The organism is Micromonospora sp. WMMD1128 (assembly GCF_027497235.1).
Taxonomy (GTDB): Bacteria; Actinomycetota; Actinomycetes; order Mycobacteriales; family Micromonosporaceae; genus Micromonospora.
Window position 1 is genome coordinate 3,120,857 of sequence record NZ_CP114902.1, and the last position, 56,088, is coordinate 3,176,944.

55 protein-coding genes (2 of these 55 only partly in view) are annotated in these 56,088 nt (G+C 73.1%); 23 read left to right on the forward strand and 32 right to left on the reverse strand.

The features are described 5' to 3' along the window. The 4 genes from O7602_RS14320 to O7602_RS14335 all read right to left on the reverse strand — a co-directional run. Nucleotides 1–351, reverse strand: partial view of an NUDIX hydrolase gene (locus tag O7602_RS14320; protein WP_281589573.1) — the 5' portion only. Its footprint begins 63 nt before the window's first position; only the first 351 of its 414 coding nucleotides appear in the window; its start codon is at nucleotides 349–351; its stop codon lies beyond the left edge, outside the window. A 279-nt stretch (nucleotides 352–630) separates the two neighbouring features. Further along, nucleotides 631–1,140, reverse strand: coding sequence for a pyridoxamine 5'-phosphate oxidase family protein (locus tag O7602_RS14325; RefSeq protein WP_281589574.1), 510 nt, complete (start codon nucleotides 1,138–1,140; stop codon nucleotides 631–633). Nucleotides 1,141–1,179: 39 nt separating this feature from the next. Next, a complete protein-coding gene (locus tag O7602_RS14330; RefSeq protein ID WP_281589576.1) occupies nucleotides 1,180–2,337 on the reverse strand; it encodes an enolase C-terminal domain-like protein in 1,158 nt (385 codons plus the stop codon). Next, entirely contained in the window at nucleotides 2,334–3,347 is a 1,014-nt protein-coding gene (locus tag O7602_RS14335; protein WP_281589578.1) for a LacI family DNA-binding transcriptional regulator, read from the reverse strand. The genes O7602_RS14330 and O7602_RS14335 overlap by 4 nt, the downstream gene beginning before the upstream one ends. A 155-nt stretch (nucleotides 3,348–3,502) precedes the next feature. On the opposite strand from O7602_RS14335, the gene O7602_RS14340 reads away from it, so the two are divergent. From O7602_RS14340 to O7602_RS14375, 8 genes are read left to right on the forward strand one after another with little or no spacing between them, the layout of a single operon-like run. Then, nucleotides 3,503–4,381: an ABC transporter permease subunit gene (locus tag O7602_RS14340; RefSeq protein ID WP_281589580.1), complete on the forward strand. Its 879-nt coding sequence runs from the start codon at nucleotides 3,503–3,505 to the stop codon at nucleotides 4,379–4,381. A 17-nt stretch (nucleotides 4,382–4,398) separates the two neighbouring features. Continuing rightward, nucleotides 4,399–5,418 (forward strand): ABC transporter substrate-binding protein, encoded by a 1,020-nt coding sequence (locus O7602_RS14345; protein ID WP_281589582.1) that lies wholly within the window; start codon nucleotides 4,399–4,401, stop codon nucleotides 5,416–5,418. 5 nt (nucleotides 5,419–5,423) lie between these two features. Continuing rightward, nucleotides 5,424–6,245, forward strand: a complete 822-nt coding sequence (locus tag O7602_RS14350; RefSeq protein WP_281589584.1) for an ABC transporter ATP-binding protein — start codon at nucleotides 5,424–5,426, stop codon at nucleotides 6,243–6,245. 20 nt (nucleotides 6,246–6,265) lie between these two features. Further along, on the forward strand, nucleotides 6,266–7,417 hold the full coding sequence (locus O7602_RS14355) for a Gfo/Idh/MocA family oxidoreductase (RefSeq protein WP_281589586.1): 1,152 nt from the start codon (nucleotides 6,266–6,268) through the stop codon (nucleotides 7,415–7,417). Then, nucleotides 7,414–8,577 carry a dihydrodipicolinate synthase family protein gene (locus tag O7602_RS14360; RefSeq protein WP_281589588.1) on the forward strand — a complete coding sequence of 388 codons (1,164 nt, stop codon included), beginning with the start codon at nucleotides 7,414–7,416 and terminating at the stop codon, nucleotides 8,575–8,577. The genes O7602_RS14355 and O7602_RS14360 overlap by 4 nt, the downstream gene beginning before the upstream one ends. Continuing rightward, complete coding sequence (locus O7602_RS14365; protein WP_281589590.1) at nucleotides 8,574–9,413, forward strand: sugar phosphate isomerase/epimerase family protein; 840 nt, start codon at nucleotides 8,574–8,576, stop codon at nucleotides 9,411–9,413. The genes O7602_RS14360 and O7602_RS14365 overlap by 4 nt, the downstream gene beginning before the upstream one ends. Next, nucleotides 9,413–10,573, forward strand: a complete 1,161-nt coding sequence (locus O7602_RS14370) for a glycerate kinase (RefSeq protein WP_281589592.1) — start codon at nucleotides 9,413–9,415, stop codon at nucleotides 10,571–10,573. Before O7602_RS14365 ends, O7602_RS14370 begins: the two co-directional genes overlap by 1 nt. Nucleotides 10,574–10,591: 18 nt before the next feature. Next, a complete protein-coding gene (locus O7602_RS14375) occupies nucleotides 10,592–11,767 on the forward strand; it encodes an SGNH/GDSL hydrolase family protein (RefSeq protein ID WP_281589594.1) in 1,176 nt (391 codons plus the stop codon). A gap of 45 nt (nucleotides 11,768–11,812) precedes the next feature. On the opposite strand, the gene O7602_RS14380 is transcribed toward O7602_RS14375, so the two are convergent. Together O7602_RS14380 and O7602_RS14385 are read right to left on the reverse strand one after the other, a co-directional pair. Next, on the reverse strand, nucleotides 11,813–12,388 hold the full coding sequence (locus O7602_RS14380; protein WP_281589596.1) for a hypothetical protein: 576 nt from the start codon (nucleotides 12,386–12,388) through the stop codon (nucleotides 11,813–11,815). A 195-nt stretch (nucleotides 12,389–12,583) separates the two neighbouring features. Beyond that, entirely contained in the window at nucleotides 12,584–12,853 is a 270-nt protein-coding gene (locus O7602_RS14385) for a GlsB/YeaQ/YmgE family stress response membrane protein (RefSeq protein ID WP_281589598.1), read from the reverse strand. A 141-nt stretch (nucleotides 12,854–12,994) separates the two neighbouring features. Here O7602_RS14385 and O7602_RS14390 point away from each other — a divergent pair, with 141 nt between their 5' ends. Then, entirely contained in the window at nucleotides 12,995–13,399 is a 405-nt protein-coding gene (locus O7602_RS14390) for a hypothetical protein (RefSeq protein ID WP_281589600.1), read from the forward strand. Nucleotides 13,400–13,437: 38 nt separating this feature from the next. Here the strand turns inward: O7602_RS14390 and O7602_RS14395 are convergent, their stop codons facing one another. Together O7602_RS14395 and O7602_RS14400 are read right to left on the reverse strand one after the other, a co-directional pair. Then, nucleotides 13,438–15,540: a PQQ-dependent sugar dehydrogenase gene (locus O7602_RS14395; protein ID WP_281589602.1), complete on the reverse strand. Its 2,103-nt coding sequence runs from the start codon at nucleotides 15,538–15,540 to the stop codon at nucleotides 13,438–13,440. 32 nt (nucleotides 15,541–15,572) lie between these two features. Next, the gene (locus O7602_RS14400) at nucleotides 15,573–16,523 is read right to left on the reverse strand and encodes a LamG-like jellyroll fold domain-containing protein (protein ID WP_281589605.1); all 951 of its coding nucleotides are present in this window, start codon (nucleotides 16,521–16,523) and stop codon (nucleotides 15,573–15,575) included. Between the two features lie 153 nt (nucleotides 16,524–16,676). Between O7602_RS14400 and O7602_RS14405 the strand changes: the two genes are divergently transcribed. Then, the gene (locus O7602_RS14405; protein ID WP_281589606.1) at nucleotides 16,677–17,711 is read left to right on the forward strand and encodes a LacI family DNA-binding transcriptional regulator; all 1,035 of its coding nucleotides are present in this window, start codon (nucleotides 16,677–16,679) and stop codon (nucleotides 17,709–17,711) included. A 52-nt stretch (nucleotides 17,712–17,763) separates the two neighbouring features. On the opposite strand, the gene O7602_RS14410 is transcribed toward O7602_RS14405, so the two are convergent. The 3 genes from O7602_RS14410 to O7602_RS14420 are packed head-to-tail and all read right to left on the reverse strand — an operon-like array spanning nucleotide 17,764 to nucleotide 21,165. Next, complete coding sequence (locus tag O7602_RS14410) at nucleotides 17,764–19,707, reverse strand: beta-propeller domain-containing protein (RefSeq protein WP_281589608.1); 1,944 nt, start codon at nucleotides 19,705–19,707, stop codon at nucleotides 17,764–17,766. Nucleotides 19,708–19,756: 49 nt separating this feature from the next. Next, entirely contained in the window at nucleotides 19,757–20,053 is a 297-nt protein-coding gene (locus O7602_RS14415) for a MoaD/ThiS family protein (protein WP_281589610.1), read from the reverse strand. Next, a complete protein-coding gene (locus O7602_RS14420; RefSeq protein WP_281589611.1) occupies nucleotides 20,050–21,165 on the reverse strand; it encodes an exo-alpha-sialidase in 1,116 nt (371 codons plus the stop codon). Before O7602_RS14420 ends, O7602_RS14415 begins: the two co-directional genes overlap by 4 nt. Before the next feature lie 163 nt (nucleotides 21,166–21,328). Between O7602_RS14420 and O7602_RS14425 the strand changes: the two genes are divergently transcribed. The 4 genes from O7602_RS14425 to O7602_RS14440 all read left to right on the forward strand — a co-directional run bounded on the left by O7602_RS14425 (nucleotide 21,329) and on the right by O7602_RS14440 (nucleotide 25,431). Next, nucleotides 21,329–21,748, forward strand: a complete 420-nt coding sequence (locus O7602_RS14425; RefSeq protein ID WP_281589612.1) for an MmcQ/YjbR family DNA-binding protein — start codon at nucleotides 21,329–21,331, stop codon at nucleotides 21,746–21,748. Between the two features lie 139 nt (nucleotides 21,749–21,887). Next, a complete protein-coding gene (locus O7602_RS14430; protein WP_281589614.1) occupies nucleotides 21,888–23,564 on the forward strand; it encodes a serine/threonine-protein kinase in 1,677 nt (558 codons plus the stop codon). Between the two features lie 125 nt (nucleotides 23,565–23,689). Then, nucleotides 23,690–24,136, forward strand: a complete 447-nt coding sequence (locus O7602_RS14435; protein ID WP_281589616.1) for a CBS domain-containing protein — start codon at nucleotides 23,690–23,692, stop codon at nucleotides 24,134–24,136. Beyond that, nucleotides 24,133–25,431, forward strand: a complete 1,299-nt coding sequence (locus O7602_RS14440) for an ArsB/NhaD family transporter (RefSeq protein WP_281589618.1) — start codon at nucleotides 24,133–24,135, stop codon at nucleotides 25,429–25,431. The genes O7602_RS14435 and O7602_RS14440 overlap by 4 nt, the downstream gene beginning before the upstream one ends. A 10-nt stretch (nucleotides 25,432–25,441) precedes the next feature. Here O7602_RS14440 and O7602_RS14445 read toward each other — a convergent pair whose 3' ends face one another. Next, nucleotides 25,442–25,960 (reverse strand): GNAT family N-acetyltransferase, encoded by a 519-nt coding sequence (locus tag O7602_RS14445; protein ID WP_281589619.1) that lies wholly within the window; start codon nucleotides 25,958–25,960, stop codon nucleotides 25,442–25,444. 91 nt (nucleotides 25,961–26,051) lie between these two features. On the opposite strand from O7602_RS14445, the gene O7602_RS14450 reads away from it, so the two are divergent. The 3 genes from O7602_RS14450 (at nucleotide 26,052) to O7602_RS14460 (ending at nucleotide 28,455) form a co-directional block, all read left to right on the forward strand. Then, complete coding sequence (locus tag O7602_RS14450; protein ID WP_281589620.1) at nucleotides 26,052–26,291, forward strand: hypothetical protein; 240 nt, start codon at nucleotides 26,052–26,054, stop codon at nucleotides 26,289–26,291. Between the two features lie 26 nt (nucleotides 26,292–26,317). Then, nucleotides 26,318–26,737, forward strand: coding sequence for an ASCH domain-containing protein (locus O7602_RS14455; RefSeq protein ID WP_281589622.1), 420 nt, complete (start codon nucleotides 26,318–26,320; stop codon nucleotides 26,735–26,737). Between the two features lie 320 nt (nucleotides 26,738–27,057). Further along, nucleotides 27,058–28,455, forward strand: a complete 1,398-nt coding sequence (locus O7602_RS14460; protein WP_281589623.1) for an acyl-CoA synthetase — start codon at nucleotides 27,058–27,060, stop codon at nucleotides 28,453–28,455. Between the two features lie 5 nt (nucleotides 28,456–28,460). Here O7602_RS14460 and O7602_RS14465 read toward each other — a convergent pair whose 3' ends face one another. Continuing rightward, nucleotides 28,461–29,093 (reverse strand): dihydrofolate reductase family protein, encoded by a 633-nt coding sequence (locus tag O7602_RS14465; RefSeq protein ID WP_281589624.1) that lies wholly within the window; start codon nucleotides 29,091–29,093, stop codon nucleotides 28,461–28,463. 151 nt (nucleotides 29,094–29,244) lie between these two features. Beyond that, the gene (locus O7602_RS14470; RefSeq protein ID WP_281589626.1) at nucleotides 29,245–29,706 is read right to left on the reverse strand and encodes a hypothetical protein; all 462 of its coding nucleotides are present in this window, start codon (nucleotides 29,704–29,706) and stop codon (nucleotides 29,245–29,247) included. Between the two features lie 146 nt (nucleotides 29,707–29,852). Here O7602_RS14470 and O7602_RS14475 point away from each other — a divergent pair, with 146 nt between their 5' ends. Further along, nucleotides 29,853–30,587, forward strand: a complete 735-nt coding sequence (locus O7602_RS14475) for a zf-HC2 domain-containing protein (RefSeq protein WP_281590304.1) — start codon at nucleotides 29,853–29,855, stop codon at nucleotides 30,585–30,587. A 112-nt stretch (nucleotides 30,588–30,699) separates the two neighbouring features. On the opposite strand, the gene O7602_RS14480 is transcribed toward O7602_RS14475, so the two are convergent. The 7 genes from O7602_RS14480 to O7602_RS14510 form a co-directional block, all read right to left on the reverse strand. Beyond that, nucleotides 30,700–31,266 carry a sigma-70 family RNA polymerase sigma factor gene (locus O7602_RS14480; RefSeq protein WP_281589628.1) on the reverse strand — a complete coding sequence of 189 codons (567 nt, stop codon included), beginning with the start codon at nucleotides 31,264–31,266 and terminating at the stop codon, nucleotides 30,700–30,702. A 162-nt stretch (nucleotides 31,267–31,428) separates the two neighbouring features. Beyond that, a complete protein-coding gene (locus tag O7602_RS14485; protein ID WP_281590306.1) occupies nucleotides 31,429–31,902 on the reverse strand; it encodes a molybdenum cofactor biosysynthesis protein in 474 nt (157 codons plus the stop codon). A gap of 17 nt (nucleotides 31,903–31,919) precedes the next feature. Then, entirely contained in the window at nucleotides 31,920–33,002 is a 1,083-nt protein-coding gene (locus O7602_RS14490; protein WP_281589630.1) for a PIN domain-containing protein, read from the reverse strand. 35 nt (nucleotides 33,003–33,037) lie between these two features. Continuing rightward, entirely contained in the window at nucleotides 33,038–33,265 is a 228-nt protein-coding gene (locus O7602_RS14495; protein WP_281589632.1) for a hypothetical protein, read from the reverse strand. 159 nt (nucleotides 33,266–33,424) lie between these two features. Next, nucleotides 33,425–35,014 (reverse strand): DHA2 family efflux MFS transporter permease subunit, encoded by a 1,590-nt coding sequence (locus tag O7602_RS14500; RefSeq protein ID WP_281589634.1) that lies wholly within the window; start codon nucleotides 35,012–35,014, stop codon nucleotides 33,425–33,427. 832 nt (nucleotides 35,015–35,846) lie between these two features. Beyond that, entirely contained in the window at nucleotides 35,847–36,464 is a 618-nt protein-coding gene (locus O7602_RS14505) for a DUF305 domain-containing protein (RefSeq protein ID WP_281589635.1), read from the reverse strand. 50 nt (nucleotides 36,465–36,514) lie between these two features. Continuing rightward, nucleotides 36,515–37,267 carry a lytic polysaccharide monooxygenase gene (locus O7602_RS14510; RefSeq protein WP_281589637.1) on the reverse strand — a complete coding sequence of 251 codons (753 nt, stop codon included), beginning with the start codon at nucleotides 37,265–37,267 and terminating at the stop codon, nucleotides 36,515–36,517. 225 nt (nucleotides 37,268–37,492) lie between these two features. Here O7602_RS14510 and O7602_RS14515 point away from each other — a divergent pair, with 225 nt between their 5' ends. Beyond that, nucleotides 37,493–39,571, forward strand: coding sequence for a cellulose binding domain-containing protein (locus O7602_RS14515; RefSeq protein WP_281589639.1), 2,079 nt, complete (start codon nucleotides 37,493–37,495; stop codon nucleotides 39,569–39,571). A gap of 8 nt (nucleotides 39,572–39,579) precedes the next feature. Here O7602_RS14515 and O7602_RS14520 read toward each other — a convergent pair whose 3' ends face one another. Then, nucleotides 39,580–40,431 (reverse strand): phosphatase PAP2 family protein, encoded by an 852-nt coding sequence (locus O7602_RS14520; RefSeq protein WP_281589641.1) that lies wholly within the window; start codon nucleotides 40,429–40,431, stop codon nucleotides 39,580–39,582. An 88-nt stretch (nucleotides 40,432–40,519) separates the two neighbouring features. Further along, a complete protein-coding gene (locus tag O7602_RS14525; protein WP_281589643.1) occupies nucleotides 40,520–42,160 on the reverse strand; it encodes an MDR family MFS transporter in 1,641 nt (546 codons plus the stop codon). Nucleotides 42,161–42,280: 120 nt separating this feature from the next. On the opposite strand from O7602_RS14525, the gene O7602_RS14530 reads away from it, so the two are divergent. Further along, entirely contained in the window at nucleotides 42,281–42,871 is a 591-nt protein-coding gene (locus O7602_RS14530; RefSeq protein ID WP_281589645.1) for a TetR family transcriptional regulator, read from the forward strand. Between the two features lie 9 nt (nucleotides 42,872–42,880). On the opposite strand, the gene O7602_RS14535 is transcribed toward O7602_RS14530, so the two are convergent. The 3 genes from O7602_RS14535 to O7602_RS14545 all read right to left on the reverse strand — a co-directional run bounded on the left by O7602_RS14535 (nucleotide 42,881) and on the right by O7602_RS14545 (nucleotide 46,286). Further along, complete coding sequence (locus O7602_RS14535; RefSeq protein ID WP_281589647.1) at nucleotides 42,881–43,564, reverse strand: class F sortase; 684 nt, start codon at nucleotides 43,562–43,564, stop codon at nucleotides 42,881–42,883. 7 nt (nucleotides 43,565–43,571) lie between these two features. Further along, nucleotides 43,572–44,357 (reverse strand): hypothetical protein, encoded by a 786-nt coding sequence (locus O7602_RS14540; RefSeq protein ID WP_281589648.1) that lies wholly within the window; start codon nucleotides 44,355–44,357, stop codon nucleotides 43,572–43,574. A gap of 84 nt (nucleotides 44,358–44,441) precedes the next feature. Further along, the gene (locus O7602_RS14545; RefSeq protein WP_281589650.1) at nucleotides 44,442–46,286 is read right to left on the reverse strand and encodes a serine/threonine-protein kinase; all 1,845 of its coding nucleotides are present in this window, start codon (nucleotides 46,284–46,286) and stop codon (nucleotides 44,442–44,444) included. Between the two features lie 112 nt (nucleotides 46,287–46,398). On the opposite strand from O7602_RS14545, the gene O7602_RS14550 reads away from it, so the two are divergent. The 3 genes from O7602_RS14550 to O7602_RS14560 all read left to right on the forward strand — a co-directional run bounded on the left by O7602_RS14550 (nucleotide 46,399) and on the right by O7602_RS14560 (nucleotide 50,432). Then, nucleotides 46,399–47,715: a low temperature requirement protein A gene (locus O7602_RS14550; RefSeq protein ID WP_281589652.1), complete on the forward strand. Its 1,317-nt coding sequence runs from the start codon at nucleotides 46,399–46,401 to the stop codon at nucleotides 47,713–47,715. Nucleotides 47,716–47,748: 33 nt separating this feature from the next. Further along, complete coding sequence (locus tag O7602_RS14555; protein WP_281589654.1) at nucleotides 47,749–48,810, forward strand: SRPBCC domain-containing protein; 1,062 nt, start codon at nucleotides 47,749–47,751, stop codon at nucleotides 48,808–48,810. 200 nt (nucleotides 48,811–49,010) lie between these two features. Further along, entirely contained in the window at nucleotides 49,011–50,432 is a 1,422-nt protein-coding gene (locus O7602_RS14560; RefSeq protein ID WP_281589656.1) for a non-reducing end alpha-L-arabinofuranosidase family hydrolase, read from the forward strand. 104 nt (nucleotides 50,433–50,536) lie between these two features. Here the strand turns inward: O7602_RS14560 and O7602_RS14565 are convergent, their stop codons facing one another. The 6 genes from O7602_RS14565 to O7602_RS14590 all read right to left on the reverse strand — a co-directional run. Continuing rightward, a complete protein-coding gene (locus tag O7602_RS14565) occupies nucleotides 50,537–52,096 on the reverse strand; it encodes a polysaccharide lyase family 1 protein (RefSeq protein ID WP_281589657.1) in 1,560 nt (519 codons plus the stop codon). A 212-nt stretch (nucleotides 52,097–52,308) separates the two neighbouring features. Beyond that, the gene (locus O7602_RS14570) at nucleotides 52,309–53,484 is read right to left on the reverse strand and encodes a helix-turn-helix domain-containing protein (protein WP_281589659.1); all 1,176 of its coding nucleotides are present in this window, start codon (nucleotides 53,482–53,484) and stop codon (nucleotides 52,309–52,311) included. After that, on the reverse strand, nucleotides 53,474–53,626 hold the full coding sequence (locus tag O7602_RS14575; RefSeq protein ID WP_281589661.1) for a hypothetical protein: 153 nt from the start codon (nucleotides 53,624–53,626) through the stop codon (nucleotides 53,474–53,476). Before O7602_RS14575 ends, O7602_RS14570 begins: the two co-directional genes overlap by 11 nt. 153 nt (nucleotides 53,627–53,779) lie before the next feature. Then, nucleotides 53,780–54,925: a helix-turn-helix transcriptional regulator gene (locus O7602_RS14580; RefSeq protein WP_281590308.1), complete on the reverse strand. Its 1,146-nt coding sequence runs from the start codon at nucleotides 54,923–54,925 to the stop codon at nucleotides 53,780–53,782. 192 nt (nucleotides 54,926–55,117) lie between these two features. Continuing rightward, on the reverse strand, nucleotides 55,118–55,717 hold the full coding sequence (locus tag O7602_RS14585; protein ID WP_281589663.1) for a hypothetical protein: 600 nt from the start codon (nucleotides 55,715–55,717) through the stop codon (nucleotides 55,118–55,120). 3 nt (nucleotides 55,718–55,720) lie between these two features. Continuing rightward, a protein-coding gene (locus tag O7602_RS14590; RefSeq protein WP_281589665.1) for an alpha/beta fold hydrolase crosses the window boundary here: on the reverse strand, nucleotides 55,721–56,088 show its final stretch. It continues 1,009 nt past the right edge of the window; only the last 368 of its 1,377 coding nucleotides appear in the window; its start codon lies beyond the right edge, outside the window — the gene reads right to left on this strand; it ends in the stop codon at nucleotides 55,721–55,723.

The window sequence follows — 56,088 nt, forward strand, 5'->3', positions numbered from 1 at the left end:
GAGCACCTGGTCGCGGGGGATGAACACCATCGCCTGGCCCTCGCCGAGCACCACGTCCTCCTGCCGTGCGTCGGTGGCGCCCCGGAACACGTACACGGTGACGGTGTGCGGGAAGCCCTCCTCGTCCGGGCGGGGGCCGCTCCATAGCAGGTGCAGCTCGCCGGCGGTCAGGCCGGTCTCCTCGAACAGCTCGCGACGGGCGGCCTGCTCGGGTGTCTCGCCGGGCTCGATGCCGCCGCCGGGCAGGCTCCACTGGTGGGGCGAGACGGGCGCGTTGCCGTCGCGGTGCTGCATGAGGACCGCGCCGGACGGGTCGACGAGCAGGACGAGGGCGACGTCGTAGCTGGCCACCGCCCGAGCATGCCACAGGCCCGGCCGGCGGCCCACCGCGTCCAGCCCGGCCAGCCCCGTCAGCCCGGTCAGTCCGGCGGCGGCGCTTACACCGGGGCAGCGCAGCCCTTAACCGAACCCCGCGTCGCGGGCGCGCCCGTCGATCTAGGAGTTGTGGCACCTCGCACAAGGTGCACAAGCCGCAGACATTGGCATCACAAGTCCAAGATTGACGAGGCGAGGGCAGCGACGAGGCGAGGCGAGGGCAGCGAGGGCAGCCAGGAGCAGCGGGGCAGGGGGTCAGCGGTGCCAGTGTTGGCGTGGGGCGTAGCCCTCGCGGCGTAGCCAGTGCTCGGTGTAGACGATCCGCTCCGCCTCGACGACCACGAGCGTCTCCTGGGGCGGTTCGGCCAGCGATCGGCCCCGCTCGGCGTGCTCGTTCTGCCAGCGGAACGCCGACCAGTGGTGGGCGTGGTCCGGGTGGTCCGGGGCGAGCACCCGGGCGGCGCCGAACACCTGCGCGCCGCGACTGCTGGCCAGCCCGACCAGCGGCGCGAAGACGCCGACGGACACGCGCGGGTCGGCGGCGATGTTGCGCATCTTCGGCGAGCGCGGCGCGGCGGTGAACATCAACGTGAAGTCGAGCGGGTAGTAGCGCACCGGCGTGGCCAGCGGCCCGTCCGGCCCGGCGGTGGCGAGGACGCACATGTTCTGCGCGGACAGCAGGTTGTGGATGCGTTCCTCGAGGCGCTCCCGGTCGAGTTTCCTCGTCGGCGTCGGCCCGGCCAGCCACGGATTGGTCAACGGCACGCCGCGTCCTCGATCATGGCGGCACCCTACCGGCCCGTGTCAGCGCCGGGCGAGCACGTCCACGGCCAGCTCGCGCACGACCGACTCGTCGACGTCCACGCCGAGGCCCGGCCCGGTGGGCACGGTCGCCACCCCGTCGTGGATCCGCACCGTCTCGCCGGTGGCGTAGGAGGAGGTGAGGAACTGCCGGCCGTTGAGGTCGACCGGGGTGTCGATGCCGTACGCGGCGAACAGGTGCAGCGAGGCGGCCAGCCCGAGGTCGGAGTCGGTGAGCCCGGAGCCCATCAGCCGCACCCCGGCGTCCTCGGCGAGCGCGCACAGCCGCCGGGACAGCGTCAGCCCGCCGCTGCGCTGCACCTTGGCGATGGCCACGTCGACGGCGTCGAGCTTGACGAAGGTGGCCAGGTCGCTGGGGTGGCGCAGGCTCTCGTCGAGGGCGACCGGCACCGGTGAGGCGGCGCGCAGCCGGCGCAGCCCGGCGACGTCGTTGGCGGGCAGCGGCTGCTCGAACGCGGTGACGTCGAGGTCGGCCAGGTGGCGGGCCATCCGCAGCGCGGCGTCGGAGGTGTACGCCTGGTTGGCGTCGACCCAGAGCGCGGCGTCGGGGGCGGCGTCGCGCACGGCGCGGACCACTGCGGCGTCCTCGGCCTCGGTGTGCAGGCCGACCTTGACCTTGAACGCCCGGTAGCCGGCGGCCCGTCCCTCGGCGACCGCGTCGGCGACTTCGGCGGCGTCCTGCCCGGCGACGATCCAGCCCAGGTCGACGGTGTCCCGGCGGCGCTGGCCCCAGAGCACGCCGACGGAGACGCCCAGGGCGCGGCCGAGCAGGTCGTGCAGCGCGATGTCGACGGCGGCCTTGGCCAGCGGCGCGCCGATGGTGAAGCCACGGTTGACGGCCCGGTCGAAGGCGGTGGTGACGCCGTCGAGGTCCCAGGCGGGACGGCCGAGGATCGCCGGGGCGAGGTAACGGTCGACGGTGGTGACGATCGACTCGGCGGTCTCGTAGGTCCAGGCCGGGATCGGGGTGGCCTCGCCCCAGCCGGTGATGCCGTCGGCGCTCACCTTGACCAGCACGCGGATGCTCGGGGTGCCGGCGACGGCGACGGCGCCGCCGGAGACGCCGAACGAGCGGATCGTGGGCAGCGCGACCGCGTACGTGTCGACGCGGTCGACGGTGAGGCCGGCGAGCGCGGTCACGCGCCCACCTTGGCGGTGCTGGCGCGGAGGACGACCTCGCCGGTCATGCGCAGGATCCGCCGGCGGCGGCCGGTGTTCTCGGTCAGTGCCATCTCCATCACTTTCTCGCCGAGCTCGCGCAGCGGCAGGGCGACAGTGGTCAGGGGCGGGGTGAGGTCGCGGACGATGGGGATGTCGTCGAACCCGGCGACGGAGACGTCGGCGGGCACGGACAGCCCGTGGTCGCGCAGCGCCGCGTACGCGCCGATGGCCATCACGTCGGTGAGCGCGAACACGCAGGTGGCGTCGAGGCCGCGGGTGAGCAGCTCGGTCATCGCCTGGTAGCCGCCGTCGCGGGTGAACGGCCCCTCGACGACGTGCGCCGGGTCGAGCGGGACGCCGGCGGCGGCCAGTTCGTCGCGGAAACCGCCGAGCCGGTCGGCGACGGTGGTGAGCGCGCGGGGGCCGGAGAGCACCGCGAAGCGGCGGTGGCCGAGTTCCAGCAGGGCGCGGGCCATGGCGGCGGCGCCGGCCCGGTTCTCCGGCAGCACGCTGTCGACCTTGAGGCTGCGGTGCCGGCTGACCACGGCGACCCGGCCGCCGCCGTCGAGGTAGGGCTTCAGCTCGGCCTCCATGGCCCGTTCCCAGCGGGCGTCCTCGAAGCCGGAGCCGACCAGCAGGATGGCCGGGGCGCGTTCGGCGCGCAGCATCGACACGTACGCGATCTCGCGTTCCGGGTCGCGGAAGGTGCTGGCGAGCATGACCAGCAGGTCGTTGGCGCCGGCGACGCGCATGACGCCGCCGGCGATGGCGGCGAAGTAGGGGTCGGTGACGTCGTGGCAGATCACGCCGACGGTGCGGTGGGAGGCGCCGGCCAGCGCCCGGGCGTGCGCGTTGGGGGCGTAGGCGAGGTGCGCGGCGGCGGCGAGGACCCGGTCCCGCAGTTGCGGGGTGACCCGCATGCCGTTGAGCGCGCGGGAGGCCGTGGCAAGCGAGACGTCGGCGGCCTTGGCCACGTCTTCCAGGGTCACGTGCGTCCGTGGCTGCATCGTTTTCCCCCTGCGGTACGTCTTGACCTGCTCGTTTCGGCGTGGTTACGGTAACACCCTGAAAGCGCTTACTGAAAGCGCATTCAGTGTCGATTCCCGACCTCACCGGGTTTCGGCCCCACCGAGAACGGAGGGTCATGGCCGCGCAGAGCACCATCGAGCAGCCCGGACGGACCAGCCCGCCCGGACGCGACGCCCCGGCCGCCCGCCGTACGCGCCGGCCCGGCGCCGCCACGCTCCGGTTCGCCTCACGCACCTGGCGCCCGGCGGCGGTCCTCGCGGCGATCCTCGTCCTGTGGTGGGTGGTCACCGCGGCCGACCTGGTCAAGCCGTACCTGGTCCCCTCGCCCGCGGACACGCTCGACGTGGTGCGGGCGCAACCCGGCTACTTCGCCCACCACACCTGGATCACCACCTACGAGACGGTGCTCGGCTTCGTCATCGCGATCGCCGTCGGCGTGTTCTCGGCCGTGGTGATGGTCTACTCCCCCACGGTCGAGAAGAGCCTCTACCCGCTGCTGCTGTTCGCCCAGGTCATCCCGAAGATCGCGATCGCGCCGCTGTTCGTGGTGTGGCTCGGCTTCGGGCTGTCGCCGAAGGTGGTCGTCGCGGTCCTGATGGCGTTCTTCCCGATCGTCATCTCCACCGTCACCGGCCTGAAATCCATCGACCCGGAGATGCTGCAACTCTCCGCCACCATGGGCGCCGGGCCCGCGCAGACTTTCCGGAAGATCCGGTTCCCGGCCGCCCTGCCGCACCTGTTCGCCGGCCTCAAGGTCGCCGCCACGATGGCCGTCACCGGCGCCGTGGTCGGCGAGTTCGTCGGCGCGAACGAGGGCCTCGGTTACGTGATCCTGCAGGCCAACGGCAACCTCGACACCCCGACGCTGTTCGCCGGGCTGGTCGTCATGTCGTTGCTCGGCGTCGTCCTGTTCGTCGTCGTCGAACTGCTCGAACACATCCTGCTGCCGTGGCACGCCAGCCGCCGCACCGACGCCACCACCACAACGATGTGAAACGGAGTCATCCGCAGATGAAGAAGCGTTTCCTCACCGCCGCGCTGCTGCCGGCGTTCCTCATCTCCGTCACCGCCTGCGGCTCCTCCTCCGGGGGCGAGCAGGCCAAGAGCGCCGACGGCAAGGACAAGGTCACCCTGACGCTCAACTGGTACCCGTACGGCGAGCACGCCCCGTTCTACCTGGGCCAGAAGAAGGACATCTTCGCCAAGCACGGCATCGACCTGACCATCAACGCCGGGCAGGGCTCGCAGAAGACCGTCCAGGCCACCGCCGCCGGGCAGACCGACTTCGGCTGGGCCGACACCCCGGCGCTGCTCGCCGCGGTCGGCCAGGGCATGGACGTCAGGAGCGTCGGCGTCTTCCTCCAGACCACCCCGTCGTCGGTGCAGTTCTTCAGCGACAAGAACATCAACGCCCCGGCCGACCTCAAGGGCAAGACCATCGCCTCCACCGCCGGCGACGCGCTGAGCAAGACGTTCCCGGCGTTTCTGAAGGCCAACGGCCTCTCCGCCGGCGACGTCACGCTCCAGAACACCGACCCGGCCGGCAAGATGGCCGCGGTCATGTCGGGCAAGACCGACGCGCTGCTCGGCTTCGCCAGCGACCAGGGCCCGACCATGCAGGAGAAGGCCGGCAAGCAGGTGTCGTACCTGAAGTTCGCCGAGCACGGGCTCAACTTCTACAGCAACGGGCTGATCGCCTCCACCGACACCATCAAGAACAAGCAGGACCTGGTGAAGCGGATGGTGGCGGCGAGCAGCGAGGCGTGGACCGCGGCCCAGTCCGACCCGGCCGGCGCGGTCGCGGCGATGGCCGGCGCGTCCCAGCAACTGCCCTCGGAGAAGGTGCTCACCGACCAGTTCAACGCCACCCTGCAACTGCTGCACACCGACGCCACGAAGTCCATGGCCCCGGGTGTCAACGACGAGGCCGACTGGCAGAAGACCATCTCCGTCTTCGCCGACTCCGGCGTGATCAGCAAGGCGGAGTCGCCCGCGTCCTACTGGGACGCGAGCTTCGCCCCGAAGGGATGAACGCGATGACGGTCGGCAACCCCACCGCCGCTGCCGCCGCGGACGCCACGGCGACCGGCGCCGCGGTCGAGATCGACCAGGTGGCGGTCCGCTTCCGCACCAAGAAGAAGGACACCACGGCGCTGCGCGACGTGACGCTGCGGATCGCCCCCGGCGAGTTCGTGGCCATCGTCGGCGCGTCCGGCTGCGGCAAGTCGACGCTGCTGAAGCTGGTCTCCGGGCTGCTGCGTCCGACGTCCGGCCAGGTCCGCCTGGACGGCGAGGACGTCCGCGGGCCACGCCGCGACATCGGGTACGTCTTCCAGCGCGCCGCGCTGCTGGACTGGCGCTCGGCCCGGCGCAACATCCTGCTCCAGGCGGAGATGCGCCGGATGCCCAAGGCGCAGGCCCGCGCCCGGGTGGACGAGCTGATCGCGATGACCGGGCTGACCGGCTTCGAGGACGCGTACCCGAACGAGCTGTCCGGTGGGATGCAGCAGCGCGTGGCGCTGTGCCGCGCGCTGCTGCACCGCCCTCCGGTGCTGCTGATGGACGAGCCGTTCGGGGCGCTCGACGCGCTCACCCGGGAACAGATGAACGTCGAGCTGCGACGCATCTGGCGGGAGACCGGCACCACCGTCCTGCTCGTCACCCACTCCATCGCCGAGGCCGCCTACCTCGCCGACCGGGTGATCGTCATGACCCCTCGACCCGGCACCGTCGCCGAGGTCATCGACGTCGACCTGCCCGCGGAACGCGACTACGGCCGGACCATGTCCGACCCGGTCTTCGCCCGGGTCACCGAACGCATCCGCGATCTGCTGGGCGCGACGACGTCGGCCGACTGAGCACTGGGAAGGACACACACGTGGAGCGCACGTCTATCGGGATCATCCTCAACGGCGTGACCGGACGGATGGGCTACCGGCAGCATCTCGTCCGATCCCTGCTCGCGATCCGCGAGCAGGGCGGACTGCCCGCCCGCGACGGCAGCCGCATCTGGCCGGAGCTGACCCTGGTGGGCCGCAACGAGGCCCGGCTCGCCGAGATCGCCGCCCGGCACGGGCTCACCTCGTACACCACCGATCTGGACGCGGCGCTCGCCGACGACAGCCACCAGATCTACTTCGACGCGCAGGTGACCGCCCAGCGGGAGAAGGCGATCCGGGCGGCGATCGAGGCCGGCAAGCACATCTACACCGAGAAGCCGCTCGCCGAAGGGCTGGACGGGTCGCTGGAGCTGGCCCGGCTCGCCGCCGCCCGGGGCGTCAAGAACGGCGTGGTGCAGGACAAGCTGTTCCTGCCCGGCCTGCGCAAGCTCAAGCGGCTCGTCGACGGCGGCTTCTTCGGCCGGATCCTGTCGGTGCGCGGCGAGTTCGGCTACTGGGTGTTCGAGGGCGACTGGCAGGACGCGCAGCGCCCGAGCTGGAACTACCGCGCCGAGGACGGCGGCGGCATCACCGTCGACATGTTCCCGCACTGGCACTACGTGCTGGAGCAGATCTTCGGCGAGGTCACCGCCGTCACCGCCGTCACCGCCACGCACATCCCGGAGCGCGTCGACGAGAACGGCGTCACCTACCCGGCCACCGCCGACGACGCCGCGTACGGCATCTTCGAACTCGCCGGCGGCATCATCGCCCAGATCAACTCCTCCTGGGCGGTGCGGGTCTACCGGGACGAACTTGTCGAGTTCCAGGTCGACGGCACCCACGGCAGCGCGGTCGCCGGGCTGCGCGACTGCCGCATCCAGCACCGCGGCGCCACCCCGATGCCGGTGTGGAACCCGGACCTGCCGGTCACCGAGCCGTTCCGCGCGCAGTGGCAGACCGTGCCGGACAACGCCGACTACGACAACGGGTTCAAGGTGCAGTGGGAGGCGTTCCTGCGGCACGTCGTCGACAACGAGCCGTTCCCGTGGGACTTCCTGGCCGGCGTGCGCGGCGTGCAGCTCGCCGAGGCCGGGCTGCGCTCCGCCCGCGAGGGCCGGCGGATCGAGATCGGGGAGATCGACAGGTGACCGCGCGGATCACCCTGCCCACCCGGGGCGGCGGCGTCGAGACGCTCACCCTGCGGGCGCCGGCCGGCTGGCAGCGGCCGGCCGCGCCGCCGGCCAGCCGGATCGCGTACGCGGCGGCGCACGTGGTCGCCGACCCGTACGCCGACAACGCCCCCGGCGCCCCGGCCCGGCTGGACTGGGACGCCACCCTCGCGGTGCGGCGCGATCTCTGGTCCTGGGGGCTGGGCGTGGCCGAGGCGATGGACACCGCGCAACGCGGCATGGGGCTGGACTGGGCGGCCACCCGGGAGCTGATCCGGCGCAGCGCCGCCGAGGCCGCCGTCTGCGATGGGCGCATCGTCGCCGGGGCGGCCACCGACCAGCTCACCGGCGTGCCCGACACGCTCGACGAGGTCGTCACCGCGTACGCCGAGCAGGTCGCGTACGTCCAGGAGTGCGGCGCGGTCGCGGTGGTGATGGCCAGCCGGCACCTCGCCGCGCTCGCCACCGGACCGGACGACTACCGGCGCGTCTACGAGCAGGTGCTGCGGTCCGCCGGCGCGCCCGTGGTGCTGCACTGGCTCGGCGACATGTTCGACCCGGCCCTCGCGGGCTACTGGGGCTCGACCGACCTGGACGACGCCACCAAGACGTTCGTCGCGCTCGTGCACGCCCACGCCGACGTGATCGACGGGGTGAAGGTGTCGCTGCTGGACGCCGGGCGGGAGGTGCGGCTGCGGGAGCTGCTGCCGCCGACGGTGAAGGTCTACACCGGCGACGACTTCCACTACCCGGAGCTGATCGAAGGCGACGGCGCCCGGTCCAGCCACGCGCTGCTCGGCGCGTTCGCGGCCATCGCCCCGGCCGCGTCGGCGGCGCTGCAACGGCTGGACGCGGGCGACCCGGCCGGCTTCCGGGCGATCCTCGACCCGACCGTGCCGCTGTCCCGGCACGTGTTCGCCGCGCCCACGCCGTACTACAAGACCGGCATCGCGTTCCTGTCCTGGCTGAACGGGCGGCAACCCGGCTTCACCATGGTCGGCGGCCTGCACGGCGGGCGCAGCGTCCCGCACCTGGTCGAGACGTTCCGGCTGGCCGACGCCGCCGGGCTGCTGCTCGACCCGGAGCTGGCGGCCGACCGGATGCGCGGCTACCTGACCGTAGCGGGGGTGACCGGATGACCGCCGACCCGCGACTGGCGAAGCTGTCGCTCAACCAGCGCACCACGCAGCGCTGGTCGGTGCGGGAGGCGGTCGACGGCTGCGTGCGCGCCGGCATCCCGGCGATCGGGCTGTGGCGTGAGCCGGTCGCCGAGATCGGCGTACCGGCCGCGGCGAAACTCGTCGCGGACGCCGGGCTGCGGGTGTCGTCGCTGTGCCGGGGCGGGTTCCTCACCGCCGTCGACGAACGCGCGCGGGCCGAGGCGCTCGTCGACAACCGGCGCGCCATCGACGAGGCCGCCGGGCTCGGCACCGACTGCCTGGTGCTCGTCGTCGGCGGCCTGCCGCCCGGCTCCCGCGACCTGGCCGGCGCGCGGGCCCGGGTCGCCGACGCGCTCGCCGAGCTGGCCCCGTACGCGGGCGAGCGCGGCGTGCGCCTGGCGTTGGAGCCGCTGCACCCGATGTACTGCGCCGACCGGGCGGTGCTGTCCACGCTCGGGCAGGCGCTCGACCTGGCCGAGGCGTTCCCGACCGAGCAGGTCGGCGTCGTGGTGGACACGTTCCACGTGTGGTGGGATCCGGACGTGTGGCGGCAGATCGCCCGCGCCGGGGCGCGGATCGCCAGTTTCCAGGTCTGCGACTTCCTCACCCCGCTGCCGGCCGACGTGCTGTTGGGTCGCGGCATGATGGGCGACGGGCACATCGACTTCCCGCCGCTGCGCCGGGCCGTCGAGGCGGCCGGCTGGACCGGGGACACCGAGGTGGAGATCTTCAACGCCGAGGTGTGGGCGACCGACCCGGACCAGGTCCTCGCCACCATGGCCGACCGCTACGTCGAGCTGGTGCTGGCCGACTGATGCGGGTCGTCGTCGCGCCCGACTCGTTCAAGGGCTCGCTCGCCGCCGCCGACGCCGCCCGCGCCGTCGCGGACGGTTGGCGGGCCCGCCGGCCCGACGACGACGTACGGCTGCTGCCGCTCGCGGACGGCGGCGAGGGCACGCTCGACGCCTTCGCCGCCGCCCGGCCCGACGCGGTCTGGCACACCACCACCGTGCCCGGGCCGGACGGGCGGCCGGTCGACGCCGGCTGGCTACTGCTGCCGGAGGACCAGGTCGCCGGGCAGGGCGTCGGCACCGCCGGCGGGCGCACCGCCGTGCTGGAGCTGGCCCGCGCCAGCGGGTTGCCGCTGCTGCGTGGCCCCGACCCCCGGCACGCGCACACCTACGGCCTGGGCGCGGTCGCCGCCGCCGCGCTCGACGCCGGGGCCACCGCGCTCGTGATCGGTCTCGGCGGGTCCGCGAGCACCGACGGCGGCACCGGCGCACTGCGCGCCCTCGGGCTGCGGCTGCGGGACCGCGAGGGCCGGGACCTGCCGCTCGGCGGCGCCGCGCTGGCCGGGCTGGCATACCTCGACCGCGCCGGGCTGCGTCCACCACCGCCGGGCGGGGTACGGCTGCTGGTGGACGTGACCGCGCCGCTGACCGGGCCGGCCGGCGCCGCCGCCGTGTTCGGGCCGCAGAAGGGCGCCGGCCCGGACGACGTCGCCGTGCTGGACGCCGCGCTGCGCCGCCTCGCCGACTCCGCCGGTGGCGATCCCGACCAGCCGGGCGCGGGTGCGGCCGGCGGCACCGGGTACGGGCTGGCGGCACTCTGGGGCGCGCGGATCGTGCCCGGCGCGGCGGCGGTCGCCGAGCTGGCCGGGCTGCCCGAGGCACTGGCCGGGGCGGACCTGGTGGTCACCGGCGAGGGCCGGTTCGACGAGACGTCGCTGCGCGGCAAGGTGGTCGGCGCACTGCTCGACACGGCCGCCGCCGCCGGCGTACCCGTGCAGGTGGTCGCCGGTCAGCTCGGCGCGGCGCCGCCGGAGCCGGTGACGGCGGCGGTGTCGCTCGTCGAGCTGGCCGGGTCGACGGCGTCGGCGCTGGCCGAGCCGGGCCGCTGGCTGCGCGAGGCGGGCGGCCGGCTCGCCGCACAAGTCCGGCCTGTCGGGCAAAACAGGTGGCCGTCCGGCGGGTAGCTGCGCCACGATCGGATCATGACCTCCCCGCACCCCTCGATCACCACGCCGATCACCCCCGAGCTGCTGCGCGGCGCGCTCGACCTGGAGACCACCGCGCACGGCGTGCTGCCGCACCGGCTGCCCGCCCGGGCCCGGGCGCAGAACACCGACCCGCAGGTGGCGATGGCGGAGGCGATGCCGTCCGGCGTACGGCTGCTGTTCCGCACCCGCGCCAGCGTCGTCGAGCTGGACGTGCTCGCCACCAAGATGGTCTACCGGGGCGCGCCGCCGCGCCCGGACGGCCGCTACGACCTGCTTGTCGACGGGCGCCTCGCCGGCCAGGGCACGGCCGGCGGCGGCAAGGTGCTCGCCATCGACCTGACCACCGGCGCCGTGACCAACGAGCCGGGTCCGGTCGCCACGGTCGGCTTCACCGACCTGCCCGCCGGCGACAAGGAGGTGGAGATCTGGCTGCCGCAGCGGGAGATCACCGAACTGGTGGCACTGCGCACCGACGCGCCGGTGGAGACCGTCGGCGACCGCGGCCGGCGGGTGTGGTTGCACCACGGCAGCTCGATCAGCCACGGCTCGGACGCCGAGAGCCCCACCAGCACGTGGCCCGCCATCGCCGCCGGGCTCGCCGGAGTCGAGCTGGTCAACCTCGGGTTCAGCGGCAGCGCGCTGCTCGACCCGTTCACCGCGCGGGCGATGCGGGACACCCCGGCGGACCTGATCAGCGTCAAGATCGGCATCAACCTGGTGAACAGCGACGTGATGCGGCTGCGCGCGTTCACCCCGGCGGTGCACGGGTTCCTCGACACCCTCCGCGAGGGGCACCCGGACACCCCGCTGCTCGTCGTCTCGTCGATCTTGTGCCCGGTGCAGGAGGACACACCCGGCCCCGGCGCCGCCGACCTCAGCACCGGCACGCTCCAGTTCCGCGCCACGGGTGACCCGGCCGACCAGGCCGCCGGCAAGCTCACCCTGCGGGTCATCCGCGCGGAACTGGCCCGGATCGTGGCCGCCCGGGCCGCCGAGGACCCGCACCTGCACTACCTGGACGGGCTGGAGCTGTACGGGGAGGCGGACTTCGCCGAGCTGCCGCTGCCCGACCAGCTGCACCCCGACCCGGTCGCGGACCGCCGCATCGGCGAGCGCTTCGCCGCGCTGGCGTTCGGCCCGGGCGGCCCGTTCGCCGCCGTCCCTTCCTGAGAAACCGGCCCGGCCGGGACGCCGCGAGCGTCCCGGCCGGCTCCGTCAGGGAGTGCGGGTCCCCACGATCGGGGGTGGCTCCTGGCGGCGGACGTCGAGGATCGGTGCGCCGTACTCCTCCTTGGCCGCCTCGAACGCGTCGCGGAAGGCGCGGAACCGCCGCTTGACCTCCGGCGCGGACTGCGACTCGTCCGACTCGCTGTGGAACACGCGCAACGTCCGTTGCAGCCTGACCGCCTGCTGGTGACCGAGCATGGACTGTTCGCGGTCACGGACGATCCCCTGCACGAGCTGGCCGGATGCGGCGAGGAGCCCGAGCGCCGCCGGCACCCAGGTGGGCGCCGAGACCGCCAGCGCGAACGGAACCGCGAGCGCCGAGACGCCCGACGCCACGGCGACGCACTGGTAACGGATCGAGCGGACCCGTGCCACGCCGACCACCGCCGCGATGTGACTCTGGGCCCAGCTCACGTAGTCACGCTCGGCCTTGTTCAACTCGCCCGGCGGCTCGTACCTGCGGAACGCGCGTGGATCGGGTCGGCTCTCCTCGGTGAGCAGGGTCCGCGCCACCGCCAGGATCACCAGCGGCACGGTCACGCCGACGACCGCACGTCGAGGCATGCGTACCTCCCGATCAGGCTCCGCGGCCGAGACGTCGGCGCGTCCTCGCCCAAGCCGCAGCGTAGACAGTGCCGGCAACCGGCGCCGCGCCGATCACGTCCGGCACACGCCGTATCGACCGCGGAGCGGACCCCGGCATGACGCCGGGGTCCGGGCGCGGACCCGCCGTCATGCCGGCCCGGGGGTGCGGTCGGGTCAGAGTCGCCGTCGGCCGTACGTGCCGGCGACGATGGCCACACCGACCGCGGCGAAGATCACCTGGATCAGCAGCTCGATCCAGTCGATGCCGCTGGTGTCGGCCACGTCGAGCGCGCCGGCGACGGCCGTGCCGAGGAGTGCGGCGACCACGCCGATGACCAGGGTGAGCCAGATCGGGATGTTCTGTTTGCCAGGTACGACCAGCCGGCCCGCCGCGCCGATGACCAGGCCGATGATGATGCCGGAGACGATGCCGCCGACGTGCATGGTTGCCGCCCTTCCACGGGGGTACGAGTCGACCGACTGATTGCCCGGGGCAACGAAAAATCAAACCGGGTGGCGGGCTGGCCGGACCACCGTCGACGGGGTGTGATGGTCGGACGAACCGGCGCACCCGAGGAGGACCCCATGGCGCACGGCCCGGTGCTCGTCATCGGACTCGACCCGGTCCGGATCCCCGGCTGGGACCCGGAGCCGGTGGTGGCCGCGATCGCGCGCGGCCACGCCCGCTTCGCCGAACACGGGATCGAGGCCGACCTGTGCCTCACCGCGACCGACGCGGACGCCGAACGGGAGATCGCGGCGGCGTTGACCCGGCGGGACTACGCCTGCGTGGTGATCGGCGGCGGCATCCGCAAGCACGAGCCGCTGCTGGCGTTCTTCGAGCAGGTGATCAACCTGGTGCACCGGCACGCGCCGGGCGCGGCGATCGCCTTCAACAGCAGACCTGACGACACCGTGGACGCCGCCCTGCGCCGGCTCGGTTCCGACCCCGCCGATTCACGGAAACAGTGGCCATCCCCCACGGAATAGCCACGGTTTCCGTGAATCAGCGCGGCGGAGGGGGTGCGTCAGGCCGGCTTGCCGGTCACGGTGAGGTTCCGCGTGCGACCCTCGTTGTCGAACGAGCCGAAGCCCACCCGACCCGAGGTGAACGTGGTGTCCCTCGCGGTCATCAACGGATCGGAGTGCCCGTCGACGTAGACGGCGATCTCGCCGGTGGCGGGCAGGTGCACCACCCGCACGTCGTGCCACTTCGCGTCGGTGACCGCCGGGTTCGCGCCCCGGGAGCGGCCGTTCCACTGGTGGTCGATGCGCTCGCGGTCGGCGTTGTCCACCTTGAAGATGCCGTTGTGCGGATAGATCGTGTTGTCGGTGGACAGGTGCGCGTAGTAGTACTGCGTGTCCGACTGCCAGCCGAACACGATGATCACGTCGCGGTTGGTCACCTCGACCGGGGTGTCGAGGCGTACCTTGGCGTCGATCCGGACCGACGTCCAGGCCGGGCCCTTGGTCAGCACCGCGTACTCGAAGGGACGCCGCGGGCCCTCGGGCGCGTCGCCGGCCTCGGCGAGGATCACCTGGTTGCCCTCGAACCGCCACTTCGACGGCGTCCGCGGCGCCCAGTTCCCGGCGCCGCCGGTGTTGGTCACCCGGGTCCGGCCCACGTCGCCGTCCGCCACCTTCTTCGTGCCGACCACCTTCCAGATTGTGCCATTGGCCTTGGCCAGCAGGTAGAGCTCGCCGGCCGCGTCGGTGCCGAAGCGCAGGTCGACCCGGTTGGGGTCGCCGGGCGCGCCGGGCGCGGACAGGTCCTGCATGCGCACCAGGTCACCGGCGGGCGTGTACAGCGCGAGGCGGTGGATCTCGGCGAGCCCCCGGCCGCGCCGCATCTCCCTCGCCTCGGTGTAGAGGACGCGGCCGTCGACCAGGTCGCCGAAGACGTACTTGCCGGTCAACGCCGGCAGGGTCCGGCCCCGGTAGACGAACCCGCCGGCCACCGCGACCCCGACGTCCGAGGTGCAGTTCCAGTCCGCGGCCGGGTCGTGGTCGTACGCGGCGACCGGGTACGTGTAGCCGTACGTCGCGTCGTCGGCCGGCAGCGGGTAGAGCTTGTCGCACGGGTTCGTGGCGGTCTTGTCGAACACCCAGTTGCCCTCGCGCTCGCTCCAGCCGAAGTTGTCGCCGGCGCGTACCTCGTAGATGGACTCGACCGCGTGCTCGCCGATGTGGCCCAGGTACATCTTTCCGGTGGCCTGGTCCCAGGAGAACCGGTGCGGGTCGCGGAAGCCGACGGCGTAGATCTCGCCGAGCGCGCCGGCGCGCGTGACGAACGGGTTGTCGGCGGGGATGCCGTAGCGGCCGTTGGGGGCGTTGGCGCCGCGCGGGTCGATGCGCAGCAGCTTGCCGTGCGGCAGGCCCATGTTCTGCGGGTCGCCGTTGCGGTAGCCCTGGCCGCCGTCGCCGACGGCGAGGTAGAGCATCCCGTAGTCCCGGTCGCGCGGCTTCGCGGTCGGGTTGAAGTTGATCTCCTGAACGCCGTGGATCTGGCCGGCGAAGCCGATGCGCAGCAGCTCCCGGTGGGTGCCGGCGAACGTGTCGGCGGCCGGGTCGCTCGCCGTCCACTCGGTGATGACGGCCTGGTAGATGGTGTTCGGCTGGGCGTAGTCGGGCGTCCGGGTGGCGAGCGTGGCCTGCTCGGTGTGGATGGTGTAAAAGCGACCGTTGCGGCCGAACTCCGGGTGGAACGCCACGTAACCGAAGCCCTGGCCGAGGCCGCGGCCGGAGAAGAACTGCGGCGCGAAGGTGGCGGCCACGTCGAGGTAGACGTGCGGCACCCCGTCGCGTACGAGATAGAGGTTGCCGTTGAGGTCGGGCACCGCGCGGCGGCCGGAGCGATCCGGCAGCTCGCTGATGGTGTTGATCCGGGCCTTACGGTTCAGGCGCTCGTCGACGGGCGTCGGGTTGGGGGTGGACTGCGGGAAGCTGGCGTACTCCTGGAGCACCAACCCGAGGCGGGACTGGGTGGGGCTGGCCGGGATCGGGTCGTAGACCGCCCCGGCGGCCTGGGCGGGCACGCCGACCACTGTGGACAGGACGAGGGTGGCGGCGGTGACGCCGGCGGTCAACACGGCTCTGCGGAGCCGGCCGGCGCTGCCACGGCGGTGGGACACGCGGTTCTCCTTTTCGGTCGGGCGGTGGCGCGTCATCGGCTCATCAGCCGGTACTGCGCGGCGATGTCGCGGGCCGGCACGACGGTGTCGAGGAACATCAGCCCGTCCATCCGGCAGTCGCAGGGATTGCGTTCGAGGGTGTCCTGCGGGAAGCTCCCGCCGAGCTTGATGCCACGCGGGTCGGTGGCGCTCGTGACGTGCGGGCCGGGGCCGTCGAGCTGCCAGGGGTCGCCGGCGGTGGTGTAGAAACCGTCGACCGGGCGGCCGTCGCGGTAGAGCGCCATGGTGCCCCGGGTGAAGTCGTACGTGGCGGCCAGGTGCACCCACGTGCCCTTGGGCAGCAGCGTGCGCCAGTCCTCCCGGGCGGCGAACGTCTGCGAGGCGCCGCCGTCGACGCGCCGGCCGAGCGCGACCAGCCGCAGCTCACCGTTGACGTCGATGAGTTCGAGCAGCGCGCGCACGCCGTGCCCGTCGGAGTCGCCGGTGAGCACGCCGGCCAGGCCGATGGCGTTGTAGCGGTCCGTCGGGTCGGCGGTGGTGGAGTTCAGCGCCGGGCCGTCCATCTCGCGCTTGAACCAGCCCATCACGGTGGTGCCGCCGGTCGCGGCGAACGGGCGAAGCGTGCGTACGCCGCTGGCGGACCAGATGCCCGCCTTCCAGTCGTCGTTGCCGGTGGCCGCCGGCGCGATCTGCCGGGTCTGCAACGCCCGGCCGCTGCCCGGGTACGCGCGGTCCGGCACCCGCATCGCCGCGCCGCCGTTGACCAGCTCGATCTCGGTGCCGGAGCGCCCCTGGTCGCGTTCCAGCGCGGGATCGCCGGGGACCGGGTGGTCGAAGTCGTAGTAGGCGACCAGGTGTGACCGCAGGGCGGGGTGGACGTCGGGCGGTCCGGGCCGGTCGGCGTTGGCCGGGCTCGCGGCGGCGACGAGTGCCAGCGCCAGCGCGGTGGTGGCCGCCGCGGCGGCCGTCTGAGGTCTTCTCATGGTGGTGGTGCTCCCTTCGTCGGTGTGAGGTGGTGTCGAAGGTGGATCACCAAGCTGCGAAAGCGCTTACGTAAGCGCTTTCGTACCCTATGCTTGTCGGCACGCCCCAGGCAAGAGCGCGGCGCGGATCAATGGCCTTCCAGGAGTTTGTCGATGCCCCGACCCGGTCCCCGGCTGCGCCTCGCCGACGTCGCCGAACGCGCCGGCGTGTCCCTCGCCACCGCCTCCCGCGCCCTGGCCGGCCGCGACGGCGTGAGCGAGGAACTCGCCCGGCACGTCCGGCAGGTCTCCCGGGAGCTGGGCTACGTCGCCAACCCGTACGCCCGCACCCTGGCCGGTGGCGCCACCTCCACGGTCGGCCTGATCGTGCACCAGGTCGACGACCCCTACTTCTCCGAGATCGCCAGCGGAGTCATCGAGGTCGCCGCCGAGCAGGGGCTCCTCGTCCAGATCGCCCACTCCGGCCGCGACCCGGAGAACGAGCTGCGCCAACTGCGGCACCTGATCGCCCAGCGGGTCGGCATCATCCTGATCGCCGGCTCCGGCTACGACGACCCGGGTGTCGAGGCGCAGGCCCGCGACGAGTTGGCCGATTTCCAACGCGGCGGCGGCCGGGTCGCCGTGGTCGGGCGACACGCGCTCGGCGTGGACGCGGTGGTGCCGGACAACGAGGCCGGCGGCCACGCCCTCGGCGCGCACCTGCTCGCCCTCGGGCACCGCCGGATCGCGGTGGCGGCCGGCACGCCCGGCCTGACCACCGTCGCCGACCGGCTAGCCGGGGTGACGGCCGCGCTGGTCGCCGCCGGCCACTCCCCCGACGAGATGGCCGTGGTGCACTCCGACTTCACCCGCGACGGCGGTCGGGTGGCGGCCGAACGGATCCTCGGCGCCCACCCGGAGAGCACCGCGATCGTCGCGCTCAACGACGCGATGGCGATCGGGGTGCTCTCCGTGCTGCGGGCCCGGCGCATCCCGGTGCCGGAGCGGATCTCCGTGGTCGGGTTCGACGACGTGTCGGTCGCCGCCGACCTGGCGCCGAGCCTGACCACGGTGCGGCTGCCGATGACCGAGATGGGACGGACGGCGTTGCAGCTCGCCCTGAAGCCCCGGGCCACCCGGCCGCGCCGGCGCTCCACCGGCCACACGCTCATCGTCCGCGACTCGACCGGCCCGGCGCCGACCCCCTGACCCGGCCTCCCGACACAGCTTTCCGGGCCGGGTCGGTCGGGTCGGTCGGCGGTCAGGTTGTGGGGAGCCAGGCCAGCGTCGTCATGCCGGCCAGGCCGGTCGCCTTCAGGCCGGCGTCGGAGACCGTCCAGAGCACGTCGCCGACCACGAGCGACCGGCGGATCCGCGTCCAGTCCACGCCGTCGGTCAGGGCCGGTGGGTGCTCGACCGTGCCGGCCACGGTGAACCCGCCGTCGCCGACCCGCAGCGCCAGCGCCCCGGTGCCCGGTTCACCCGCGCCCACCCCGCCGCCGGCCCGGTCGGTGGCCACGCCGGGCCGGGTCACCGGGATCACCAGCAGGTGTTCCGGCGCCCAGTAGAGGAACGCGTGCGGGTCGGACTCGGCGTCGGACCAGCCCTGCGCGACGTGGTGCCGGGCGACCCGGGTCGGGCGGGCCGGGTCGGCGACGTCGAACAGCGACACCTGCGTGCCCTGGACCCGGCCCCGGTCGGTGGCCTCCTGCCCGACGCCGAACAACCGGCCGTCCCCGGCCGGGTGCAGGTACGAGGAATACCCGTTGATCTTCAACTCGCCGGTCACCCGGGGCGCGGCGGGATCGCGCAGGTCCACCGTGTAGAGCGGGTCGGTCTGCCGGAACGTCACCACGTATCCGGTCTCGCCGAGGAACCGCACCGCGAAGATCCGCTCACCGCGGCCCAGCCCGGTGACCTGGCCGACCGGCTTGAGTTTCGCGCCGTCGGTGCGCAGCACGTACACCCCGGAGGTGGAGTCGGTCCCGCGACGCCTGCCGTCGTCGGTGGTGGTGGCCACCCGCAGGTGACCGTTCCACTCGGACAGCGCGTACTGGTTGATCAGCCAGCCCGGCACCGAGCCGGCGGCGACGTAGCGCGGAGTGCCCGAGCGGGTGTCGAACTGGTAGATCTCGGTGGTTTCCGCCGGCCGGACCGACGACGTGCCCGCCCGCCACCAGCGCCGGTCATTGGTGAGATAGAGCCGCGGGCCGCTGCTGTAGACGGTGTCGCCGTCGGCCGCGACGGTCACCGGGTCGCCCGTGCCGAGGGCGGTCGCGGCAAGGTCGAAGCTGAGCACGGTCACCATCGAGGCGCCGGAGAAGCCGGCCGGCCGGCTGACCCGGTCGCAGCCGACCCGCCCGCCGGTCGTGCGTCCACCCTCGCGGACCTCGTACCGGGGCAGCCAGTCGTCGAGCGTCGCCTTGGCGATGACGGCGCGGTTGGCGGCGGTACGCCTGGCGTCCGTGCCTTTGGGCGGCGGCGCGAAGGCCAGGCGGGGCGTGGAGCGGACCACCACCCGGGCGGTGGCGCCGACCTGCCGGGCGTCGACCAGGCTGCCGTCGATCCGGTAGTCGCCGACGACCTTCGGCGGCCCGGCCAGGTCCACCAGGACCAGTCGGGCCTCGGGTGCGCTCGGGGCCGGTCGACCCTTCGACGCGGCGGACTTGGCCACCCACCGGGCGGGGAGCAGCACCAGCGCCCGATCGCCGTGCAGCAGCAGGCCGGCGTCACCACCGGAGAACCGCTGCGCGGACGGCGTATCGATCGCCAGCCGCCCGGTGAGCTTGCGGCTCACCGGGTCCACCACGGACAGCACGCCCCGGGTGACCGTCACGATCCGCCGCCCGTCGGTCTTGACCAGGTCCGGCTCGTCCACCCCGGCCTCGTGCACGGTGGTGCCGGAGAAGCCGCCGGTGGACGCGCCCGCGGCGTCCTTCGCCGCGCCCGCCGCGGAGGCGCGTTCCGCGGCGGCGAACGGCGCGGCGTCGCCGTCCGGCCCGAAGCCCCACGGGCCGACCGCGGCCTTCGCGGCGCTCCGCAGCTGCTTCAGCGCCTCGTCGCACGAGTCGAAGGCGACAAGTCGCAGCCCGCCCGCCGGCCCGCCCCGGTCGCGGGGCGGTGGGGCGGACGGGTGCGCGGTGCATCCGGCGAGGGTCAGCGCGGCGACCATCGCCCATCCGACGGTCCGGGTTCTGCCAGTCATGGTTCGTCAGACGTGACCGCGCCGCACCTGGTTCCCCGACGTGCGGCGCTCAGCCGCCGGCCATCGCGCCGAGCACGATGAACGGCTCCTTGCCGGCGACCACCTCCTCGGGCAGCGGCGCATCCGGCGGCTCGTTCGACAGGTCCAGCTCGCAGGCGTAGAAGCGGACGAACGGGCGGCGCTCGCCGCTGCGCCGGTCACGGATCGTGCCCAGCAGCATCGGGTACGCCGCCTCCAGCGCGTCGAGCACCTCACGCTGGGTGGGCGGCCCGGCCACCTCGACGCGGACCTCGCCGGCGACGTGCGCCAGGTTCTTCAGGTGGGCCGGCAGCACGACCCGGATCACGGCAGCACCTGGACCTCGACGGAGAGCACCGCGGGCAGGTCGCGCACGATCGGCGCCCAGGTGTCGCCGTCGTCCGCCGAGTGGTAGACCTGGCCACCCGTGGTGCCGAAGTAGATGCCGCACGGGTCGAGCGTGTCGACCGCCATCGCGTCGCGCAGCACGTTGACGTAGCAGTGCGACTGCGGCAGGCCCTCGGTCAGCGGCTCCCACCGCTCGCCGCCGGTGCGGCTGCGGTAGACGCGCAGCTTGCCCTCCGGCGGGTAGTGCAGCGAGTCGCTGGTGATCGGCACGACGTAGACCGTCTCCGGCTCGTGCGCGTGCACCGCGATCGGGAAGCCGAAGTCGGTCGGGAGGTCGCCGCTGACCTCCCGCCAGCTCGCGCCGGCGTCGTCGGTGCGCATCACGTCCCAGTGCTTCTGCATGAACAGCGTGTCCGGCCGGGACGGGTGCTGGGCGAGGCGGTGCACGCAGTGGCCGACCTCGGAATCGGTGTCGGGGATCTCCCCCGAGCGCAGCCCCTTGTTGATCGGCAGCCAGCTCGCGCCGCCGTCGTCGCTGCGGAACGCCCCGGCGGCGGAGATCGCGACGTAGATCCGGTCGCGGTCGGCCGGGTCGAGGATGATCGTGTGCAGGCACATGCCGCCGGCGCCGGGCTGCCAGGACGGGCCGGTCGGGTGCTGGCGCAGCGCGGTCAGCTCCGACCACTTCTCACCGCCGTCGTTGGACAGGTAGAGCGCGGCGTCCTCGCCGCCCGCGTAGACCGTCTCGGGGTCGTGGCGGGACGGCTCGAGGTGCCAGATCCGCTTGAACTCCCACGGTCGGGGCGTGCCGTCGAACCAGAGGTGTTCCCCGACCTCGCCGGCGTAGGCGAAGTCGTTGCCGACCGGCGTCCAGGTCCGGCCGCCGTCGTCCGAGCGCTGGATGAGCTGCCCGAACCAGCCGCCGGACTGGGACGCGTAGAGCCGCTCCGGTGCGACCGGCGAGCCGGTCAGGTGGTAGATCTCCCAGCCGCCGAAGTGAGGCCCGTCGACCGTCCAGTCGCCGCGCCGCCCGTCGGACGTCAGGATGAACGCGCCCTTGCGCGTGCCCACAAGTACCCGTGTCGTCGTCACGTCTCGTCCTCCATTCGATGGTTCCCCAGGTCCGACCGTGCGCCGCGCCGAAACTCATCGCTGTCGTACTCCCCGGGTACGACAATCGGCGTAGGCGCAGGTGGCGGCGGGGTCGCCACGCCGGCCGCCGGGAATTGTCGGTGCGAGTCGTTACCCTGCGCGCATGACCGGGCCCGGAGACGTACCCCCCGCCTACCTCGACCGGCTGCGGCCGGTCTGCCTCGGCCTGCCGGAGACCTACGAGGAGCCGGCCTGGGTCGGCACGCGCTGGCGGGTCCGCACGCGCACGTTCGCCCACGTGCTCACCGTCGACCCCGACCACCAGGCGGCGTACGCGCGGGCCGCGGCGACCGGCGAGCCGATCTGCGCGCTGACGTTCCGCTCCCCCGGCGACGAGATCGCCGGGTTGATCGCCGCCGGTCCGCCGTTCTTCAAGCCGGGGTGGGGCGCCGACGTGGTCGGCATGGCACTCGACGGCCGGACGGACTGGGCCGAGGTCGCCGAGTTGCTCACCGAGAGCTACTGCGTGCTCGCCCCGAAGAAGCTTGTCGCACGGGTCACGCGCCCGTTCGGCCCGATGTGACCCGACCCGCCGGGGGTGCCGCCGTCACCCCGTTTCCGGCTACCGTGTCCGGGGTAGCACTGCCGTAACCCGGGCCCGTCGCCGCGCAGGTCCCGGGGGCAGCGACCGACGCGGCCGACGAGACCGCCGGGGGGTGAGCGTGCGGGTGCTGGCAGGGCGTTACCGGCTGGTCGAGCAGATCGGCCGGGGCGGAACGGCGATCGTCTGGCGCGCCGTCGACGAACTCCTCGGGCGGACCGTAGCGGTGAAGCTGCTCGACTCCGACGCCGCCGACGACCGCTGGTGGCGGGCCGCGGTACGGGCCGAGGCGCGGGCGGCAGCCCGCCTGAACCATGCGAACGTGGCCGCCGTCTACGACTACGGCGAGGCCCGCACCGCCGGGTTGCGCCGGCTGCCCTTCCTGGTGCTGGAATACGTCGAGGGCGAGACGCTCGCCGACGCGTTACGCCGCGACGGGGCCCTGGACTGGCCGCGGGCTGTCCGGGTCTGCGCGGAGGTCGCGGCCGGGGTCGCCGCCGTGCACGCCGCCGGCCTGGTGCACCGTGACCTGAAGCCGGGCAACGTGCTGCTGTCGCCCGCCGGGCCGAAGCTTGTCGATCTCGGGATCGCGCTCGCGGTCGGTGCCGACACCGTGAACGGTCGGGGCGAGATCCGGGGCACGCCCGCCTACATGGCGCCGGAGCAGCTGCTCGGCGAGGTCGCCGTGCCCGCCAGCGATGTCTACGCCCTCGGCCTGCTGCTCACCGAGTGCCTGACCGGGCGCCGCCCGGTGCGCCCCGACGAGCCCGAACGCGACGACCACCTCGCCGACCTCCCGGTCGACGGCGTCCCGGACGCCGTCGACGGCCTCCGACGGGCCTGCCTGGCGCCGCAGGCCGGGGACCGGCCGACGGCCGACGAGGTGGCCCGCCGGCTCGGCGCGACCGTCGCGGCCCCCCAGGCGCGGATGCGGCCCGCCGTGGCCGGCCACCCGGCCGCCCCTCCGACGGTGGCCACCGGGACCGCCCGTTCGCGACGCCGCCGGGCGCTGCTGGTGGGCAGCCTGCCGGTCGCCCTGGCGGGCGCGGTGCTCGCCGCCCAGCTGCCCGGGCTCTCGTCGACCGGCGACGCCGCCGAGGGCGCGGCGGAGCTGCCGTCCGCCGCGCCGTTCGGGTGTGCCGTCGCCTGGTCGTCGGACCGGGCGACGGACGGCACGTTCGGCGCCGACGTCACCGTCGAGGTGAGCGGGCCGCGACCGGCCGGCGAGCCGGTGTTGTCCTTCCGGCTTCCCCCCGGCCAGCGGCTCACCGCGCCGCTCGACCGCTGGCAGTCGGGTCGCCAGGTGCGCCTGCCGGTCACGGTGGACCGGGCCGGCACGACGCGGCTCCCGCTGCGGGGCACCTGGACGGACCGCACCGGCACCGCCGCCGACTCGTTCGCGGTCGGCGGCGTGCCGTGCCGACGGTCCGCGATCGTCACCATCGGCGACACCCGCTCCGCGACCGGCCCGTCCCGACCCGAGGCGCCCCCGACCACCGAGCCGGTCCGGGCCGACGCTCCGCCGTCCGACGCCATGCCCGACAGCGAGCCCACCGCCGATCCCCAGCCGTCCGGCCCGGCGAGCGACGAACCGTCGCACTCCGCCACGCCGTCGCCGTCCACCAGCCCGTCGCGCTCCGCCACCCCGTCGGAGTCGGCGACACCGCCCCCACCGACCGCCGACCCCACCGGGACGACCGAGCCGCCGACGACGCCCCCGACCGGGCCCGACGGCGAGGCGGCGGAGCCGACCGGCACCACAACGGCCGGCGACACCGATCCCGACACCCGGGCCTGAGCACCGGCAGGATCACCAGAGGTACGCCGAGGCGGCGCCGAACGGGCGACTAGGGTGAGCACCGGCGTGCCGGCAAGCCGGCCGGTAGTTGACCGTCGTGTTCCGAAGCTGCGGCAGGAGTCATCGTGCGAGCCCGAGACCTGGCTGTCCCGTTCCCCTCCATCACGCTGTCCTCGCCCGTGCTGGAGGCGGCCCGGTTGCTGGCGGACAACAACCTGCCCGGGCTGATCGTGGTCGACGACCGGGAGCGCCCGGTGAGCGTCCTGCCCGGCGCGCAGGTGCTGCGCCTGGTGATCCCCGGCTACTGCCGGGAGGACCCCACCCTGGCCCGGATGATCGACGAACCCACCGCCGACGTGTTCTTCCGGGGAGCGGAAGGTCGGACCGTGCGGGACCTGCTGCCCCGCGATCGACCGGAGCCGCCGGTGGTCGAACCGCAGGCGACGGTGCTGGAGGTCGCCGCCGTGATGGCGCAGCGGCTCAGCCCGCTGGTGGCGGTGGCGCCCCGCGGCGAGCCGATGATCGGCGGCATCACCCTGGACGCCCTGCTCGACCGGATGCTGGCCGCATGACCGGGCTGGCCTGGGCCTCGGTTGCCGTCTTCACCGTCGCGTACGTCCTGATCGCCACCGAGAAGATCCACCGGGTCGCCGCCGCGCTCGGCGGGGCGGCGGTGATGTTCCTGATCGGCGCCACCGACGCCGGGCACGCCTTCTTCTCCGAAGAGTCCGGCATCGACTGGAACGTGATCTTCCTGCTGATCGGCATGATGCTCATCGTCTCCGTACTCAAACGCACAGGCGGTTTCGAGTACGTGGCGGTCTGGGCGTCGAAGCGGGCGCGGGGCCGCCCGTACCGGGTGATGGTGATCCTCGTGCTGATCACGGCGGTGGCGTCGGCGGCGCTCGACAACGTCACCACCGTGCTGCTCATCGCCCCGGTGACGTTCCTGGTCTGCGAACGGCTCGGGGTGCCGGCGGTGCCGTTCCTCATCGCCGAGGCGATGGCCTCGAACATCGGCGGCACCGCCACCCTGGTGGGCGACCCGCCGAACATCATCATCGGCAGCCGGGGCGGGCTGTCGTACAACGACTTCCTGGTCCACCTCGCGCCGCTGGTGGTGCTGCTGCTCGTGGTCTTCCTCGGGTTGTGCCGGCTGATGTTCCGCGACGCGTTCCGCTACGACGCGGAGCGGGCCGCGCAGATCGCCGCCCTGCGCGAGCGCGACGCCATCCGCGACCGCCGGCTGCTGATCCTCGGACTGGCCGTGCTCGCGGCGGTGACCGTGGCGTTCGTGCTGCACACCGTGCTGGACCTGGAACCGGCGGTGGTCGCGCTGCTCGGCGGGCTGCTGCTGCTGGCGCTCTCCCGGCTCGACGCCGGGGAGGTCAGCCGGGACGTGGAGTGGCCGACCCTGGTGTTCTTCGCCGGCCTGTTCATCATGGTCGGCGCGCTGGTCAACACCGGCGTGGTCGAGCAGATCTCGCAGGCCGCCATCAACGCCACCGAGGGCCGGCTGCTGCCGGCGTCGCTGGTGCTGCTGTGGGGGTCGGCGGTGCTGTCGGCGATCGTCGACAACATCCCGTACGTGGCGACGATGAGCCCGGTGGTGGCGGATCTCGTGCACGCCCAGGGCGGCGGCGGGCAGTCGCGGGTGCTGTGGTGGGCGCTGGCGCTCGGCGCGGACCTCGGCGGCAACGCCACCGCCGTCGGCGCCTCGGCCAACGTCGTCGTGCTCGGCCTGGCCGAACGCGCCGGACAGCGGATCACCTTCTGGCAGTTCACCCGCTACGGCCTGCTGGTCACCCTGGTCACCGTCGGGCTGGCGATGCCGTACCTGTGGCTGCGCTACTTCGCCTTCGCCTGAGCGTCCCCGCTCAACCGAGCTTCTTGCGCAGCGTCTCGAACGCCAGGTCCGGGCGGCGCGGCAGACCGAACCGCTCGTCGCCGTACGGGAACGGGCTCAGCTCGCCGGTGCGGACGTAGCCGCGCCGCTCGTACCAGGCGATCAGGTCCTCGCGCTGCACGATCACGGTCATCCACAGCTCGCCGGCGTGCCAGCGGTCCCGGGCGAACCGCTCGGCCCCGGCCAGCAGCTCACGGCCCAGCCCGCCGCCCTGCTCGGCCGGCGCGACCGCGAACATGCCGAAGTAGGCGTGGTCGTCGCGCCGCTCCAGCTGGCAGCAGGCGACCAGGCGTCCGTCACGCTCCGCCACCAGGACCACGCCGTCCGGGCCCGCCACCGCTGCGGCCACCATCTCCGGGTCGGTGCGCTGCCCGTCGAGCAGGTCGGCCTCGTGGGTCCAGCCGGTCCGGGCGCGGTCCCCCCGGTACGCCGACTCGATCAGGTCGACCAGGGCGGGCACGTCGGCGGGCCGGGCGGTACGGGTGTTCATCGGCGCTCCACGGTCGGGGTTCGGCATACCGGGCCAGGGTACGCAGCATGCCGGTCCTCCGGCGGCGCGGGACGGCCGGACGTGGCGCGGCGTGGTTGACTGCCCGGCAAACGGCGAGACCGACGCGTGGGTCCCGATCGAGGAGAGCCTCGCGGTGTGGCGGCGGGCGGCCCGCGACGCCGAGCTGACCGTGGCGCGGCTGACCGGCTGCGACCACGCGACCACGCTCGACGAGCGCGAGGACCTGGCCGGTGTCAGCGCGCAGTACGAGGCGGTCCTGCTGGACTGGTTGGGCCGGCGACTGGCGGCTCCGGAATCGCCTCGCCGCTGACCGCCGCCGTGGCTAGGCTGCCCGCCATGACCGCCGCCGAGCTGCCGATCGCCGAGTTCGCCTTCCCCGGCCCGCTGCGCGACCAGCTGGTCGCCGCCGTGCTCGACGGGACCAAGACCAGCACCACCGGGCTGCTCCAGGACTACGAGATCGACGGCGAGGCGCTGCCGGAGGTCGGCGCCCGGTTCGCGGTGGTCGACTCCGCCGGCGCGCCGGTGGCGGTGATCGAGGTGGTCGAGGTCCGCGTCGCCCGGGTCGGCGACGTGGACCTCGACCACGCCCGCGACGAGGGCGAGGGGTACGAGTCGGTCGCCGACTGGCGCGCCGGGCACGAGCGCTACTGGCACGGCGGCGACTACCGGGGGTGGCTCGGCGACCCGGCGTTCACCGTGGACGACGACACGCCGGCCGTGCTGGAGCGCTTCCGGCTCGTCGAGACGCTCTGACCCGGCTCGGTCGAACCACCGGGCCCGCACGTCCGCCCCGCCCGGCGGGAAGCGCAGCACGGTCACCACGAGCGTGATCGCCCGGCCGCCCGTACCGCCGAACCGGCCGCTGCCACCGCGCACGGCGGAGCGCTCTGGTCCGGCGCCCTTTGGGTGCACTCGTTGTCGTCATAGCAACAACGGGTGCACCCAAAGCCGGGGGCGCGGAGCGCGTAGGGGTGGTGGTTCCGCTTGGGGGGCCGATACGGTCAGGGCGTGTGAGGTCGGCCGCCACGGCCGGCGCGGGAGCCGACGTCGGCGGTGGCCGGAGAGGGGCATTCGTGGCGCTGCTGAGCTGGCTCGCCGAGTCCACCGACGAACGTCCGGACGCGGTCCGGGTGGACGACCGGTCGATGTCCTGGGTGGAGCTGCGTCGGGCGGCCACCGCCGTCGCCGACGAGCTACGCGGGGCCCGGCGGGTCGCGGTGCCCGCCACAACCAGCCTGGAGACCGTGGTCGGCGTGGTCGGCGGGCTGCTGGCCGGTGCGGCGGTGGTGCCGGTGCCGCCGGACGCCGGGCCGGTGGAACGCGACCACATCCTGCGCGACTCCGGGGCCGAGGCGCTGGTGACGCCGCCCGGCGCTGGTTCCGCGCCCCTGCCGGTCGTGCCGGTGGACCTGACCCGGCGCTCGGACACCCGGCACCCCGAGCCGGACGCTGCGGCCACCGCGCTGATCCTCTACACCAGCGGCACCACGGGCGCGCCCAAGGGCGCGGTGCTGTCCCGTCGCGCGGTCGCCGCCTGCCTGGACGGGCTCGCCGACGCCTGGGCGTGGACACCTGACGACCTGCTGGCGCACGGGCTGCCGCTGTTCCACGTGCACGGGCTCGTGCTCGGCGTGCTCGGCCCGCTGCGCGTCGGCAGCCGGCTGCGCCACGTCGGCCGGCCCCGCCCCGACCGGTACGCGGCAGCCGGCGGCTCGCTCTACTTCGGCGTACCCACGATCTGGTCGCGGATCGCGGCGGAACCGGCGGCGGCGCGGGCGCTGCGCGGCGCCCGGCTGCTGGTGTCGGGGAGCGCCGCGCTGCCCGAGCCGGTCTTCGCGGCGCTCGGCGGGCTGACCGGGCACCGGCCGGTCGAGCGGTACGGGATGACCGAGACGCTGATCACGGTGAGCGCCCGCGCCGACGGTCCGCGCCGGCCGGGCACGGTGGGTGTGCCGCTACCCGGCGTGCGCACCCGCGTGGTCGACGAGCACGGCGCCCCGCTGCCCGCCGACGGTGACGCCATGGGCGAGTTGCAGGTGCGCGGGGAGACGCTCTTCGACGGCTACCTCAACCGGCCGGACGCCGACGCCGCCGCCCGGACCGCCGACGGCTGGTTCCGCACCGGCGACGTGGCGACCGTCGGCCCGGACGGCTGGCACCGGATCGTCGGCCGGGCCGCCACCGACCTGATCAAGAGCGGCGGTTACCGGATCGGCGCGGGCGAGGTGGAGGACGCGCTGCTGGCCCATCCGGGCGTGCGGGAGGCCGCCGTCGTCGGCCTCCCCCATCCCGACCTGGGCCAGCAGGTCACCGCGTACGTGGTCGGCGACGGCCTGGGCGAGGCCGAGCTGATCGACTTCGTGGCCCGGCAGTTGTCCGTGCACAAGCGGCCCCGGCAGGTGCGGCTTGTCGACGCGCTGCCCCGCAACGCCATGGGCAAGGTGCAGAAGAGCCGGCTGGCCGAGGGCTGACGCCCTCAGACGCCACGGTCCGGCGCGCTCATGTCCCCGGTCGCGGGCGTGCCGTCGGCGAGACCGTAGCGCAGGTAGACGGTGCCCTTCGGGTTCGCCACCGGCGGTTCGAGGAGGGTGACGTTCGTGGGCACCGCGCCACCGTCGAAGACCTTCTTCCCGACCCCCAACATGATCGGGTGCACCCACAGGTCGATCCGGTCGAACAGCTTCTCCCGCCACAGGGTCTGCACCAGGTTGAGGCTCCCGACGACCTTGACGTGCTCGTGCCGGTCCCGGATCTCCCGCACCGCGCCGGCCAGATCCGCGCCGAGCTTCGTGGACCCCGCCCAGGACAGGTCGGGCCGACCGCGCGACGCCACGTATTTCGGGATGCGGTTGAACAGGGTGGCGATCGCGTTGTCCGCACCGCCCTCCTGGTGCGGCCAGTAGGCGGCGAAGATGTCGTACGTCCGCCGGCCGAGCAGGAGGGCGTCGGTGCCCTCGTACGCCTGGTAGACCTGCGCGCCGGTGACCTCGTCCAGCAGGGGCGCCTGCCAGCCGCCGAACGGGAAGCCCACCGGGTCCTCGTCCGGGCCGCCCGGCGACTGCCCGACGAGGTCGAGGGTGGTGAACAGCTCGATGTGAATGCGCCCCATGCCGTGACTCCCGTGAGTTGATCGCCTCAGTCGCACGGTAGACCGCCCCACTCCCCCGAACTCATCGCCAGCGGAGGCGGTTCCGGTGGTGGGAGGAGCGTTATGAAGGTCGAACGTGCGCCCGTTACGGCCGTTCGGGGAGCGGTAGCCGCTACCCGGCGGCGAGTTGCCGGGTCAGCCGGTCCAGGCCGTCCCGGATCAGCTTGCCGTATCCGTCGTCGCCGAGCGCGTCGATGCCCGCCTCGGCCTGCCGCAGGTGCTCGCGGGCCCGGTCGAGGTCGCCGAGCCTGCGGTGGCACTCGGCCAGGTTGAGGTGAAGCGACGGATAGAGTCCGGCCACCGACAGCGGCACCCCCGACTCGGCGACCCGCTCGTCGGTGAGCCGGTCGGCCGCCGCCAGCGCGCGCCCGTCCCAGAGCAGTTCCTGGCGGATGTCGTCCTGCACGTCGGCCATCGCGTGGGCGAGGACACAGACGTGCAGCGCGTCGCCCTGTTCGCCGCCGATCTCGTCCCACACCTGGGCGAACAGGTCCCGCGCGGCGGCACGCTCGCCCTGCTGGTGGTGCAACTGCACGCCCTCGTTGATACGGGTGAGCGTGGCGTCGAAGGTCATCGGCACATGCTAACGGGCGGCGGCGGCCCGGCGGACCGCCGCGTCCGGCGGCACGCCGGTGGCGCGAACAGCGCCGATCGCCCCCCGACCAGCGTGATCGGCACCCCACCGGGAACCAGGTGGCCGGGCCGGACGACTATCTCTACATGGCGTGTGAGCAGTGGCGGGAGATCCTGTCGGCCCAGTTGGACGGTGAGGCGTCCCGGGCGGAGACCGAGGCGGCCGAGGCGCACCTGAGCGGCTGTGCCGGGTGCCGACGCTGGTTCGACTCGGCCGCGGCGGTCAACCGGCGAGCCCGTACCCAACTCGCCCCGCAGGTGCCCGACCTGGTCGCGTCCGTACTGGCCGCCGCGCCGCCGCCCCGGCGGAGCCGCCGCCGGCAGCTGGCGCTGGGGCTGCGCGCGGCGCTCGGCCTGCTCGGGGCCGTGCAACTGGTGCTCGGCCTGGCGCAGATCGGCCGGGAGGCGGTGGTCGCGCACGCGCACACCACCGGCCAGCACCTGTGGCACGAGTCGGCGGCGTGGAACGTGGCCGTCGGCGCCGGCTTCCTCTACGTCGCGCTGCGCCGGTCCACCCCGTCCGGGCTGCTGCCGATGCTCAGCGCGTTCGTCGTCACGCTCGTACTGCTGTCGGTGAACGACCTGATCACCGGGCAGGTGGCGGTGACCCGGCTGGTCAGCCACGGTTTCCTGCTGGTCGGTTGGGCGGTGATGCTGGTGCTGTCCCGGCCCGGCTGGCGGCCCGGCGACACGCCGCCCGACCAGCGGTCGTCCGGGTCGCGCTGGGCGCTGCGCACCGAGGAGCCACCCGCGCCGGCCCCGCTGCGGTTGGTGCCGCCCGGCCCGTACACCGCACAGGCCCACGACCGCCGCGCCGCCTGACGTACCCCGCCCCACCCGCCCTTGCTGCGCTTTCACGGAAAGAGTGGCTATTCCGCGCGGAATAGCCACTCTTTCCGTGAATCAGCGCTCGGCTCGTGCGGGTGACGCTGGCTCAGCGGGCGCGGCGGTCCCGGGTGTCGGTGGTCCAGGCCGACACCAGGTCCTCGCGGGCGCGGGCGACCCGGGACCGGATGGTGCCGACCGGGCAGCCGCACACCTCGGCGGCCTCGGCGTAGGACAGGCCGAGCACCTGGGTGGCGACGAACGCCTCCCGCCGGTCCGGCGCCAGCCCGGCGATGAGCCCGCGCAGCGCCACGCTGTCGTCCCCGCCGGCGGTCACCGCCCCGGCCGCCTCGGCGGCGGCCTGCCAGTCGGGAAGCGCGGCCACCCGGGGGCGTACGGTCGCGGCCCGCACCTGGTCCACGGCGACCCGGCGGGCGATGGTGAAGATCCAGGTCCGGGCCGAGGAACGGCCGGCGAAGCCGGGCAGGCTGCGCAGCGCACGCAGGAATGTCTCCTGGGCGAGGTCGTCGGCCTCCGCCGGCCCGGCCAGGTGGGCGAGGAACCGCCACACCGGGCCCTGGAGCGCTCGGACGAACGCCGCGGCGGCCTGCTGGTCGCCCTGCCCGGCGAGGTGCGCCCACCGGGTCACCTGCTCGTCGTCGGCGTCCAGGCTCATCCGCGGCTCGCCCGCCGCTCCGACACGATCATGTCGGACGGTACGGATGCGGGCGTCGTTCGGTTCATCCCTGGCGTCCTCTCCGTCACCCCGCCGCCGACCGCGACGATCGGTGACCCCGAGGTTGGTCGGCCGGCGGGCGGGAAAAGTTCCGGCGCACCCTCAGCCGTCGACGGCGACCGTGACCGGGCCGACCCGCAGGACGCCGTCGGTGAGCGGCTCGCAGCGCACGCCGGCCCGCCGCCGCAGCGCCTTCCAGGTGCCCGGCGCGACCACCACGTCCAGCCAGGCGCACGGCGGCGCGGCCCGGTGCACCCGCAGGCTGACCGGCCCGTCGCCGGAGTCGAGGATGAGCACCCGGCCGACCAGCTCGTCCACTGCGATGCCGCTGGTCAGCACGTTGCGGCGGAGTTTGGTCAGGTCGGCGCCGGGCGGCAGTGACTCCTGCGCGATGAGCGTGACGCTCGCCGTGCGGTGTGCCGCCCGACCGAAATAGCGGTCACCGACGACGCCCAGGCCGGCGCGTACGCGCACCCGGTCGACAAGCTCGCCGGGCGGTGCCGGGGCGGGTCCGTCCGCCGGCCGGCCCACGTAGCGGTGCACCGGCGAGGCCAGCAGCTGCACGATCCGGGCCATGGCGACGTGTGCCGTGCTCAGGTGGGCTGCGGGGTGAGCAGGTAGTCGCCGTCGTCCGGGCTCCACCGCAGCTCCACCGCCCCGTCGGTCGCGGCGGCCTTGCAGAATTGGAGGAAGCTGCGGTAGCCGAGTTTCTTCTCGCTGAAGTCGGGCCGGGCGCGCCGGAGCTGGTCCTTCAGGCCGGACAGCGCCACCGCGCCGCCCTCGCCGGTCAGGTCCACCACCACGGATCGGAGCAGCCCGAACGCGACCTCCCGGTCACCCCGCTCGGGCAACGACACCTCCGGGTCGCCCTTGGCCGGGCCGGCGGCCAACTCCACCACGTTGGAGGCGGCCAGGTGCCGCAGCAGCTCACCGAAGGTACGGAAGCCGTAGTCGGACTCGCTGAACGTCGGGTCCTTGCGGAGCAGGGCACGCTTCAGGCCGGACGCGGTGACCTCGCCGCTGGAGCTGCCCTGCATGCCGGCCACGGTCTGCACGAGCAGGACCGCGAGCGTGTCGACGTCGCGCGCCGACTCGTCCTCGGCCGGGGCGGTCTCCACCGGCGGCTCCGGCGCCGGCTCCACCGGCGACGGCCCGGCCGGCCGGGACGGGCGCGTGCGGCGGGCCGCGGGCGGCGGCACGTCGACCCCTTCGAGGCGGTCGTAGTAGAGGAACTCGTCGCAGGCCGGCGGCAGCAGCGCCGAGGTCGACTTCTCCACCCCGACACCGATCACCCGCTTGTTGAGTTCGCGCAGCTTGTGCACGAGCGGGGTGAAGTCGCTGTCACCGGTGCAGATCACGAACGTCGAGATGTAGCCACGCTCGAAGGCCAACTCGACCGCGTCCACGGCCATCTTGATGTCGGCGGCGTTCTTGCGCGAGAAGCCCATCCGCTGCGGGATCTCGATCAACTCGACGTGCGAGCGGGTGAGCATCCGCCGGTCCTCGTCGAAGTACGACCAGTCGGCGTACGCCCGGCGCACCACCACCCGGCCACGTTCGGCGAGGGCGTCGGCGATCGGACGGAAGTCGAACGGCCGACCGCCGTGATGGTCCCGTACGCCCAGCGCCAGGTTCTCGTAGTCGAGGAACAGCGCGATCCGGTCTTCCTGATCCACCCGGTCAGCCTAGCCGGGTCAGGTGGTCACGCCGGTCACCGCCGCCGCTCGTCGCGGTAGACGGTCTCCCGGCGGGCCACCCGCTGGACGGCGTAGCTGGCCACCAGCAGCAGCAGGGCGAGCACCACCTCGACGCCGGCGACCGTGCCGGTGGCGACGGTGAGTGCGAGCAGCAGCAGGATCAACGCGACCACGGCCAGGAGGCCCGCCAGCAGTAGGCGCCTGCGCCGCCGCGCCGACCGGTCCTCGCCGCCTGCGCTCACCCTGCCCGCCTCTCGCCGGCGTCCTGGGTCGAGCCTAGGCGCTGCCCGGCCCGCCGGTGGCGATACGCCCCGACCCCCGCCGACCCATGGCGCGGCCCGGCCGACACGTCATCGGGCCGACCGCCGGCGGCGGTCGGCCCGATGCGAGACGGGCGAGGATCAGTGGATCGGCACCGGCATCGGCCGCTGCTCCTCCCCCGGCTCGCCGTCGAGCAGGTGCGACGGCTCGCGCCGGCGGGGCAGGAGGGCGGCGGGGATGAAGGTGAGCAGCACCAGGCCGAACGCCACCCAGAACGTGGTGGCAAAGGAGCTGGCCGCGAAGTCGAGCCCACGCTCGATCAGCGACGGCGGCACCGGGAACTGCTGCGCCAGCTCGGGCTGCTGCTGCACGGCGATGGCGAGCTGCGCCTCGGTGACCGGGGCGCCGCTGCCCGGATCGGTCACGCCGGGGATCGGCCGCGAGCCGTTCAGCTCGCTGGTGAGGATCACCGACATCACCGCCGCGCCGACCGAGCCGCCGATCTGCTGGAGGATGTTGACGAGCGTCGACCCGCGAGCCACCTCCGCGGCCTGAAGCGTCTTCAGCGCCGAGGTCATGATCGGCATCATGGTGCCGCCCATGCCGAGGCCCATCACGAACAGCGAACCGCAGAGCAGCAGGTAGGACGTGTCGGTGCCGAGCTGGGTGAAGGTGAAGAACCCGGCCGCGAGGAGGACCAGCGCGAACGGCACCGTCCGGCCGACGGGCACCCGGTCGGCGAGCATGCCGGCGATCGGCATGGTGATCATCGCACCGATGCCCTGCGGCGCCATCAGCAGGCCGGCGGTGAGCGTGGTCTCGCCGCGGATCTGCAGGAAGTAGCTCGGGAACAGCAGGCCCGCGCCCATGAACGCGATGATGAAGACGAACAGCGTCAGCGCGGCGACAGTGAGGTTGCGGTTGCGGAACAGCCGCAGGTCGAGCAGCGGGTGCCGGGGCCGGAACGAGTAGCGGACGAAGGCGACCACGAGCGCGGCGCCGACGGCCATGGGCAACCAGACCTCGGGGTCGGTGACCGTGCCGGCCTCCGGCAGCGAGGAGACGCCGTAGAGGAACAGCGCCAGGCCCGGCGAGAGCATCAGCATGCCGAGGAAGTCGAACGACTCCGACGGCTCGGGAGCGTCCTTCGGCAGCGCCAGCTGGGCGTAGACCAGCGCGACCACGCCGATCGGCAGGTTGATCAGGAAGATCCAGTGCCAGCTCGCGGTGTCGATCAGCCAGCCGCCGAGAATCGGACCGCCGATCGGGCCGAGCAGCATCGGGATGCCGAGCACGGCCATCAGCCGACCGATCCGGTGCGGGCCGGCGGCCCGGGTCATGATGGTCATGCCGAGCGGCATGAGCATGCCGCCGCCGAGGCCCTGGACGACGCGCCAGGCGATCAGCTCACCGATGGAGTCGGCCGTGGCGCACAGCCCGGAGCCGATGGTGAACAGCGCCAACGCCACCATGTAGAGGCGTTTGGTGCCGAACCGGTCCGCGGCCCACCCGCTGAGCGGGATCACCGTCGCCAGCGCGAGGGTGTAGCCGGTCATGGTCCAGGCGACGCGCGCGTACGAGGCGTCGAACTCGCTCTGGAACGTCGGGATGGCCACGCTGACGACGGTCACGTCGAGGATCGACATGATCGCACCGAGCACGACGACGCCGGCCACCTTGAGCACCGCGGCGTCGAGTTTGTTCGATGTCGCGACGGGTTGCTGGGTCACAGACAATCTCCTGGTTCCGGTCCGGTCCGAGGGGCCGTGGCGGCGCCGCGCGCCACGGGGCGCACGGGCGGACGTGAGGCGGGGACGACGTTCGGCGGAAAGCCTAGCCACGGGCTGCGACATCGCGCGGCCCGTTTTGCCGAGAGGCGAACGACCGCGCAGCCGCCGACCGGCCTCCGCGCCCCGCGCGCGCCCCGCTTTCCGGCGCGCGTACCGCACTTCGCCAAGCGGAAAGCACCGATGCGACCCGTTTCGTCGGCCGTTGCGGCACACCGAGGCGGCACCACTCACCGTGACGAAGGTCATGCCCCCGTCGAGCCCTCCCCCGCCCGAATCAACGGCAGCCGGGACCGCGGGCGAGCACTCCGCCGAAGTGGCAGCGTCCGCCACCGACCACAACCCCATTCCCCCAAGCCAGCGCCGCAACAACAAGCCCACACCAGTCCGTCCCCCACCCGCCCCCTTCCCTGCTCCCCTGCTCCCCTGCTGATCATGAAGTTGGCCACTGGGAGAGCGCTCCCCACCGCCGCTAACTTCATGATCGACGCCCTCCCTCCGGCTGCGGGCTGGCCGTCGGGGCGACGTCTCCGCGTGATCAAGGAGTTTGCGTCGGAGCTGGGTCTCCCGATGACGCGAACTCCTTGATCGCTCGCCCCCTGAGCCCGGGACGGGCACCGTCCGCCTCGACCAGCCGTCATCTCCCCGAGGTCCAGACCAGATCGCACCGGAGCAGACCAGCCCGGGGTGGACCGGGAGCGGAGCAGACCGGGAGCGGAGCAGACCGGGAGCGGAGCAGACCGGGAGCGGAGCAGACCGGGAGCGGAGCAGGCCCTCAGGAACGGGCCGGAACGGACCGGGAAGACGTCATCAGTGCCACCTCGGCCGTGCGTGAACGGTCGATCCGGGCGGCGAGGTCGCGTACCCGCTCGCTGGTGCCGGCGGCGACCTGCGCGCGGGCCAGAGCCGCGGCGGCGCGCTGGTGCGCGGCGAGCACCTCGCGTAGCACCCGGTCGAAGCCGGTGGCCGGGGCGGCCCGCAGCCGGGCCAGGCCGGCGACGGCGTCGCTGTGCCCGGAGTGGTCGTGCCGGGCGGCGGCGGCCGACGCGGACGGACCGGCCTCGCGCAGCCAGCCGCGCATGGTGGCCAGCTCGTCGGTCTCGGTGGCCCGGACGGCGGCGATCAGCGTACGGAGTTGGGGGTCGATGGCCCGGTCGAGGCCGAGCCCGACGATCTCCAGGGTCTGTTCGGTGTGCGCCACCATCATGGCGAGGAACAACGCGTCGATTCCGCTGGTCTCGGCGGCACCCGCCGACGTCGACGGCGCGCCGACGGGTGTCGCCGGCGCACCCCCGCACCCGCCCAGAGCGAGCACTACCCCCACCAGAAGAGCCGACCCCGCACGCCGGGCCGAGCGCTGATTCACGGAAAGAGTGGTTGTTCCGCGTGACATGACCACTCTTTCCGTGAAAGTGCAGCAGGCAACAGAGGGTGGGGGCGGTGTCAGAGCTGCTGCCACAGGGCGGGCACGTTCGGGGGTTCCCAACCGGCGATCGCGGTGTGCGCCTGGCGACAGCGGTAGCTGCGGCCGGCGTAGGTCACCGTGTCACCGACCTGGTACGTCCTGCCGGCGGCCCAGGTGCCGCCGGGCGCCGGCGTGGCGCTGGCGGTCGGGGTGGGGGTGGGCGGCGGCGTGGCGGTGCGGGTCGGTGACGGGGTCGGGGTGGGTGACGGTGACGGGTTGCCGCCGCCGATCTGGAGGTCGACGCAGGAGTAGAACGCGTTCGCGGTGTCGGAGATGTTCCAGACCGCGAGCAGCTTCTGCCGGCCGGAGAAGCCGCCCAGGTTGACCGTGTGGGACACGGTGGCGTCGGGTTGGCGGCCACCGCCGTCGACGACCGCGACCCGGGTGTTGCCGATCCAGTATTCCCAGTTGGCGGTGGCGTGGCGGGCGGTGTTGATCCAGGTGAACGTCACCGTGCCGCCGACCGCGGTGGCCGGCCAGTTGCGGCTGTCGTCGTTGAGCACCGCGAATCCGGCGATGTTGGCGTGGCAGTTCTTCAGGCCCTTGGGACCTTCGACGCTCTGCGGCTCGTACCGGATCTGGCCGCAGTCGGGCACCCGGTTCTGCGCGCAGAGCGCCTGGCGGCTGGGCGGCGAGGAGACGTAGCCGTGGGCCTGCGCGGGTGCGGCCAGCGCCAGCGTCGCAGTGACGGCACCGGTGGTGAGCAGCGGGAGGGTGATTCTTCGGCGCATGGTGGCAACTCCTTCGGGGGGTACGGAAGGTGTCACGAACATAAATTAAACCTTGTTAACAGTAAAGACTCCTGTCTATAAATTAAGCCTTGAGAGCTTCGCCTCGCGCGTGTGATCCTGATCAGCGCGTGGAGCCGATCGTCGTTCCTGGGCACCCGGGCGCCGGTAGGCATCCGGGAGGACGGCGGCACCGACCCGGGAACCCGCCTCTCGAAGGACACCCCCATGTGGAGATCCCTGCCCCACGTACGCCGCTGGACCGCGTACGCGGCCAGTCTGCTGCTCGCCACCACCGCGCTCGCCACCGTCGAGGCGCCCGCCGCCGGCGCCGCCGCCGACCCGGTCGCGGTGACCGTGAACGCCCGCGCCGGGCTGGCCACCGTGCCGGACACCGCGCTCGGCGTCAACCACGCCATCTGGGACGCCAAACTCGGCAGCGCCGAGACGTCCGACCTGCTCAAGGCCGCCGGTGTGCGGATGTTGCGCTACCCCGGCGGCTCGTACGCCGACATCTACCACTGGAAGACGCACACCGCGCCCGGCGGCTACGTCGCGCCGGACACCGACTTCGACACGTTCATGGCCGGCGCGCGCCGGGTCGGCGCCCAGCCGATGATCATCGCCAACTACGGCACCGGGACGCCCGCCGAGGCGGCCGACTGGGTGCGCTACGCCAACGTCACCAAGGGCTACGGCGCGAAGTGGTGGACCGTCGGCAACGAGAACTACGGCAACGGCCACTACGGGTCGGCCTGGGAGGCCGACGACCACGCCGACAAGAGCGCCACCCAGTACGCCAAGCTGGTGATCGAGTACGCCGACGCGATGAAGGCGGTCGACCCGAGCGTCAAGGTGGGCGCGGTGCTGACCATGCCCGGCAACTGGCCCGACGGGATCACCGCCGGCACCGATCCGGGACCGTGGAACCAGACCGTGCTCTCCCTCGCCGGCCCGAAGATCGACTTCGTGGACGTGCACTGGTACCCGGGCGGCACCGCCGCCGAGTCGCTGACCCGCACCAACCAGCTCCCCGACGCCGCCTGGCTGCTGCGCCAGCAGATCTCCCGGTACGCGGGCCCGGACTCCGACCGGATCGGGATCAGCCTCACCGAGCTGAACGTCGACGCCGGCCGGAACACCCAGCCCGGCGCGCTGTTCCTCGCCGACGCCTACAGCGGCCTGCTGGAACAGGGCGTCTTCACGGTGCAGTGGTGGAACGTGCACAACGGCCTCGGCACCGTCTCCGAGGTGGCCGGGCAGACCGACTACGGCGACTTCGGGCTGCTGTCGAGCGGCAACTGCACGAGCGACGGCGACGTCTGCGAGCCGCCGTTCAACACGCCGTTCGCGCCCTACCACGCACTGTCCATGATGAACCTGTTCGCCCGCCCCGGCGATCAGTTCGTCCGCGCCGGCACCGACCAGCCGCTTGTCGCCGCGCACGCGGTACGCCGACCCGACGGCAGCCTGGCGGTCCAGTTGCTCAACAAGGACCCGGACACCGCGTACCCGGTGGCGGTCGACTATGCCGGGTTCACCCCGGCGGACGAGGCGCCCACCGTGCACACGCTCACCAACGGCGCGACCGGGGTGAGCACCGACCGTTCCGGCAGCGCCACCACCCGGACGCTTCCGCCGTACTCCCTGACCACGCTCGTGCTGCGACCGGCCGGCGGCACGGCCGGGCGGCCGACCGCGCCGGGGCGGCCGACGGCGAGCGCGGTGACCGACCGCGCGGCGACCATCTCCTGGCCGGCGGCGACCGCGGGCGCCGCGCCGATCGCGAAGTACGAGGTGTACCGGCAGTTCGGCGCGGTGAGCGAGCAGCTCGGGGAGACCGCCGGCACCTCGTTCACCGTGCGCAACCTCGAACCGGGCGCCCGCTACACGGTCAACGTGCTCGCCCGGGACACCGCCGGTCGGGTGTCCTGGTCGTCGCCGCCGTTGACATTCGCCACCGGCAGCCCGGCCGACAGCGGCTGCGCGGTCCGCTTCCACAACGACAGCGACTGGGGCAACGGCTACGTGGCCACCGTCGACGTGGTGAACACGGGCCCGGACGAGGTCGACGGCTGGACGCTGACCTGGACCTGGCCGACCGGTTGGCAGCAGGTGAGCAGCGGCTGGAACGCCACCTGGACCCAGACCGGCCGGGAGGTCCGGGTGACCCCGACCGCCGACAACCGCCGGCTCGCGGCCGACGGCGGGAGCACGAGCGCCGGTTTCGTCGGGGCGTACAGCGGGCCGAACGTACCGCCGGGCGTGTTCCGGCTCAACGGCATGGTCTGCACCGTGCGCGGCTGAGCCGGGCCTCAGCCCCGGCCGGACGGTCGGAGCCGGGCGTCGGCCGTCGTCGGGACCTTCACGGTCCGGCGGCGGCCGGCGCGGCGCGGCACGGGCACCACGTGCGGGCGCGGCGGTTCGGCCGGCGGCGGTGCCGGCTGCCGGGACGGCTCGACGGCTCGCGGCAGCGCGGCCAGGATCAGCGCGAGCAGGAGCACCGCGACGACGGCGTCGAGCCAGTAGTGGTTGCCGGTGCCGACGACCACGAGCATGGTGACGAGCGGGTGGGCCAGCCAGAGCCAGCGCCAGCGCCCGGCGGTGACCGCCATCAGGGCCAGCGCCACCGCCACCGCCCAGCCCACGTGCAGCGAGGGCATCGCCGCGTACTGGTTGCTGAGCTGGTCGGCCTCGGGCGGGCCGTAGACGGTCGGGCCGTACCGGCGGCCGGTGTCCACCAGGTGGGTGAGCGCGGTCAGCCGGGGCGGCGCGAGCGGTACGCAGACGTGCAGCACGAACGCCGCGGCGGTCAGCGCCGCGAGGGCCCGCCGGAGCCGGAGGTAGTGCGCCGGCCGGCGCAGGTAGAGCCAGATCAGGCAGAGCACGGTGGCCGGGAAGTGCACGTAGGCGTAGTAGCTGTTGGCCAGCCGCACCGGCAGTTCGTGCGCCAGCAGCGGCGCCTGCACGAGCGCCTCGTTCGGCAGGTGCAGCAGCCGCTCCAGCCACCAGATCCGCTCGCCGTTGGCGAGCGCGGTGCCGGCCCGGCCGGCGACCAGTTGCCGGCCCACCTTGTAGGCGAGGAAGAGCACCGCGACGAGCGTCAGCTCGCGGGCCGCCCGGCGCAGTGCGCCTCCCCGTGTGGACGCGCCCTGGCTGGTCTGCACCCGCTCCTCCTTCACCTGGTCCGCCCGCCGGCCGGCACGCACGCACCAGGGCCGCCGCCGTGGTCGGCGACGGCCCTGGGGTACGGGCTCAGCGGCGGGCGTGTTCCTCCCGGCCGGCCGGGTCAGCACCCACCCCGTCGAACGCGGGCGCCCCGTCGACCGCGTCGGCGCCCACCGCCACCGATCGGCCGACGTCCGGAAGATCGAGGCTGGAGCGAAGAGTAACGGGGCGAAGCAACAGCGCCGCAACGACACCGACGACGGCGATCGCGGCCGAGATGAGGAAGATGTGGCCGGTGGCGTCCCCGTACGCGGCCCGGACGATCTGTCGTACCGGCTCGGGCAGCGCGTCGAGGTTCAACGTGCTGCTGCCACCGCTGCCGGAGGCGGGGATGCCGGCCGCGGCGAGATCGCGGGTGATCCGGTCGGTGACCTGCCGGGCCAGGATCGCACCGAGCACCGACACGCCGATGGTGCCGCCGAGCGAGCGGAAGAAGGCGACGCTGGCGCTGGCCGCGCCGATGTCCTTGAGCGCGACCGTGTTCTGCACCGCGAGCACCAGGTTCTGCATGGTCATGCCGACGCCGACGCCGACGACGAACATGGCCACCCCGACGATCACCAGGGAGGTCTGGTGGTCGATGGTGCCCAGCAGCGCGAAGCCGGCGACGAGCACGATCGAGCCGAACACGATGTACGGCTTGATCTTTCCACTTGAGGTGATCATCCGGCCGGCGACGATCGAGGAGATCAGCACGCCACCCATCATCGGGATGGTGAGCAGGCCGGCCTCGGTCGGGCTGTAGCCGCGGCCGATCTGGAAGTACTGGCCGAGGAAGACCGCGCCGCCGAACATGGCCATGCCGACCGCGAGGCTGCCGAGGATGGCGAGCGCGGTGGTGCGTTCCCGGACGATCGCCAGCGGGACCACCGGCTCGGCGGCCCGCGCCTCGACCCAGACGGCCAACGCGAGCAGCAGCACCGCGCCGCCGACCATGGCGCCGGTCTGCCAGGAGAGCCAGGCGAACGAGCCGTCGACGAAGGAGATCCAGATCAGCAGCACGCTGACCCCGGCCGCGATGAGCGTGGCGCCCAGATAGTCAATCTTGACGTTCTGCCGACGGACGGTGGGCAGGTTGAGCGTGATCTGGAGCAGGAACAGCGCGATGATCGCGACCGGCACGCCGACGAAGAAGCACCAGCGCCAGCCGAGCCAGGAGGTGTCGACGATGAGGCCGCCGAGCAGCGGGCCGCCCACCGTGGCGAGCGCCATGACACCGCCCAGGTAGCCGTTGTAGCGGCCCCGCTCGCGCGGCGGGATCATGGCCGCGATGGCGACCTGGACCAGCGCCTGGAGGCCGCCGACGCCGATGCCCTGGAAGGCCCGGGCGCCGATGAGCTGGCCGGCGCTCCGCGAGAAGCCGGCCGCGACGGAGCCGACCAGGAAGACCACGATGGCGACCTGGATCAACAGTTTCTTGTTGAACAGGTCGGCCAGCTTGCCCCAGATCGGGGTGGTCGCCGTGGCGGTGAGCAGGGTGGCGGTGACCACCCAGGTGTACTGCGTCTGCGAGCCGTTCAGCGCCCCGATGATCTTCGGCAGGGCGGTCGAGACGACGGTGCTGCTCAGCATGGCCACGAAGAGCACCAGCAGCAGCCCGCTGAGTGCCTCCAGCGTCTGCCGCCGGCTCATCGGCGCGGCCTCGGCCGTCGCGGTGGGTGCGCTCATCGCGCGTCCTCCAGGTGTGTCGGTTAGGGTGGCCGCTTGGTTGCCCCAAGCAATCATCAGCAAATGTTGCCCATGAGGCAAGTTTGCCCATTGAGAAAAGGATCACGTACGCTGGCCGGCATGGAGGAGTGCACCGGCCTGCGCGAGCGGAAGAAGGCGGCCACCCGCCTGGCGCTGCACGAGGCGGCCCTGCGCCTGGCCGTCGAGCACGGCCCCGACCGGGTCACCGTCGAGGCCATCGCCGACGCCGTCAACGTCTCCCGACGCACGTTCTCCAACTACTTCTCCGGCAAGGAGGAGGCCCTCTTCCACGGCGACACGCTGCGGCTGCGCCGGATGCTGGCGCTCGTCGCGGAGCAGCCGGCCGAGCTGCCGCCCTGGACCGCGCTGACCCGGGCCGCCGTGGCCGAGGCCGACGAGAGCCACGACGACCCGGCCGAGCCCTGGCTGGCCCGGCGCCGGCAGTTGCACGGCCACCCGAGCCTGGTCGCCCACCAGGTCGGCGCGTACGCGGCGATCGAGCGGGACCTGTCCACGGAGATCGCCCGCAGGCTCACCGGCCCGGACGCGCCGTTGCGGGCGCGCATCCTGGCCGCCACGTTCCTGGCCACCCTCCGCGTCGCCGCCCAGCAGTGGATCGAGCACCCGGACATGCCCCTGCGCGACGTGCTGCGCGACGTCCTCGCCCACGCCACGCCGGCGACCGGCTGAGCCGCCGCGTCACGCCGGCTGGGCGCGCGCGAGCCGCGCGTAGACGATGACGTTGTCGCGGTAGCTGTCCCGCTTCCGGTCGAACTCACCGCCGCACGTGATCAGGCGCAGCGCGGCGTGATCGGTCGGGCCGTAGACGTCGTCGCTGGGAAACCGGTCCTTCGGGTGCTGCTCGACCCGGGTGACGACGAACGTGGCGGTGCTGCCGTCACGCCGCCGCACCGCCAGCGGGGTGTCCGGACGCAGGCGGGCCAGGTCGAAGAAGGAGCCCTCGCGCCCCTTCCAGTTCACGTGTCCGGCCAGCACCGCCGGCCCGAGAGAGCCCGGCGTCGGGGCCCGGGTGAACCAGCCGACGTCGGTCGCGCTGTCCGGCACCTGCATCGCGCCGTCCGGCCGCAGTCCGAGCGGGACGATCGGCGCGTCCACCCCCAGGCTCGGGATGCCGATGCGCACCGGCGGGGACGAGGCCATCAACGGCCCGCTGGTCAGCACACCCGACCGCCCGGCGGGGGGCGGCGCCGGAGCCGGGCTCGTCGCCGCCGGGACCGTAACCCGCGGCGGGCGGTCGTTCCCACCGGACACCGTCAGGCCGACGGCGACCGCGGCGGCGACGGCGAGCAGGGCCGCCCCCGCCGCGAGCGCGGTGCGCTGACGGCGGGGGCCGGTGGCCGTACGATTCTCCGGGTTGTCCACGGCCGGCTCAGCCCTGCCGGCCGACGCGACGCCGCGCGACGACCAGGCCGGCCGCCCCGAGCAGGGCCAGTCCGCCTGCGGCGTACATGCCCATCGGGGTCGGCTCGGTGCTGCCGTCGCCGGTGGCCACCCCGCCGGCCGGTACGGAGCCCGCGGCGGCGCCGCTGACCATGCCGCAGGTGGCCGGGTCGGTGGCCTCCTCCGGGATGCCGTTCACGCCGACCGACTTGGCGAACGTGGACTCGCCGAGCGCCTCCATGTCGTACTTGCCGTTGCGGTTGGCGTCGATGCCGTGCTGCACCAGGTGCAGGTCCTTGAGGTGGTCGATGGTGCCGGCCGGAAGCTCGGCGGCCTTGATGACCCGGTCGTAGGTCAGCTTGCCCTGGGCGTCCGCCTTGGGCATCCGGTCCACCGCCAGCCCACTGGCCCGGGTGGTGTCACCGGCGGTGGTGAGCGAGATGAAGATGTCGCCGTACATCTTCAGGCCCTCCTCGGTGCTGACGTAGCCGTCGCCGTCGGCGTCGGCGGACTTGTCCGGGCAGTGGAAGTCCATGCCGTTCACCGCGCCGTGGATGTGCTGCGCGTGCGGGGAGTTCGGGGTCATCCCGGTGGAGGTGATCCGCACCCGCAGGTCGCCGCCGTCGGTCGTGGTCAGCGTGGCGGTGCCGCGGGCCCCGGTCTCGTTGAGGTCGAGCAGGGCCACCCGGACGCTCTCGTCGGCGTGCGCCACCCCGGGGAAGCCGAGGACGAGCGCCGCCGCCGGCAGCGCCAGCAGGGTTCGGGACAGTTTCACGGTTTCTCCTCGTCGCCGGTCCCGGCACCGGCGCCGGGACGTGTCAGGCATTCGGAGCGGCGCGGCGACCGGATGGGTCGCGGCTCACGCGGGCCGGCGGAAGCTCGCCAGCACCACCCGGTGGACCTCCTGCTCCGCCGACCAGCGGTCGTCGGCGGTGACCCAGACCAGCCGGTGCCGGCTGCCGGCCCCGGTGCCGTTGGCGACCAGGCGGCGGGCGTGCAGCCGGCCGTCGGGTCCGTCCCACGTGTACTCCCACTCGGCCGCGCCGCCCGGCCGGATCACCGGGCCGATGCTGACCCGCTCGTATCCGGGCAGCCCGCCGGCGGCGCGCAGCCGTTCGGCCTCGCGCCGCCACAGCCCGCTCGGGTCCGCTGCCCGGCCACCGGCGACCTGCACCCCCAGCACCCGGGTGCCGGCCGGGTCGCGCAGGCAGACCACCGCGCCGTCGACGTCGCGCGTCCAGCCGGCCGGCAGGCCGACGGCGAAGCCGACCCGGTCCCGGTGCCACACCCACCCGGTCGGCAGCCGGCCACCACCAGCCGGCGCCCGACCGGCGGTCACCGGCGTCGGCGCGGACGGCCGACTGAGACACGGCGCGCCCGGCACCGCCGGCGCGGCACCCGCCCCGGCCGCCGCCGGGCTCGTCCCGGCCGGCGTCGGACCCGTCCCGGCGGGCGCGGGGCCGGGCGGCACGGGTCCGGCCGCCGTCGGAGCCGGACCACCCCCGACGCCGTCGCGCCACTCGCCGAGCGCGGTCCGCACGCCGGCGACCGCCACCCCACCGGCCGTCGCCAGCGCCACCACCACGGCGGCCAGGGTGGCCGCGGAACGCCATCCGGTACGCCGGTCCGACCCGCCGCTCGGCACGCGCAGCGGCAGGACGTCGAGCCCCGGTACGACGGGAGTCCGGCGGACACCGTGACCACCCGCCGGCAGAGCCTGGGTGACCTCCGCCCCCGACGGCAGCGGTCCCGTGGTCTCCGCTGTCCGCGGCGGTCCCGTGGTCTCCGGTGCAGGCAGCGCCTGCGTCACGTCGGCGCCGGGTGGCGACGCCGGTGGCGTGACCCGCGACCGGTCCGCCCCCTCGACGGACCGGGAGGGTGGGCGGAGCCGGCCGAACCCGCGCCGGCCGTCGAGGCCGGCGACCCGGCGCAGCATCCGGGCCGCCTCCCCCGCGGTCAGCCGCTGCCGCTCGTCCCGGGCGAGCAGACCGGCGACGACCGGAGCCAGCGGGCCGGCGCGACGCATCCGGTCCGGTGGCTCGGTCGCCATCGCCAGCAACGTGGCCATGGTGCCGTCCCGGCGGTACGGTGGCCGTCCCTCGACCGCGGTGTAGAGCGTGGCACCCAACGCCCACAGGTCGGTGCCGGGTGAGGAGACGCCCCGGCGGACCCGCTCCGGCGCCACGTACTGCGGGGTGGCGGTGATCCCCCACGACCGGCTCAACGCCGCCGCCCCCTCCACCGCCGCCACGCCGAAGTCGCCGAGCAGCACCTGCCCGTCTGCGGTGACCAGCACGTTGCGCGGAGTGACGTCCCGATGAAGCACCCCGGCCCGGTGCGCCGCACGCAGCGCCTCCACCAGTTCGGCCCCGATACGGGCCACCGACCGGGGCGGCAGCGGGCCGTCGTCGGTGACGATCCGGTGCAGCGACCGGGACGGGACGTACTGCATGACGATCCAGGGCCGGCCGTCGGCGGTGATGACGTCGTGGACGCGTACCACGTTGGGGTGGTCCAGGCGGGCGGCGGCCCGCGCCTCGCGCAGCGTGCTGTCGTGCAACTCGGCGGTCTCCGGCGGCGACGCGCCGGCCCGCGGAAGCACCTCCTTGACCGCGACGTCGCGGTCGAGCAACTCGTCCCGGGCCAGCCACACCCGCCCCATGCCGCCCTGGCCGACGCAGCGCACCAGCCGGTACCGCCCCACGCGTTCGAGATGGTCCGTCACAACTGGTGATTCGGCGCCGCCCCGGCTGCGGATGGGTGGCCTGACCACCGAATTCGGGACGGCCTCTGAGCTGGGCTGACACACTCGGCCGGTGGGCGGCGACCGGTGGCGTAAGGGCCTCGGACCCGCGGCTGAGGTCGCCCCGGCCACCCGGGTGGACAAGTTCGAGGTCTTCTTCGACCTCGTCTTCGTGGTGTCCTTCTTCCTCATCACCCGGGCCACCGCCGCCAACCTGACGCTGCGGGAACTGCTGCACGCGCTGCTGGTGCTCGCCGTGCTCTGGTGGTGCTGGGTGGTGCACAGCGCGGTGGCCGCCCGGCTGCGGCTGGGCGAGGGCTTCGTACCGATCCTCATGGTGGTCGGCATGGTCGCGCTGTTCACGTTCGCGCTGGCCCTGCCACAGACCTTCGGCGACCTGCGCAACGGCGCCGCCGGCCCGATCCTGGTCGCGGTCAGCTACGTGGTGATCCGGGTCGTGCACACGTCGCTGTACTGGTACGCCACCCGTGGCGACCCACCGGCCCGACACAAGGTGTGGCTGTTCCTGCCCGAGCTGGTGCTCTCGACCTGCCTGTTGCTGGTGGCCGCGTTGCTGCCGCCACACGTCGACCCGCAGAACGGGCCGTGGCTGCGCGACGGGCTGTGGATCGCCGTCGTCGCGGTGCAGTACAGCAGCGGGCTGCTGGCCGGCACCGACGGCTGGCGGATCGCCTCGGCCGAGCACTGGACCGAACGCTACGACCTGATCCTGATCATCGCGCTGGGCGAGTCGGTCATCGCGGTCGGGGTCGGTGGCAACCTGCTCGGCAAGACGGTGACCTGGCCGGCCATCCCGGCGGCGATCTTCGGCATCCTGTTCACCGCCGCGTTGTGGTGGGCCCACTTCGACATGATCGGGCCGGCGGCGCGGATCGCGCTGCACACCGCCGAGGGCCATCCCCGGGTGGCGATGGCCCGCGACGCGTACGCCTATCTCTACCTGCCGATGATCGCCGGGGTGATCCTGTTCGCGATCGGCGCGGAGGAGCTGGTCCGCACCGTCACCGACCCGTCGGGCGGGGCGGCGGAGCGGGGCCACGGACCGGCCGCGCCGCTGCTCTTCGCCGGCGTGATGGTCTACCTCGCCGCCAACATGGCGTTCCAGTGGCGCACGCTGGGCACCCTGTCGTGGACCCGGGTCGGCACGCTCGTCGCGCTCGCGATCGCGCTGCCCGTGGGCCGGCACCTGCCGGCGCTCGGCGCGCTCGGACTGCTCACCACGATCTGCGTGGCGCTCGTCGCGGTCGAGCTGGTCGTCTACGCGGACGCCCGGACCGCGCTACGGCGGATGGTGCACCAGGAGCGGGTCAGCGGCGAGCAGCGCGAGGCCGCCTGGCGGGCCCGGTGGCGCGAGGATGGGACGGAGTGACCCATTACTTGACAGAGGCCCTAGAGTCTCCGCGTGATCGAGATCGTCACCGAGGTCGACCTGTCCCATCCGTCGGCCCGGATCTGGCAGGCGTTGACCGAACGGTCGCTGCTGGCCAAGTGGTTCGCCGAGAGCACGTCGGAGGACGACCGCTGGGTGCTGGCGACCGCGGGGCTGTCCGGCTACCAGGCCGACACCGAGGTCGAGGTGGTCGAGCTGCGCGTCGCCCAACGGCTGGTCGTACGGTGCCGGGAAGCCGGTCGGGCCACCCGTCTGGCCTGCGACCTGGTCCCCACCGCGCACGGCACCCGACTCTCCGTGCGAGAGGTCCTGGAGGAGGGCGACTGGGACGCCGAGGCCCGCGCCGCGCAGCACGGGCAGGCGGTGACCGGACGGCTACCGGCGATCCTCGACTGGCTCGCGTTCCAGGAGGTCGACCTGCGCCGCGCCGAGGGCGGGCTGACCGCGGAACTGCCTGTGGTCCGGCTGTCCGGCGACAAGCGACGCCGGTCCCGGCGGCGGGTGCTGCTGGCCGTCGCCACGGTGGTGCTGCTCGGCGCCGCCACCGCAGCGGCGCTGTGGGCGAACCGGGACACCCCGGCCGCGTCCGAGGCGCCGCCGCCGTCACCGCCGCCGCTTGTCCTGCCCTCCACCACGGCCAGCGCGTCGCCCCGGCCCACGACCGCCCGGCCCACGCCGAGCGCCAGCCGTCGCAGCGCCTCGCCGTCGCCGTCGGCGTCCCCCTCCACCAGCCGTACGCCGAGCCCGACGCCGCCGGCCGCCCTTCCGCTGGCCGCGACCTACCAGACCGTCACCGACCGGGTGTTCGGCTATCGCGGCGAGGTCGTGCTGCGCAACCCGGGCCAGGTCCCACGCCCGGAGTGGACGGTGACGGTGACCATCGGCGACAACGCCACCGTGGGTTCGGTGGAGGGTGCCGAGGCGGCGCAGGACGGCACCGTGGTCACGTTCACCGGCGCCGAACTGCCGCCCGACGGGTCGGTCACCATCCGCTTCGACATCCGCGACCCGGACCCGCTGCACAACGCCCCCGCCGCCTGCGCCACCGACAACACCCCCTGCGCCACCCCCTGACCCACCGCCCGCAGCAGCGACACCGGGCCATCGTCGTCCACCCGCCCGGCAATCGGTTGATCGCCGGGCGTCTTTCTTAAGAATTTCCCCCATTGAGCCCCTGGGAGCGCTCCCGTAACATACCTGACGCGGCTGTTAACGTTCACAACACAATCATCCCCGCGAATGCACCGGCCGCCACCACCACAGGAGGAAGCGTTATGCCTAGATTTAGGGCCGCCAATGTCGGCCTGGCGTCGGCCGGCGCCGTGCTGCTGGCCACGACCGGAGTCGTCGCGGCGCTGCCGGCCGGGGCCGCGGCTGCCGGCTGCTCGGTGAAGTACACCGTGACGGCACAGTGGGGCGGCGGCTTCGGCGCCGACGTCGCCATCACCAACCTCGGCGACTCACTGTCCAACTGGACACTCACCTGGAACTACGGCGCCGGACAAACCGTCACCCAGGCATGGAACGCCACCGTCACCCAGAGCGGCGCCGCCGTCACCGCCAAGAACGTCAGCTACAACGGCTCGATCCCCACCAACGGCACCACCTCGTTCGGCTTCAACGGCGCCTGGAACAGCAGCAACCCCGCCCCCACCAGCTTCACCCTCAACGGGGTCACCTGCACCGGCGGCACCACCAACCCCACCACGTCACCGACCAGTTCGCCGACCACGTCGCCGACGAGCTCGCCCACGCCGCCACCGCCGACCACGCCGCCGCCGAACAACACGTGCAGTCTGCCGACGTCGTACCGCTGGTCCTCGACCGGCGCGCTGGCGCAGCCGAAGTCCGGCTGGGTGTCGCTGAAGGACTTCACCGTGGTGCCCTACAACGGTAAGCACCTGGTCTACGCCACCACGCACAACACCGGTTCGTCGTGGGGCTCGATGAACTTCAGCCCGTTCACCAACTGGTCCGACATGGCCTCGGCCAGCCAGAACGGCATGAACCAGGGCACCGTCGCACCCACCCTGTTCTACTTCGCCCCGCGCAACATCTGGGTCCTCGCCTACCAGTGGGGCGGCACGGCGTTCTCCTACAAGACCTCGTCCGACCCGACCAACCCCAACGGCTGGTCCTCGGCACAGCCCCTGTTCACCGGCAGCATCTCCGGCTCCGGCACCGGCCCGATCGACCAGACGCTGATCGCCGACGACCAGAACATGTACCTGTTCTTCGCCGGCGACAACGGCAAGATCTACCGCGCCAGCATGCCGATCGGGAACTTCCCCGGCAACTTCGGCTCCAACTACACCACCATCATGAGCGACAGCACGAACAACCTGTTCGAAGCCGTCCAGGTCTACAAACTCCAGGGACAGACCCGCTACCTCATGATCGTCGAAGCCATCGGCTCCCAGGGCCGCTACTTCCGCTCCTTCACCGCCACCAGCCTGGGCGGCTCCTGGACCCCCAACGCCACCAGCGAGAGCAACCCCTTCGCCGGCAAGGCCAACAGCGGCGCCACCTGGACCAACGACATCAGCCACGGCGAACTCATCCGCACCACCGCCGACCAGACCTTCACCGTCGACCCCTGCAACCTCCAACTCCTCTACCAGGGCCGCTCCCCCAACTCCGGCGGCGACTACGGCCTCCTGCCCTACCGCCCGGGCCTGCTCACCCTCCAGCGCTGAGGCACGGAGAGAAAGAGGTCATGAGAAGACTGCTCACCCTCTGACGGAGGGACGCACAGGGGCGGGGGCGGCCAATCCGGCCGCCCCCGCCTCGTTTGCGCCGGTCAGGCGTACGTCTCGAACTCGCCGACCCTCGGCGTACCGCTGGAGCTGTTGATCTTGAAGTTGATCTTCTTCAGTGAGGTGGCGGCGAAGCTGATGGCGCCAGCGCCGCTGCCGGCGGCCAACACGGCCCCGGTGTCGTTGTTGACCAGCTGCCAGGAACCGATCGAACCCTGGGTACCGGACGGCTCCCGGATCACCACCCGGGACACCCGGGTGGCCGAGCCCCATTTGATCGAGATGGTGCCGGTCGAACCGGACGGCGACCACCAGGTGCCGAGGTTGCCGTCACGCACGTTGCCGTAGCTGGTGCCGCTGGCCTTGCTGGAGCCGTCCGCGCCGGCGCCGGAGACGAGGCTCAGGTTGGTCCCGCCGGACGGCGGCGGCGTGGTCGTCGGCGGCGGCGTGGTCGGCGCGGGCGTGGTCGGCCCCGGCGTGGTCGGCGGCGGGGACTGCGGCGTGCAGTTGCCGTCGGACACCCGCAGACCGGTGTTCGCGCCGGCGGTCTGCCGCACGATGTCCGGCACGCAGCTCGCCCCGTCGAGACGGTACGAGTAGGGGATGCCGACGGTGGTGTTGGACGTCGGGTTCGGCCCCGCCGGGTAGTTCTCGTCGCCGGTGGCGGACCAGGTCACGTTGTCGAAGATGTTGCCGCTGACCTGCCAGGACCCGCGCTCGTTGGTGTAGAAGGTGCCGAGTACGTCCTTCGAGTTGCGGAAGTAGTTGTTCTCCACCTTCGCCTTCGCCCCGGCCCGGGAGTTGATGCCCGACTCGTGCAGGCTCACATAGTGATTGTTGTAGATGTGGGCGGTGCCGCCGCGCAGCAGCGGCGTACGGGAGTCGATGTTCTCGTAGAGGTTGTGGTCGAACGTGATGAAGCTGTTCGAGCGGTCGCTCTCACCCGACCCGATCAGCCCGCCGCGACCGGAATTACGCAGGATGCTGTAGGACAGGGTGACGTACTGGGTGTCGTTCTTCATGTCGAACAGGCCGTCGAAGCCCTCCGACTCCCCACCCGACGCCTCAAGCGTCACGTGGTCCACCCAGATGTTGCGGACAGTGCTCTCCATGCCGATGGCGTCACCGCCGTTGGAGGTCGGCGAGCCCGACTTCTTGACGTTCCGCACGGTCACGTTCTGGATGATGATGTTGCGCGACTCGCGGATGTGGATGCCGAGCTGATCGAAGACGGCGCCGCCGCCCACCCCGATGATGGTGACGTTGCTGATCTGCTTCAGCTCGATCACGCCGGCCGCCGTGTTGCAGCTCGAACCGGAGACCTTCGCGGTGTTGCCGTGGTTGATGGTGCCGCTGACCTCGATGATGATCGGGGTGCTGCTGCTGGCCCGGTTGCACAGGGCGGTGTGGATCGCGGTCCCGGTGGTGGCGCGTACCGTCTGCCCGCCCGCGCCGCCGGTGGTCCCGCCGTTCTGGGTCGCGTAGCCGGTGGCGACGCCGGCCGCCGCCGACGCCTCGGGGGTCGGCAGCGCCACCACCACCGCGGCTCCCACCGCCGCCGTTGCCATTGCGGCCTGTAGTCGCAGTGCGACTGGTCGTTTCATTTTCCGCCTCGCTTCGTATTCGGGCACGCCGGAACAGCCAGCTGTCGCCGAAAAGGGAAAGGTGAATTGCCGCGACGCGATCAGGCGCGTCGCCGGCCGCTCTCATTCATTCGCGGAGCCCGGTCCGCAAATGAAACATCGATGTAACGCAATCGTATGAAAGCGCTTTCGTGGATGGCAAGGGCTGGCGTTTGCAGGTTTTTTGCACTACCTCAGACCACCCCGGGGCCCCGGGCGAGCCGGCCGAGCGTCGCAGCGGCGTCCGCGCACCGGGCGACCTGGGCGACCACCTCACGCGCCGCCGGCCGGTGCCGCACCTCGGCCGGCGCGAGACGGTCCGCCCGCGCCAGGACCTTCGCCGCGCTCTGGGCGTCACCGACCAGGAGGTACGCCCGCGCGGCGTCCACCAGGTGCGCCGCGCGATGGTCCAGCGGCAACCACCGCCACCCCTGCCCCTCGATCGCGGACTCGTGGCGGGCGACCGCCTCCGCACCGTCACCCAACTCCACGGCGGCCACGACCCGCGCCACCTCCACGGCAGCCGGCCCGAACGCGGTCCGGTGGTGGTCGCACCCGTCGCCCACCCGGGCGGCCATCTCCCCCGCCTCGTCCAGCAGGTCACCGGCCGCGCGCCCGTTGCCTGCCCGGGCCGCCGTCAGCGCCGCCTGGGTCAACAACGTCCCGCACAGCGACACCTCCCCCGGCGTACCGGAATCCAGGTCGCGTGGCGCGATCCGGTACGCGGCGGCCAGCAGCACCGACCGTGCCCGCGCCGACGCCCGCAACACCGGACCGAGCTGCACCGCCGCGCAGGCCAGCAACACCCGGTCCCCCGCCGCGACGGCCATCGCCCGATCCGCGGCCAACCACGCGAGGCCAGCCTCATTCAGCTTCGTCAGCAGCGCCGCCGTCACCCGGTACGCGTCCACCACCGCCGCACGGTCCGCCTGCGTATCCCGCGCCTGCCACCGTTGGACACCGGTCAGCAACGCCGGCAGTTGCTCGACCAACTGGGGATACCGGGCGTACTGGTAGGTGGTCCATGCGTGCCGCACCGCCTGGACCAACCGATCGGGCGGCACGTCGTCGCGGGCCGGCGTCATCCCGTACGTGGACAGAGCCGCGCGGATACGCGTGACGCCCTCGGTGCGCTCGGCCGTCCCGGCGGGCCGGGCATCGTCGCCGAGCAGGGTGGCGGCGTCGACCCGCAGCACCGCCGCGATCTCCCGGATCGTCGACACCCGTTCCAGCGACCGCACGCCGCGCTCGACTTTGTCCACCCAGCTCTTCGACTTGCCCAACCGGTCGGCGAACGTCTGCTGCGAGAGCTTCCGGCGCACCCGCAGGTAGGCCACCCGCCGACCGATCGGCACCCGCTCACCGCTCACGCCGCCACCGCCGATCCGGCACCGCCCGGGTGATGTCGTCAACAGGTGTCCGCTCCGCCTCGGCCTGCGCGATGATCCGCTGCCGCGCCGCCTCCCGTTCCGCCCGGTCAGCCTGTTCGCCAGCGCTTTCGCCCTGTCCCATCGGTGCTCCCCTCTGGACACGAGGCACGGCGAAAGGACCCGCCTCCGTCGCGCCGGTTCAAAGACGCGGATCCGGCAGGAACGCCGCCGCCACGCCTGTGATCGGGACGCTACGGAACGTGCACGGAACGGCTGGAACGCTTACGCACCACTACTACGTCGTGAGGCTCATTCGTTCGCAGAGCCCCCGCAGTTCGCTCGACGTCGCTCCCCTACGCAGCAACGAACGCACTGTTTCCCGAGCCGAGACGGACGATCGGGCGTGCTGCGGGCCGACCCGTTCGGCGGCGAGCAGCATCCGCACCGCCTCCCGATCCCGGCCGACGGCCTCGGCGGCGCGCCCCATGTCGAGCCAGAAGTACACCTGTCGCACCGCCGGCAGACCGGCCAGGTCCACACCCGCCGCCACCGCCATGGCCTCCTCCGGCCGGCCCGTGTCGAGCAGGAACGCCATCCGCCACATCGCCACGTTCCGCGGACCAAAGGCGAGATCCCACCTGTCCGTCTCCCCGGTCCGCGCGGCGATCTGTGCCGCCTCGTCGAGATGGTCCTCGGCACCCGCCCGGTCCCGCAGGCCGGCGAGATGATGCGCCCGGGCGAGGTGCAGGAATCCCAGAACGTCCAACGCGCCGCCCACCGCGCTGCCCGCGAGATCGGCCGCCGCCGCGTCGCACCACGCCCGAGCCGGCCGGTACGCCCCCGAGTAGGCGGACACCCGCGCCCGGTTGGCCGTCGCGACACCGACCGCGATCGGATCGTCGAGCAGGGCAGCCGCCTCGGCGCAGCGTTCCGCCGCCAGCCAGGCGTGAGCCGGATAGCTGACGCTCAGCAGGGAGCCCATCGCCACGCCGTACACCGGCACCATCTCCGCCAACGCCGCACGCCGCTCGGTCAGCCCGTGCATCGCGGGCACCAGATCGACGAGCCGCCGCAACGCGCCCGCGTAGTCACACCGACCGTAGAGTCCACGCACGAGCGTCGCCTCGCGACGCACCTGCTCGACAGTGGCCGGCGCGTCGGACCGCCCGGTCATCGGCGTGTCCATCATGATCCGCCAGACCCGCTCCGCGTCGATGCGCGCGGCGTCGAGCTGCCGGTCGGCCGGTGTGTACGCCTGCCCGGTCAGGTCCACCACCGAGCATTCGAGTGCGGCGGCCAGGTCCACGACCATGTACCTGTCGGTGCGCTGCTGCCCACGTTCGATCCGGGACCAGGACGTGTGGGAGATGCCGGCGCGGCTGGCCGCGTAGCGGATGCTCCACCCGCGCAACTCCCGGCGGGCCCGGATGCGGTCGCCGATAGACGGATCGGCGGGGATGGGACGGCGAGGCATCAGCGGCGCTCCCAGACCACACGAGAAACCCTGCCGATCACTTTCCGGCAGACTGCCACAACGGACGGTACACCGGTCAGTGCAAGAACGCGTCAAAGCCATACTGATCGGCGGTCAAAACTCTCGGCCTGGTTCTCCGCGAGGTGGGGAAGGCGGACGTCAGGTGACCACATCGGGTGGAACGTGCCCGCGCGCCGCGGCGAAGACCCGGCGCGGGCCGTCGATCTCCGCGAAGAAGGAGTGACACGACGGTGGGATGAACGTGGCCCAGGGCGTACCCGCCGCCACCTTCGCCTTGATAGCGGTTGTGGTCAGCACGTCGGCCGCCGCCAGATCGGCGAAGACGTGCACCTGCTCGCCCCTGGAGCGCCACACTGTCTCCTTCGCGGCCTCGAATTTGTCCTTCGCGGTCAGGCAGATCAGTCGCTTCGGCGGGTAGATCTGAGCCACGGACTGCCAGTCGAGGTCGTGGCGGGGGGCGATGAGCAAAGCCACTCGATCAGCGATGCCCTCGCCCTCCAGCGCCATCCGCATCAGGGTGAACCGTTCCCAGACCGTCAGTGGATTGCGGACCGGGTCGTATGCCGCCTCAGCGAGGTGGCCGTAGTCGTCGGTTGTCGACCGCCAACCGAAGTGGGTGGTCAGCACCGCGACATGCGGAAGCGGCAGGGCTGCCAGGCTGCGCCTCAGCACCGCCAGATGCCCGATGTGCGGCGGCTGGAACCGTCCCGTCCACACGGCGTGGAGTCGTCCGTCCATCGGTCAGCCTCCTGCCTGCGGCATCGGTCCGACCATGTCAGCGAGAGCGGCGCTGGTCGACGCCAACAGGCGGGGGAAGCAGCCGTTGGTCGAGAAGTTGTGGTCAGCGCCCTCGATCGTCACCTGTAGATCAGGAGGGATCGGCGTCAGATCCATCCCGGCGGTGTACCTGTCGTTCCCGGCCAGCCATACCCGGCCGACATTCTCACTGAGGGCATCCCAGGCGGCGCCCGCCTCGTCGATCATGTCGCGGCGCAGTTCGAGCCCATGCCGAAATGTACGCCCGGTGTGCTCCAATTCGTCAAGCTGCCGCTCCGGCAGGAACACCCGGGCCAAGTCGACAAGCCGGCACAACGGCGCGAGGCACCAGA

What these genes read in the sequence shown, in the direction of transcription:
- O7602_RS14345 (WP_281589582.1), top strand. Translation starts at nt 4,399, where the DNA reads ATGAAGAAGCGTTTCCTCACCGCCGCGCTGCTGCCGGCGTTCCTCATC.
- O7602_RS14385 (WP_281589598.1), bottom strand. Translation starts at nt 12,853, where the DNA reads ATGCACGTCGGCGGCATCGTCTCCGGCATCATCATCGGCCTGGTCATC.
- O7602_RS14560 (WP_281589656.1), top strand. Translation starts at nt 49,011, where the DNA reads ATGCCTAGATTTAGGGCCGCCAATGTCGGCCTGGCGTCGGCCGGCGCC.
- O7602_RS14365 (WP_281589590.1), top strand. Translation starts at nt 8,574, where the DNA reads ATGACCGCCGACCCGCGACTGGCGAAGCTGTCGCTCAACCAGCGCACC.
- O7602_RS14370 (WP_281589592.1), top strand. Translation starts at nt 9,413, where the DNA reads ATGCGGGTCGTCGTCGCGCCCGACTCGTTCAAGGGCTCGCTCGCCGCC.
- O7602_RS14445 (WP_281589619.1), bottom strand. Translation starts at nt 25,960, where the DNA reads ATGAACACCCGTACCGCCCGGCCCGCCGACGTGCCCGCCCTGGTCGAC.
- O7602_RS14470 (WP_281589626.1), bottom strand. Translation starts at nt 29,706, where the DNA reads ATGACCTTCGACGCCACGCTCACCCGTATCAACGAGGGCGTGCAGTTG.
- O7602_RS14525 (WP_281589643.1), bottom strand. Translation starts at nt 42,160, where the DNA reads ATGAGCGCACCCACCGCGACGGCCGAGGCCGCGCCGATGAGCCGGCGG.
- O7602_RS14510 (WP_281589637.1), bottom strand. Translation starts at nt 37,267, where the DNA reads ATGCGCCGAAGAATCACCCTCCCGCTGCTCACCACCGGTGCCGTCACT.
- O7602_RS14575 (WP_281589661.1), bottom strand. Translation starts at nt 53,626, where the DNA reads ATGGGACAGGGCGAAAGCGCTGGCGAACAGGCTGACCGGGCGGAACGG.
- O7602_RS14505 (WP_281589635.1), bottom strand. Translation starts at nt 36,464, where the DNA reads ATGTCACGCGGAACAACCACTCTTTCCGTGAATCAGCGCTCGGCCCGG.
- O7602_RS14530 (WP_281589645.1), top strand. Translation starts at nt 42,281, where the DNA reads ATGGAGGAGTGCACCGGCCTGCGCGAGCGGAAGAAGGCGGCCACCCGC.
- O7602_RS14475 (WP_281590304.1), top strand. Translation starts at nt 29,853, where the DNA reads ATGGCGTGTGAGCAGTGGCGGGAGATCCTGTCGGCCCAGTTGGACGGT.
- O7602_RS14480 (WP_281589628.1), bottom strand. Translation starts at nt 31,266, where the DNA reads ATGAGCCTGGACGCCGACGACGAGCAGGTGACCCGGTGGGCGCACCTC.
- O7602_RS14585 (WP_281589663.1), bottom strand. Translation starts at nt 55,717, where the DNA reads ATGGACGGACGACTCCACGCCGTGTGGACGGGACGGTTCCAGCCGCCG.
- O7602_RS14410 (WP_281589608.1), bottom strand. Translation starts at nt 19,707, where the DNA reads ATGACTGGCAGAACCCGGACCGTCGGATGGGCGATGGTCGCCGCGCTG.
- O7602_RS14455 (WP_281589622.1), top strand. Translation starts at nt 26,318, where the DNA reads ATGACCGCCGCCGAGCTGCCGATCGCCGAGTTCGCCTTCCCCGGCCCG.
- O7602_RS14465 (WP_281589624.1), bottom strand. Translation starts at nt 29,093, where the DNA reads ATGGGGCGCATTCACATCGAGCTGTTCACCACCCTCGACCTCGTCGGG.
- O7602_RS14350 (WP_281589584.1), top strand. Translation starts at nt 5,424, where the DNA reads ATGACGGTCGGCAACCCCACCGCCGCTGCCGCCGCGGACGCCACGGCG.
- O7602_RS14565 (WP_281589657.1), bottom strand. Translation starts at nt 52,096, where the DNA reads ATGAAACGACCAGTCGCACTGCGACTACAGGCCGCAATGGCAACGGCG.
- O7602_RS14515 (WP_281589639.1), top strand. Translation starts at nt 37,493, where the DNA reads ATGTGGAGATCCCTGCCCCACGTACGCCGCTGGACCGCGTACGCGGCC.
- O7602_RS14390 (WP_281589600.1), top strand. Translation starts at nt 12,995, where the DNA reads ATGGCGCACGGCCCGGTGCTCGTCATCGGACTCGACCCGGTCCGGATC.
- O7602_RS14340 (WP_281589580.1), top strand. Translation starts at nt 3,503, where the DNA reads ATGGCCGCGCAGAGCACCATCGAGCAGCCCGGACGGACCAGCCCGCCC.
- O7602_RS14440 (WP_281589618.1), top strand. Translation starts at nt 24,133, where the DNA reads ATGACCGGGCTGGCCTGGGCCTCGGTTGCCGTCTTCACCGTCGCGTAC.
- O7602_RS14405 (WP_281589606.1), top strand. Translation starts at nt 16,677, where the DNA reads ATGCCCCGACCCGGTCCCCGGCTGCGCCTCGCCGACGTCGCCGAACGC.
- O7602_RS14400 (WP_281589605.1), bottom strand. Translation starts at nt 16,523, where the DNA reads ATGAGAAGACCTCAGACGGCCGCCGCGGCGGCCACCACCGCGCTGGCG.
- O7602_RS14425 (WP_281589612.1), top strand. Translation starts at nt 21,329, where the DNA reads ATGACCGGGCCCGGAGACGTACCCCCCGCCTACCTCGACCGGCTGCGG.
- O7602_RS14375 (WP_281589594.1), top strand. Translation starts at nt 10,592, where the DNA reads ATGACCTCCCCGCACCCCTCGATCACCACGCCGATCACCCCCGAGCTG.
- O7602_RS14380 (WP_281589596.1), bottom strand. Translation starts at nt 12,388, where the DNA reads ATGCCTCGACGTGCGGTCGTCGGCGTGACCGTGCCGCTGGTGATCCTG.
- O7602_RS14485 (WP_281590306.1), bottom strand. Translation starts at nt 31,902, where the DNA reads ATGGCCCGGATCGTGCAGCTGCTGGCCTCGCCGGTGCACCGCTACGTG.